This is a genomic window from Synechococcus sp. O70.2, assembly GCF_047462135.1.
GTDB lineage: Bacteria > Cyanobacteriota > Cyanobacteriia > Thermostichales > Thermostichaceae > Thermostichus.
Genome location: NZ_JANSIS010000006.1, coordinates 1 through 55,048, shown reverse-complemented (window position 1 = coordinate 55,048; position 55,048 = coordinate 1). Strand labels below are relative to the sequence as shown.

The window sequence follows — 55,048 nt, the reverse complement described above, 5'->3', positions numbered from 1 at the left end:
TCGGCAAAAAACTCTGACAAATCCAAGGCAAAACCAGGGATCACCTCTTCGCCTTCCAGAATGTCCCCTGGCCGCTTCAATGCTGCGGGCTCAGGCTGGCGGTAGACTAAAACATACTTTTCTTCGGGATGAATGACCCAAACAAGCCGGGATCCGTTCTCAAAATACTCGACAATTTTGTCGTGGATCTCTCCTACAGTATTGGCCTCAGAGAGAACCTCTATAGCCAGGTCCGGAGCTCCCTCGATGTAGCCCTTGGGGATCCCGCCAAGGGATCGCAGCCGCTCTTTGGAGAAAAAAGAACAATCTGGGGAGCGGCGGTTGCCAGATTTCATTTTAAACGAGGTATCAGCGTCGAAAGTAAAGCCGAGCTTCTGGCGGCGGACGTAGGCGCCTAGGATGATGTGAATCAAACTTACATAGTATCCATGCTTCGCACCTGCCGAGCCCACGGCAACCAGTTCCCCGTTCACAACTTCATAGCGATTGCCATCATCGGGCAGGGCCATAAACTCTTCATCCGTCCAAATCTTCCGAGGAACTGCTGCAGAGTTTTCAGCAAGCTCTTGCGCTAGCCCTTCTAGAGCTTCAATCATGGTAACCCTCTCAAATCGCTAAAACAACTAAGGGATCCTCGCTTGGGCAAACACATCTTGAGGGACAACCGCCAGGCCTGGCAGGAACTCATCCTGAATCACTTGGGATCCAGTAAATGTCCGCGGTGGGGCATCGGGATAAAAGACCGTGATGCTCTTAGCTTGGGGATCCACCACCCAAACTCGGGGGACGCCCGCATCCAAGTAATCGGCTACTTTCTGAAGCATCGCCCCAAAGCTTTGGCCAGGAGAAAGGATCTCAATCACCCACTCAGGAGCTACCGGACAAGGTCCATCTTGGGTATGCTGGGCTGGCCAGCGCTCAAAGGAAACATAGAGTAGGTCGGGAACCGGAAACCATTCTTTCCCTTGCCGCTGCAAAACAATCGCCAACTCTGTGTATACATCCCCCTTACCCTGACACCATGCATCCAGGATCCAAAGCAGTCGTTTCTGCAGGGAGGCATGAAACCTTTGGGGCGACATGGGCGCATCCTTGGGGACGGCTTGTCCATCGACCAGCTCATAGGTAACATCTCCCTCTGGCAAGGCTAGAAACTGCTCGGGAGTCAGTTTTTGACCTGAAACCAGCGGCTCTGTAGTTGATAGCATCAGGAGATCCTCCTTATCTTTTGCTGTTTGAGGTTGCTGCTCGCTAAGGGATCCGCGCTTGGGCAAATACATCCTGAGGAACAACCTTCAAGCCCGGCAAGAAATCCTCTTGAATAGCTTGGGATCCCGTAAAGGTCTTTGGCGGGGCATCGGGGTAGAAGACTGTGATGCTCTTGGCCTGCGGATCCACAATCCAAACGCGGGGGATCCCCGCTGCTTTTTGAAGTGCAGCCCCAAAACTCTGCTCTGGAGAAAGGATCTCAACCACCAGTTCAGGAATGGCAGAACAGGGCTCATCGGCCATGGCTTCAATTGGCAATCGCTCATTGGAGATGTAGGTGATATCCGGAACCGGGATCCAGGGCTCCCCTTGTCGACTTAGGACAATTGCCCATTCAGTGTGAGCGGATCTCGGCTTGGGACACTCAGCAGCGGAACACCAGTCCTCAAGGATTCGCCACAAGATAGGCTGAAGACGAGCGTGGAAGCGCTTTGGCGACATGGGTTCATGTTTGGGAACAGCTTGCCCATCGACCAGCTCACAGGTAGCATCTTCCTCTGGCAAGGCGAGAAGTTGTTCGGGAGTGAGCGATAGCTTTTCGTCGAGATCATGCTGGAATCCCCATCGCTCCAGAGGCCAACTGCTTTCTAGGTTAACTTCAGGCTCTTTCACCTTCTCTGTTTGGGAAAAGGTGTCTTGTTTTCGTGAAGGGGGGCTTTCAGGTTGCAGGAGCTTGCCAGCGCCTATGCTTTGATTGTTGCAGGCTCACCTGGAGGATCCCTATGGCCAAAACCCTTTTGACTACCCTGGGCACCACCAAATACACGGAGACAGTGTATTTCTTTGGAGAGCAAAGGGCAGATAAAACCTGCTACGTTGCCAAAGCCCTCTGCCAGCTTTTTGAGATTGACAGGGTTGTTCTCCTGCTTACCGAAGAAGCCCGCGCTACGCACTGGAACTGTCTGCAGGACTGTCTTCCCTCCCACGTGGAGAAAATTGCCAGGGCTATCCCCGAAGGGAAAACCGAGGCAGAGACTTGGGAGATCTTCGACGTGCTGGTGGATAGCATCGAGCCTAACACCCAGCTGCTTTTTGACATCACCCACGCCTTTCGCTCCATCCCGGTGCTGATGCTCTTGGGAGCCGCCCTTTTGCGCAAGGCTAAAAACGTCGAGATCCAGGGGCTCTACTACGGCCTCTACCGCCATGGCCAGGCAGAAACCCCCATCATCGATCTCACGCCGGCCATTCGGCTTTTGGACTGGCTGACGGCTAGTGACAAGTTCATCAGCACCGGCTCGGCGGTGGAACTGGGGCAGCTTTTGGACAGGGTTCAACGGGACTTTTACCGGCAGCAAAAGCCCGGCAAAGGGGATCCCCGGCCCACCCGGCTGCAGAGCTTTGGACAGGCCATCCGCGACATCTCCCGTTCCCTGGAGCTGGTGAGGCCCGTCAGCCTGCAGGAGGACTTGCGCAAGTTACAACGACACTCCACCGAGGAGTTGGCCAAGGAAGCGGGCCAATTTGCCAAGCCCCTTGGCCTACTGCTGCAAAGTATTCAAGATAGCTACAGCCAACTGGCGCTGCCGGCAGAAAAGGCGGCGGATCCCCAAGCGCAAGTTCAAAAGCACTTTCAACTGCTGCGCTGGTATGTTGAAAAGCGCCTCACCACCCAAGCCATTCTCTTGGCCCGCGAGTGGGTGGTCTCCGCCCTTTGCCTCTGTGAGGGGCTCCAAAACTACCGCCAACGAGAAGCGCGGCAAGTAGTTGAACACCAGTTGGGATCCCTTATCCAGCGGAGAAAGCAGCCCTTGGGAGATCCCCCTGCAACTGGCGAATCAGGGTCATCCCTCATCCAGCAAGAGGAGCAGCTTCAGTTTCTTCCTCCCATTGCCGCCCACGTTTCGGATGTGAAGCAGCTTGCTGATCTTTGGTCTTGCCTAAGCGAATACCGCAACGACGTAGCCCATGGGCAGATGAATCCCGATCCCCTAGGCGGCGAGGCCTTGGAGAGCTTTGTGCTGCAGAAGCTGCTGCCCAGCTTGGAGGCGCTGTTTCCCGAATTGACTCGGCTAGAAAAGGATCCCTCCGCTTCTTGGTAAACCCAAGACATCGGCAGCTTCGTTCCCGCTTTTCAAGCCTAGTTAAAAAGTTGGCCAAGCTCAAGCTTGATCCTCCCAGACGACCAGAAAAAAAGCTGAAGAAATCTGGGAAGCAAGGGGGATCGACGGATGGTGTTTTGTAGCCTCTGTAACCTCGACACCAGACGGCTGCCGGGTTCTTGTCTTTAGTTGTTCTAAACGTCCCCTTCCTGCTGCGAGAACACCATGGCTTATCACTACTGGCAGGCGAAGCTTTGGGGTCTGCTGCACGACCCCGCCCTCAAGGCCCTCCACGACGCCTCTGGCCGCGCCAAGGAAGGACTGTGGCCAAACCTAGCGGCGATGCGGGGGTGGATCTCGCCCAAGGCAGAGGGATCTCCTCTAGAAAGCGTTGGCGATGCGGATCTGGTCGCCTCCGCCAGCGATCGGGCTGCTATTGGCCACCTGCCGGTTGCCATCGACTACCAGGTAGCTGATTGCAGCCAGAGCCTGGGGCCGGGCCTAGAGATGAGCCATCTCCTTTCGGGGCGCAAGCGCTTTTGGCAACTGCCCGAAGAAGAACACCGCGCCCTGCGGCAGGCCAGCTCCCGCGCCGAGTACCTGCTGCGGCGGGAAGCAAGGGTGGTTCCCGACTGGATCTGGCAAGAGGAGGACATCCAGAAGGTGTTCTGGTGGTTCTGGCGCTGTTTCCCCCAGGCGTTGGTTCGGGAATTTGGCGATGAAAACCTTCTGCTTTTGCCAGCAGAAACGCGGCTGCCCGATGGATCCCTGTGGAGCCACACCAGCGTTGTGGCGGCCCTGGCAGGCTGTTTGGCCGGCTACGACGAACCCAAGTTCACGCGGCCTTTTTTGGCCAGCTTTACCTTCAACCCCATCCAGGAGCTGATCAAAGCCAGCCGCAAGATGCGGGACTTCTGGGCTGGATCCTGGCTGTTGCACTACCTCTCGGCACGGCTTTGCTGGGAGCTGGCGGAGAAATACGGCCCTGACTGTCTACTCTACCCCAGCCTCTACGGCCAGCCCTTGATCGACGCCTGGCTCTTGAAGCGATATCCCGAATTTGCCCAGTGGATCCCTCAGCCTTCTGCCAACGCCCTCCTCACTGCCGGCTTCCCCAACGTGCTCCTTTTGCTATTGCCCCAAGATCGGGTGCAGGCGGCCATGCAGTTTGCCCAGCAGACCCTCAAAGACGAATGGCGGCAGCTAGCGCAAAAGGCGCTGGAGCACCTGCAACTGGAGCGCCGCTGGCTGGTGCAGTTGCGCCCGGAGGATCCCACCTGGAAGGGATGGCTGGAGCACCAGTGGCAGATCTACTGGGCGGCGGCGCCCCTGGGATCCCCCCACCAAAGGCTTAAAGACACCGCCATCCTCAAGTCCCAGGAGTCCATCGAGCGGGATCCCTGGGTCAGCGCCCAAAACCGCACCTACCATCTCAAAGGAAAGCGGCAGCTTTTTGCCGACCCGGAGCTGAAGTTCCTGCGGATCAGCTTCTGGGATCCCGAAAGGCAGCTGCACCGCCAGCACAAGCCAGGGCTAAACGTAGGCTCCTGGTGGGCAGCGGCAGTGGAGGCGACGCGCCGGCTGCAGGCTGCCTGCAAACAGGCCCGCGATTGGCAGTTGCCGGTGGCCTTTGGGCCGCGCAGCACCGTCTCTGGCCTAGGGCCGGTGGTTCACCCTTCCCCCAGGAATCGCTGGATTAGCGAAGGGGAGAGCCGGCGGCTTTGGCAGCGCCAGGCAGGGCTTTTCGATGGCCGCGAGCAGCTCAACGCCACCGAAACGGTTAAGCGGGCCCTAGACAAGGTGTTGCCGGAGCTCTTCCCCACCCTCGACGAAGACGAGGTCGCCGCTTCCTACCCAGATCTCACTGCTGGCGTGGCCGGTTACCTGAAAACCCACGGGCGACGCGAGCTGGAGCACTTCGAGCAGGCCTGCCGCGCCGTTGAGGCCATCCACCCCGCCATTCGGGAGGTCATCCGAGAAATGCGCGGCAAGTGGGGGATCCCGTGGGCTGACCAGCAAAACCTACGCTACCACCCGCGGCTGCTCAACGCCGGCTGGCTGGTGGAAGACCTGGAAGCGGACGAGGCAACCCAGAAGCGCTGCCGCCAGGAGATAGAAGCCACCCTCAGCCGCTACTACCCCAGCATCAACCCCGCCAGTTGGTACGTGCTGGCCGCGGGCGATGGCGACGACATGGGCCAGTGGCTGAGCGGGGGGAAGATGAAGCCCTACTACGACTACCTGCCCCAGCCGCTGCAGCGCCTAGCGGATGGCCAGAGGGACGCTATTGGCCGCGTCCTCGACTCTGAAGAGCTCAAGCAAGTCAAGGACGCCTTCAGCGAGTTTGTTAAAGCCAGCCGCAAGCGCATGGGCCCAGCCACCCACAGCGCCCTCAGCCGGGCTCTGTTGGATTTTTCTGGCCAGTTGGTGCCCTACCTTACTGAACAGCGCTATGCCGGCAGGCTCATCTACGCCGGGGGGGACGACGTTCTGGCCTACACCAACCTCTGGGAGTGGGATAGTTGGCTCTGGGACATCCGCCAGTGTTTCCGCGGCGGCGAAGACGACTGGCGCGAGTTTGCCAACGAAGGGGACTACTGGCAGTGGCAAAAGGCGCAGTTGCCGGCTGGCCTAAGCCGTCGCCCTCTTTTTACCCTGGGATCCCTGGCCAGCATTAGCTTTGGGGTGGTGATTGCCCACCACTCGGTGCCCCTGGCCATTGCCCTGGAAAACCTCTGGGAGGCCGAACAAGGGGCCAAGGGGCAGGCCTATGCCTCTAGCAGCCCCAAGGACAGCGTCCAGGTGCGGGTGCTGTTTGCCAACGGCAACCAACTGGTGAGCACCTGCAAGTTCGACACCTTCGACAAGTGGAAGGATCTGCTGGACTTCGACTGGAAGCTGTTGGGCCAGAAGCAGGATCAGAGCTCTCTGTTTGAGCAGGCCGCCCAGCTTTGGGAGCAGCACCCAGCCCCCACCTTGGAAGCAGTGCCCGATTGGGCCCGCTTGTTCTGCAGCCGCCGGGATCTCTTTCGCGGCGAAAGTGAGCAGAAGGATCGCTTCCAGGCCAAGCTGGTCGAGTTTATTCAGCACTTCTGGCAGCACAGCCTGCCCGCCCAGCCGGCGGCGTGGGATCTGGCCATCAAAAACTGGTTCAAGCTGGCGGCCTTTGTGCTGCGCAACCGCACCGTGGAATTGGGGAGAAATGCGCGATGAGTTGGTTTGTGCTCTCGCCTTTGGATGTGTGGATGTTTCGCGATGCCAAGCCCTTTGCGCCGGGGGAGCGGGCCTGGGCCACCAGCGGCTTTCCGCCCAGCGGGCACACCCTTGCCGGCGCTATCCTAGCTCACCTGGGCCAGCCGGCAACCCTGCGCCTCTGCGGCCCCTTTCTCTGCTGCGAGGAGCAGCTTTACTTCCCCAGCCCCTTGCACCTTTACCAGGGATCCCCCCTGGTGCCCATCCCCTGGCTGGAAGAGGGCCATGCCTACGGCAGCTACCGCTGGGATCCCACCCGGCCAGCCCCTCTGGTGACAGCGGCTCAGCTCGAGGAAGAAAAAAGCCCGCAAAGCCACAAGCAAAAGGCTGCTGGCTACCTACCCTGGCAGGCGGTGCAAAAAGCCCTGCAAGGCAAGGGCTGGGATCTGGAGCAGGCAGTAAAGTCCCCCTGGGTAGAGGAAGTGCGGCCCCACAACACCCTGCAGGCAGGCAAACGCCAGGTGCGGGAGACCGATGGCTACTTTGTGGAAACCTGCATCCGCCTGCAGCCCGGCTGGAGCCTGGCTCTTTCCATCGAGTGCTGGGATCCAGAGCGCGAAAGCTGGGATCCCTTGCCCCTAGCGCAGGAAGTAGTGGTGCGGCTAGGGGGAGAAGGCCACGCTGCTCTCCTCAGCCCCTGCCCAAAGCTGGGCAAGCAGTGGCAAGTGCTGCAGGAGCTCTCCCAGCAGACCTTCCGGCAAGCCCGCCGAGCTCTGGCCTACCTGGTGACCCCCGGCGTGTTCATCAAAAAGGTGGAGGGGCGCTCCCTCTGCCGCGCCTGGCCCTGGGAATGGCGCTTGGCCACCCCTCATCCTGCCCACTCCCTCACTGGCCCTCTGGTGAGCGTGGCCACCGGCAAACCGGTTCCCATTAGTGGCCGCCTGCGGGTGGAGTCCCTGACAGAGCCGCGCAAGACCAGCCTGCCAGCTCCGCAAGTGTTTGCCGCCCCGCCTGGCAGCATCTACTACCTGGAGCATCCAGCTCCCCTTGCCCAGGACGAGCCGGAGCTGGAAGATGGCCGGCTCAACGTCTTCCACCGCTGGCGGCTTCTAGGCTACAGCGAGTTGCTCTGGCTGCCTTGGGCCCATTGAGCTTGCTTTTGAAGTCCTGTTTTAACGGATAAGGAGTGTTTTTCTATGGCCTTTCACCTGGTCTATCTCACCTTGCTGACTCCCCTGCACACCGGCGGCACCACCCAGGAAGGCAACCTCTTGGGCATTGCCCGCGAGGCCCACACCAACTTGCCCTACATCCCTTCCAGCACCATCCGCGGCAAATTGCGGGCCAGCGTGGCCGAGAAAGAGTTAAAGTTTGAGCTTTTTGGCAACGAAATTGGGGAGGGGGATCAGCTTACCCAAGGCTCCATTTGGATTGGAGATGGATCCCTCTTGTGGGTGCCGGTGGCTTCCCTCAGCCACGGGGTAGTCTGGATTAGCTGCCCCCTCTTGCTCAAGCGCTGGCTGCGGCTAAGTGGTCAAAAGTTGGATGCGCCGGATCCCTATAGCACCAACTTGGAGACAAACCGACCCATCTACCTTAAGGATGCCATCCTAAAAAATGGCCTGAAAAAGTGGGAAAACTGGCAAAGCTTTGTCAAATCTTCCAGCATTAGCCGCGTCCTTGTCTTGCCGGATCAGCACTGTGCCACCCTTATTCAAATGAGCCTGTGGCGGCAGGTAAAAGTTAAGCTCAGCGAGCACAAAGTTGTAGAAGGCGGCTTTCGCTACGAAGAGGCCATCCCCCCCGATAGCCTGATGTACTTTACCTGGGGGGTAACAGCCCAGGCCAACGGCAGTTCCCAAGAAGCAGTGGAGCAATTTCAGAAGCTTCTCCAGAAGAACCAACTTCTACAAATTGGCGGCCAAGAGAGCCTAGGCCGGGGCTTTGTCGAGTTGTCTTGGAACTAGTTGAGGAGGCTTTATGGAAACTTTTGATCCCCGCACGTTGGCCAAGCCCGTTTACGAATCCCTTCGCCAGTTAAGGGCTCAAACCAGAGACCAAGAAAAGCTTAAGGAGCAGAAAAACCAGGCTGTGGAGCTCTACACCTACCTTTCCACCTGGGGCCTGCTGCGCCTTAAGGCAGAAGAAGATGCCCTCAACCAGGAAGGGAAAAAACAAGTAGTCAAGGAGTTTTTTGATTGCCTAGAAGAGATCTCTGGCCAAAAGGGAATTGCTAACTCCAACGGCCTGGATCGTCTTATGCAATTGGGAGTTGAAGAGTATCTAGGTTTAACAGGGCTAGGTCTGGCTTTGGCTCAGGAATTCGGCTTTTGGGCTATGGCCATCTACCACGACATTAAAGGAGGAGAGTAATGGGCGTCGCGATCCCCCTGCAAGCGATTTCCCTGCAAGAAGGCAGCCGAGTGGTTATTCATTCTCTTACCTGGCAAGACTGCGAGAGCATTCTGGAGGAGCTGGGCGAAGATCGCCACACTCGCATTGCCTACTACGATGGCACTTTTGAGATCATGTCTCCTTTATCCAAACACGAGCGCCTTCATCGCATTGCCAGTGACATTGTAAAGGCTCTCTTAGATGCTCAGGGGAGAGATTGGGAAGACTTTGGCTCAACAACCCTCAAAAAGCCAGGCAGAGCTGGCGTGGAGCCCGACACCTGCTTCTATGTCAATCACCTGGAGTTGGTGCGAGGTTGCGAGGGCAGGATCGATGTCGATCAGTTGCCCCCACCTGATCTGGCCATCGAGTCCGACGTTACTTCCCGAACTTTTATCGAGGCCTATAGAGCCATCGGCGTGCCGGAAGTTTGGATCTTGGGTGAGCGAAGTTTGCGGATCTTTATTCTGCAGGGAGAAGACTACGTAGAATCAAGCTGCAGCTGGCTTTTTCCAGACTTCGACATCCCCAAGCTTGTGCCTCAGCTCATTCAACGGGCCTTAGAGATTGGCACCAGCGCCATGCTGCGTGAATTTCGGCAAACTCTTGGCAACTCCTAACCCTTTTTCCCTTTTTTGGAGAAGATCCCATGACTGGTCATCGCTCTGCCCGTCCTGGCAACACTCCCCAGCCGCTTCCTCGTCCTCCCAGGCCAGGGGATCCCAGCCGCCAGCCACCCCAGGAAAATCGACCTAAAGGAGGTAATGGTGGGGGAAACCAGCCGCGCGGTGGAGGTGGTGGCCGAGGGGGAAACAATTCTCAGCCCTCACTGTGGCTAGGTCACCCCTTGGATCCCACGCCCAACCCCGATCCCACCGCTGGCTTTGTTGAATATTTGCGCTGGATGCGAGCGCCGCTCGATGCTTTTAAAGACGGCACCAAGGCGGAGCTGGCGCACCAAGTGGAAACCAGGATCAACTTTGGAGCTCGCTTGAAGGTTTTGAATGAGCGCACCCAGCGTATTGCCAGCAACACCTTTCAGGTCACCTGTCCCTGGCGAATTCGAGTCGGTGGAGCCAAAGGCCCGGAGAGCATGCTGCTCCCTGCTTTCGATCACTTAGGGATCCCTTACATTCCCAGCTCCACCCTGCGCGGCGTAGCCCGATCCCAGGCCATTCGAGAGCTGATGCGGGAGCGCGACCTCTCTTGGGAGGAAGCGGACAAAGCTGTAGCTCCTTGGTTTGGTCACCTACAAGCTGACGAACAAGACAGTGCTGGCAAGGTAATTTTTCTGGATGCCTACCCTATGCCCACTCGGCCCCAGAGGTGGGAGGATCCCGATAACTCCAAAACCGGAGGCCTGGCGGTAGATATCGCCAACAATATCTGGAAATGGAGTGGAAAAAATCTTGACTACTCGCCTAACCCTAACTTATTCTTTTCTCTCAAACAAGCCACTTTTTTGATTGGCCTACGCAAAGGCCCCGGCTGTACCGACCAGATATTGGCTCAAGTCAAGGAGTGGCTGATCCAGGGTCTAGAGCAAGGGGTGGGATCCCAGGTGAATACTGGCTATGGCCGGCTGATCCCCCTAGGAAAATCGCTGGACAAGATGCCAGGGGAATTCTTGCGGCTGCCCTTCGAGCTAGAAGGCCAACTTATTCACGGGCGTCAAGTAGCTAACTGGAATCCGGATAAGAATCGCTATGATAATCGACCCATTGCCGAAGTGCGGCCTGTGGCTTTTAAGAATATGCTGCGCTACTGGTTTCGCACTTTTGCCTTGGGGGTTTTGCCGGTTGTTCAGGTTCAGAAGTGGGAAGGACAACTGTTTGGCTCCATCACCCCCGAGCAGAAACACGGCTGGATCCATGTGGATTTGCTGAACGGCAAAGTCTCTCGGCCGGGGCCCAATCAGCGAGGAGAAGCCGCAGGCCAACAGGAAGGGATCCTTGTCTTGAGTTTTTCTAGCGAGTGCCAAAACTACGCTTCCCAAGCAGAGCAGGAGGCGGTGGAAAAGCTCTTTACTAACCTCACCTGGATGATGTTCCATCTGGGGGGTGTGGGCCAAGGTGCTAGAAGACCCTGCTACTCCCGCCAGGATCGCGACCGGCCTCCCTGGTGGCGCGGCTCTACCCTAATTCCCAAGTCAGAGAGTCCCTTCTGGGAGCTGCCAGGATCGGTGGTCGAGTTTCAGAAGCTTTTCCAAAAGCGACTGGGCAGCTTCTTTGAGGCTCTCAAGACTCTAACCCAGCAAGCCATTAACCCCAACAGCCCACAAAGTTTTGGCCGAGTTGACAGGGATAAATGGCCAGAAGCGGTAGATGCTAACTGCAAGATTGTAGTCTGCAGCGGCAGGAAAGATTTCCACAAGCCCTATGCCCTGGCAACTTTGCATCGCTTGGGTCGGCGGGGGGAAGGCCAGTACGACCGATTTTTGTGCGGGGGTGTCCAGGGAGGTGCTCTGCCCTCTCCGGTTTGGATTGCCGATTTGGATGATTACCAAGTGGTTACTGTTTTTGGGGCAACGGCAGATCCTAGGAAAAAGTATCTTGAGGAGCTCAAGAAAGATGCTGATGATTTTCAAGTAATCTGGCCCTTGAGATAGAAGAAATCTCGAAGAATTTTTGGAGAAACAAAATGCCCAAAAAGAAGATCAATGCCAAAGTTCTCAGAAACCTTGTTACAGCCGTAATCAATGGCTCGATTACACTGGCCATTTTGCTCATTGCTCCCTTGGGCCTGGCAGCCGTGATTACCAACACTATTTTGGTTGCCATTGCCAGCTTCTTTTCTGGAAGCTTAACAGAGATGGTCATGGATCTTTTGTCAAGCCCTGAAATTGACGTGGAGGTTTTGCCAGAAGAGCGCCAATCCAAGACCAGCACTTCCATAGAGCCAAGGCGAGGCTCAGAGAGTCTGCGTCGAGATGATCAATAATGCGAACCTTGTATGTTTCCCAGCAAGGGTGCAGGCTAAGCCTCAGGCAAGAGTTTGTGCTGGTTCATTTGGGCGAGTCGCTCTTGCAGGAGGTGCCTCTACCCTTGCTGGAGCAAATTTTAATCTTTGGCCGATCCCAGGTAACCACAGACGTAGTGAGAGCGTGCCTGAGGCGGAATATTCCTATTGCCTATCTCTCCCGGCTAGGCTATTGCTATGGTCGCCTTGTTCCTATAGAGAGGGGGTACCGCCGCTTAGCTCATTTGCAACAGGCGCTCCCTGAAGAATGGCGATTGCAAACGGCAGCCCAGATGGTGCGAGCCAAGCTTCTCAATAGCCGAGTGCTGCTGATGAGGCAGCTCAGGCAGCGCCCCACTGAGACAGGGGATCTGACCCTGCGCAGTCTGGAACATTTGGCTGCTCAAGCTCTTGAGGCCAAGTCTCTAGATCAATTGCGGGGCATTGAAGGAGCGGCTGCGGCTCTGTATTTCCCGGAATTGGGAAATTGCCTTCAGCAAAGGGGCTTTGTTTTGCTTAACCGCACTCGACAGCCGCCCACTAACCCGGTTAATGCCATGCTCAGCTTTGGCTACATGGTGCTCTGGAACCATCTATTAACCCTGGTTGAGCTGCAAGATTTGGATCCCTATCAGGGTTGCTTGCACGCTAGCAGTGAACGCCATGCTGCTCTGGTTTCGGACTTACTGGAAGAATTTCGGGCGCCTATTGTAGATTCAATAGTCCTCTGGCTGATCAACAAGGGCATTATGAACATCGAAGAAGACTTTGAGTATCGCGATGGTGGCTGTTTTCTAAGTGATAGTGGCAGGAAAAAGTACCTTACAGCTTTCATCCAAAGAATGGAGGGATCCATCCAGACCCCTGACGGAGATCAACCCCGCTGGGATCTGCTAACGCAGCAAGTTAAAAAGTTTAAGCAATCCGTCTATAATCCTCAAGATTTGTACCAGCCCTACCGGATTCGCTGATGTTTCTTTATGTTGTTACCTACGATACTCCCTGCGACAAGCGACGCAAGAAAATTGCCGACCTGCTAGAAGGCTACGGCAAGCGCGTGCAATACAGCGTGTTCGAGTGTGTCCTCGACAAGGACAAGTTCGAGGAGCTCAAGCTACGGCTCCGGAAAAGGGTCAAGCCCGATGAGGACAGCGTCCGCTTCTATCCCCTCACCAGCCACGCCCTTGACCAAGTGGAAATCTGGGGTGGGCCCCCCTTAACTGCACCCCCCACTCGATCGTTGTCTAGCTCAAGCAACTCTCCACCCACTTCAGTACTTGATGTTCTCAAAAGCACACAAAAACGGTATCAACGCTTTTGCGAGCGCCTCGCCAAAACCCGCAAAGGCCGATTCTTTCGTTGACCCGCTCGATGCCTTGCGACACAAGGCTTTCAGGCCTCTCACCCCCCTCTCCCAAGCTCTTTTTTGCCCTCTTCGACCGACCCCCTCGCAAATGGGTCTTGCATTCCTTGCCCTGCTTGGGTTTAATAGGGGTAGAGTTCCCCCTTCGGGGGGATCCCTAGAAATTGGAAACATCATGGTGAACCTCTCCCTTCACAGGGATAAAAGGACGTTCCCCCTTCGGGGGGATCCCTAGAAATTGGAAACATTACGTGCAGTCGCCGAAACCGGTAAATGAGGGAGCCAGTTCCCCCTTCGGGGGGATCCCTAGAAATTGGAAACTCGGGGAGATAGTAGAGTACTACGTAGTACTGCTCGGAGTAGTTCCCCCTTCGGGGGGATCCCTAGAAATTGGAAACGGTTAGGGTATCGATCTCTGGATCCGGATCCCTGTAGTGGAGTTCCCCCTTCGGGGGGATCCCTAGAAATTGGAAACTCTCGCCTCATTTTCTCGGAGCAGGCCTCCAGCCGCTCCGTTCCCCCTTCGGGGGGATCCCTAGAAATTGGAAACGAGACTCCACCAGTGCCACCGTGTCCTGCCGCAGCAGGGTTCCCCCTTCGGGGGGATCCCTAGAAATTGGAAACAATGCCGAGCAGCGACCAGGCGGAGTGAACAGGCGGGTTCCCCCTTCGGGGGGATCCCTAGAAATTGGAAACTCCAAGGCTTGCTTTGTAATCAGCTTGCCGTCTTCTGGTTCCCCCTTCGGGGGGATCCCTAGAAATTGGAAACCTCAAATTGGGTAAAGGATTAGGCCAGTCTTTGGGAGTTCCCCCTTCGGGGGGATCCCTAGAAATTGGAAACATCCAAGGAAGGCCCAGCCACCAGCGGGTACCGACAGCTAGGAGTTCCCCCTTCGGGGGGATCCCTAGAAGTTGGAAACGAAGATGGGATCTACTCCCCCTTGATCACCCCGAGGAGTTCCCCCTTCGGGGGGATCCCTAGAAATTGGAAACCCGAACACTTCCCAGTCATAAAAATCGATGACAATCCCGTTGTTCCCCCTTCGGGGGGATCCCTAGAAATTGGAAACGAGGCGGTGAAGGCCCTGGCCAATGAGGTGGATCGCTCGTTCCCCCTTCGGGGGGATCCCTAGAAATTGGAAACAATTATTTTCTGGGCCACACTTCTGCGCGTTACGCGCGTGAGGTTCCCCCTTCGGGGGGATCCCTAGAAATTGGAAACGGACGCGTAATGTGTACCAAATTGACTTTCTCCGCTCACGACGTTCCCCCTTCGGGGGGATCCCTAGAAATTGGAAACTCACCAAAGTGTCAGTTGTTGGGGTTCCTCTTCTAGTTCCCCCTTCGGGGGGATCCCTAGAAATTGGAAACTTCAGAGCAGCTTGGGCCTGCGCACGTTGCTGCCGCATGTTCCCCCTTCGGGGGGATCCCTAGAAATTGGAAACCTCCTAGCTTGGTAGTGCCAGGGTTCTTTGCCCTCCACGCGGTACACAGTCATAGGCCCCCCTTGCTTCCGCTTCTCTTGTTCCCCCTTCGGGGGGATCCCTAGAAATTGGAAACCCGAACAGAGGGCAGCTAGCGCCCCATTCCTGCTCTTGTTCCCCCTTCGGGGGGATCCCTAGAAATTGGAAACAACTTGTTGGATCCCTTGCCACCTTGGGGTGTATTTGTTGAGTCAGTTTCCCTGTGGTGAGGGATTCCTGAGGATGGGGAAAGGACTCAACAGCTTGCGCTGGCTGGCGCGTCAGTATGCGCTTCGAGTTCTGGATGCTGCCGGTATAACCCTCAATGGCTCACAGCCCTGGGATATTCAAGTTCACGACGAGCGGCTCTACCTGCGCTGCCTGCTCTATGGATCCCTGGGCTTTGGCGAGGCCTACATGGAGGGCTGGTGGGATTGCGAGGCCATTGATGAGTTAGTTTGTCGTCTCCTGACGGCCCAGGTGCCGCAGCGGGTGGGTTGGCTAATTCAGCCTCTAGTGGCTTTGGACAGTTACTTTGTCAACCGCCAGCGGGGCAAGGGGGCATTCGTGGTTGGCCAGCGCCACTACGACCTCGGCAACGACCTCTACGAGGCCATGCTGGATCGCCGCCTAATCTATAGCTGTGCCTACTGGGACGGGGGGGCGCAGACCCTGGACGAGGCCCAGGAAGCCAAGCTGGATCTCATTGCCCGCAAGCTGGATCTGCAGCCCGGCATGCGCGTGCTCGACATCGGCTGTGGCTGGGGCGGCACAGCCCAGTACCTGGCCGAACGCTACGGGGTGCAGGTTGTGGGGATTACTGTTTCCAAAGAGCAAGCCAAACTGGCCAGCGAACGCTGCCGCGGCCTGCCGGTCGAGATTCGGTTAGAAGACTATCGCCAGACCCAGGGAAAGTTCGATCGGATTCTTTCGGTGGGCATGTTCGAGCATGTGGGCTACCGCAACTACCGAACGTTTATGCAGGTAGCCCGTCGCCTCCTGACCGACGATGGTTTGTTGCTTCTTCACACCATCGGCACCAATGTCGCCTACCAAGGTCGGGATCCGTGGACTGAGCGCTACATTTTTCCCAACTCGATGCTGCCCTCGCCTCGTCAAATAACCGCGGCCTTCGAGGGCCTGTTCGTGTTGGAAGACTGGCACAACTTTGGCATCAACTACGTGGCCACCCTAAAAGCTTGGCACGCCAATTTTGAGCGGGCATGGCCCCAACTGGCTAGGCGCTACGACGAGCGCTTCCGCCGCATGTGGCGGCTTTACCTGCTAATGAGCGCTGGCAGCTTCAAGGCCCGGGCTAGCCAGCTCTGGCAACTGGTCCTCTCCCCGAGGGGAGTAAAAGGCGGCTATCGCTCGGTGCGGTAGCAAGATCTAGGCTACCCGCCAACGCTGACTGGCCTAGGCTGCCCCTCACAGCGTCGGCAGGCGCTGAGGCGGCGTGCTACGATTTTGATTATCATTCTCATTCAGCCAGTGGCTTGATGCCCGAAGCTCTGCGGCAGATTGTGGGCCGCTTTCAAAAGGCCAAAACCCCTCGTCAGAAGTACGAGTTGCTCTTGGCCTATGCCAAGCGCCTGCCCCCTTTCCCCGAGTCGCAGCGGACGGAGGAGAATCTGGTGCGGGGTTGCGCCTCGCGGGTGTGGCTAGCCACCGAATTGAGGGACGGCAAGGTCTACATCCAGGGAGATGCCGATGCCCAGTTGGTCAAGGGCTTGGTGGCCATTCTGGTGGAGGGGCTAAGTGGCCTAGCGCCGGAGGAAATTTTGGGGGTTTCCCTGAATTTCGTGCGAGAGATGGGTCTTAACTTCAGCCTTAGCCCTTCCCGCAGCAACGGCCTGGTGAGCATGTTTGCCCTGCTCCAGCAGCGGGCCTTGGCTTTCCAGCAGTTAGGCGCTTCCGACACTGCCGCTTCTGTTGTCTCGTGAGTGGGAGGGCGCATGACCAAGAGGATTACCTCTCCGCGTTTGGCTCAACCTGTGCGGTCGCTGGTCTTGCTGGTGGCCGCTCTCTCAGTCGGGATCCTGGGTTGCTCGCAGACACGCCGGCAAGAGCCCCAGGCTCAGCAGGGATCCAGCCCCCCAAAGGTGGTGACCACGATTTTGCCGATAACGCAATTTACCCGTGCTGTGGCCGGGGATCGGGCAGAAGTCACACCACTCCTTCCCCCTCAGATGGGGACCCACAGCTTTCAGGCTCGGCCCGAAGACGCGCGTCTGCTAGCCCAGGCAGATGTGCTGGTGATCAATGGGTTGGGAATGGAGACCTTTTTGGAGGGATTGCTCGCCAACGCTGGAAACCCCAAGCTGCGCCTTATTGACAGCAGCCAAGGGATCCCGACTCTGCAGACGGAGGAGCCAAAGCATGGGCATTCCCACGGCCACAGCCATGGACACTCCCACAGTCACCCTCATGAGCACAGCCACGGCGAGTTAAACCCCCACATCTGGCTGGATCCGCGGCGGGCCATCCGGCAGGTGGAAAACATCCGCGACGGCCTCATGGCTGCGGATCCCGAGGGGGCAGAGATTTACCGCACCAACGCGGCTGCCTTTATCGAGAAGCTCAAGGCTTTGGACGAGGAAATTGAGCGGCGCCTAGCCCCCTTTGCAGGGAAAAAGTTTGTGGTCTTCCACAACTTTGCCCCCTACTTTGCTGAGCGTTACAACCTCAAGGCCGAGTTCTTGGTGGAGATCCCGGAAGCCAATCCCTCTCCGGAAGATGTGCGGCGGGTCATGGAGACGGTACGGCAGTCGGGCTTAAAGACCATCCTAGTGGAGCCTCAAGTGGGCAAAGACAACCCCTTTGAGGCCTTAGCCCGAGACCTGGGGGTACAGGTCCGCGTTTTCGATCCCATCGAAACGGCTGGCCCAGAGGGTCTGGAGCCAGAGTACTACCTAACCGTCATGCGGCAAAACGTGGAGAACCTGGTCTCCGCCTTTGAGAAGGAAAAGGCCTGGGTTCCCCTGCAGTTGCCCGTGGTGGGCCAAGTTGCCCTCGAACACCTGCTGGCGAGGGGGCGATGACCTCCCACTTGGGCGAAGTTGTCCTTTGGGTGGAGGGGCTGACGGTCTATCGGGGATCCCAGTTGGCCGTGCAGAATGTGTCGTTTGCGCTGGAGGCGGGATCCCATACCGCCATTGTCGGCCCCAATGGTGCCGGCAAGAGCACGTTGGTGCAGGCCATCCTGGGCATCCTGCCGCGGCAGTGTGGCTCGATTGGCATTCTGGGAGAGCCGCTGCGCCTGTCGGGGTACTTGCCCCAGAAAGTGCGGCAGCAGATTGCCTACGTGCCCCAGCGGTTGCAGTTCAACCCCGCCATTCCCCTGACCGTGGCCGAGTTTGTTGCCCTGGGCTGGGGATCCCTTGGACCTCGCTGGCCCTGGCAGCAGCAAGCTGCTCGGCAGGAAGCCGTCCAGAAAGCCCTGCAACGGGCCGAGGCTCTACACCTGGCCTCGAAACTCCTGGGTCAACTCAGCGGCGGCGAGCTGAAGCGGGTGCTGTTGGCCTATTGCCTAGTCTGGCCGCGGCGGCTGCTGGTGCTGGACGAGGCCCCCGCCGGCTTGGATAGCCCCAGCGAAGGGGAGTTCTATCGGATGTTGGAAGAGCTGCGCCGATCCCTGGGCTGGACCATCCTACAAGTCTCCCACGACCTGGAAATGGTGTCCCGCCATTGCGACCGCGTGTTGTGCCTCAATCGCTCCCTGATCTGCCAGGGATCCCCCGAGGTGGCCTTGGCGCCGGAGATGCTGAGCTGCGTCTACGGCCCCGAGTTTGCCCGCTACATCCACCATCACTGAGGAGGGGAAATGCCGGAGACCTGGGCGCGGGTGGTGGAATTGCTGCAGTTGCCCTTCATGCAGCGGGCTCTTCTGGGCGGGGTCCTCACAGGGGTGACGGGGGGGCTGCTGGGCAGTTTTGTCATCTTTCGGCAGTTGGCGTTTTTTAGCGATGCCCTAGGGCATTCGGCGCTCTTGGGTATTGTCGTGGGAGTAGCCTTGGGGCTGAATCCTACGGCGGTGCTGATGGGGTTTGGGGTGGTGTTTGCCCTGGGCGTGACCTTTATCCTGGAACGCACCCAGCTTTCGCCGGATACAGTGCTAAACATCATCTACTCTTCCTCCCTGGCCCTAGCCATCCTCGGCCTGAGCTTGATCCCTGGCTACCGCGGCAACCTCAACCAACTGCTCTTCGGGGATATCTTGGGCATTGGCCTGCCAGCTTTGTGGATGAGCGGCCTGCTCCTGTTGCTGGCCCTGGGGTACATCGGCCTGACCTTGCCTGCCCAGATGCTGCTTACCCTGGACGAGTCGCTGGCGCGGGCGCGAGGGGTGGAAGTGGGCTGGCAGCGGCTAGCCTTTGTGGTGCTGCTGGCTTTGGTGGTGGCGCTGTCGATCCGCTCGGTGGGGGTGCTGTTGGTGAGCGCCTTTGTGGTTATCCCCGCCTCGACGGCGCGGCTTTTGGGATCCAGCTTTACAACCTATGTGCTGCTAGCCATGGCCTTGGGAGGCTTGAGCGCCGTGCTGGGGATCCTCCTTTCGGCTGCCTTTAATCTGCCCTCCGGACCCAGCATTGTTGCCACCCAGTTGCTCTTTTTTCTCCTAGCGATGGTACTAAAGGGGGTATGGCAACTCCACGCCTCTAGCTGCCGGCAACCCCAAAAGCCCTCTGAAACGGCCTTTCCCCCCAGACCTGGCCAAAGAGGCGGCGGTAGCTTTCTGGGAAGACCTGGCCCATGAGGGTAGGCTGCTCGTAAACCCGCTTCAGGGTGTTGAGATCCCGTTTGGTGATGGTGGGCACCCGCAGCAGGCGGCGATTGCCAGTGGCCTTGGCGTGGTGGCCGCCGTACATCAGATCCCGCGGGTTGGGACTATGGCCCCACAGCCCCAGCCCATGGCCAATCTCGTGCCGAGCCACTGCCGTAACCTCTGCTAGCCCCCGGCCTTCGGCGATAACGATGCGCACCCGCTGCTGCAGCGAACCATCGGCGGCGAAGAAAAACTCTGGGCGGGCTGCCCCCGCTATTCCCTCGCCAATGGGAGGAACGCGGTAGATGCTCATCCCGTAGAAGGCCTCCTCTTCTTTGGCTACCACCTTGAGCGGGATATAGGCCGACCACTCCTTCACCGCCTGCTCCACAAAGGCTTTCCACTGGGGGTGATCCCCCTGGATGTAGACGGGGATGGGGTAGAAGGCCCACTGGGCATAAGCTCCGCCTGGCAGCAGCGGCTCGATCTCTTCGAAGTAGTCTCCCGCCGACTTGTCGTAGGCGTAGCGGGCTAGGCCTGGGGGCAGCTTGAGGCGAACCGGCTGCGGCAGCTCTTCTAGGGGTCTCTGCGCCTGAGCCAGGGATCCCACCCCCCCTACCGCCAGGGCAAGGAGCATTGCGCAGGCAATAACCCCAAACTGAAGGATGGAACGCCGCCGCCAGACCATACCTTGGGTCTCTCCCTTTCTGATTAAAGGCTATCGACTGGAAAGGCCCACGTCGATGCCAGCCGAGGGATCCCCTGGCCCAGAAGTGGCGGAATTGGCTACACTGAGAGTCTGCTGTCCCTAGCTTGGCCAAAGGTTTCCCATGCAGCTTCGTCTTGGCGAGCCACCTCTAACGCAGGCCGAATGTGCCCTGGTCTACTGCTTTGCCCCCAGCGGCGAAAACGCCACCTTCCCGCTGCCTGCTGAGATCGCTTCCCTGGACGAGAAGGTATGGTCGGGGCTGGTGGCGGAAGCGGCTCAGGAACAGAAGTTTCAGGGCAAGCCCAACAGCAGCCTCGCCCTGCGCCTGCCGGGGCCTATCCGCAAGCTGGTGCTGGTGGGGCTGGGGGATCCCGCAGCGCTGACTTTGGAAGGACTGCGACGGGCTACTGCCAACGGCCTGCGCCAGGCCCACAGCCTTAAAGCCAAGCAGGTAGTGCTGTCTTTGCCGGAAACTGGGCTGGATCAGGGGCGAGCAGTGCAGGCGGTGGTTGAAGCCAGCCTCCTAGTGGCCCACCAGGATAACCGCTTCAAATCTCCCCCCAAGCCCGACGAAGAGCGCGGCTTTGCCGTTGAAGAAGTCACGCTCTTGGTGCCGGGACTGGCCCAGGCCCGCCAAGACTGTGAGAACGCCCTTCAGCGGGCCACCGAGATGGCTGCCGGGACGATCCTGGCCCGCGAACTGGTGGCTGCTCCCGCCAACGTCGTCACGCCTCCTGCCCTGGCTGACACTGCCCGGCAACTGGCCCAAGACTACGGCCTAGAGGTGGAGATCCTGGGTCGGGAAGAGTGCGAAGCCTTAGGCATGGGGGCTTTCCTAGGCGTGGCCCAAGCCTCGGATCTGCCGCCTCAGTTCATCCACCTCACCTACAAGCCCAAGGAAGGGGAGCCTGTTGCCAAGTTGGCCCTGGTGGGCAAGGGCCTCACCTTCGACTCCGGCGGCCTCAACATCAAAACCGACTCCCGCAGCATTGCCATGATGAAAACCGACATGGGCGGGGCGGCAGCCGTCTTGGGAGCGGCCCGTGCGCTAGCTGCCCTCAAGCCGCGGGTAGAGGTGCACTTTATCGTCGCCGCCACGGAAAACATGATTAGCGGTCGGGCCCTGCACCCGGGAGACATCCTCACCGCTTCCAACGGCAAGACCATCGAGGTCAACAACACCGATGCCGAGGGCCGTCTCACCCTGGCTGATGCCCTGGTGTTTGCCGAAAAGCTGGGGGTGGACGCCATTGTTGACCTAGCGACCTTGACCGGCGCCTGCGTCATTGCCCTAGGAGAGGAAATCGCCGGCCTCTTCACCCCCGACGAGAAGCTGGCCCAGGAGCTGCAGCAGGCAGCCAACCTCTCTGGCGAGAAGATTTGGCGCTTACCCCTGGAAGAGAGCTATTTCGAGGGCCTCAGCTCCACCGTAGCCGACATGAAAAACACCGGTCCTCGCTCTGGCGGCTCCATCACTGCCGCCCTCTTCCTTAAGCAGTTTGTGGAGAAAACCCCCTGGGCCCACTTAGACATAGCTGGCCCCGTCTGGGCTGAAAAAGACTCGGGCTACACCAACAAAGGCGCTACTGGCTACGGCGTGCGCACCCTCGTGGAATGGGTCCTGGCACGGGAGATGGCAGCCGCCTCCTCTTAGCCTCGCTGCCTGCTGTTGTCTGCTGGTTCCAAAGTCCTGCGCAAGTGTTGGGGGGTGGCGCGGCAGCGGCACCGAACCTTTGCTCAGGTTGTACTCAGAAGCCAAAGACACAGGAGAAGTAAACACTCTCCTAGATTGGGCAACATCATTGATAGCTTAGTTCAGAACCGAATATGAGCCCTACTATCTGATTCCAGAAAGCACCGACCAAGCACTCCTAGCGCCTGGGAGAGGCACCTTGGCGTATTTGCATTTTGATGTGGTGAGTTCCGGTCTACCCCTCTGGCTTTATACAGGCTTCTGAGAAGCAGCGCCCACTACAGCAAGGAATACGTTGTGAGGACTTAAGGTGTAGGAGTTGGGGTTACATCTTGCCTTTGCACTTGAATAGTGATACTGAAAACAGCAAAATCACCCTGAGAATCTTCGACTCTAAACTGCACATCAAATATTCCAGAAGTATTAAACTGAGCCTGAAAAAATACTTGGCCGTTAATCACAGAAGCTTTGGCAGATCCAGGTACTGCTCCCTGAAGAGGTTGAATTTGAAAGTCAACTAGGTAGTTGCAGTTAACCGTCCCATTACAAGGAGGATTGGGTGCTCCAAAAACCCCTGATGCAGGGGGATCAAAAGGAACTCCTCCAGAAACATTTGCTAGAATCAAGTTAACTGAAGCGGGAGTAAGTACGATACCTTCCGAGAAAACGACGGTAGTTAAGATATTCGAACGACCTGGCAGTACAGTAACATTTAACCTGTCAGCAGGCGGAATAGGCGGAGGTATAGGTCTTTCAGCGACAATCGGAGGAACAGCATCAGGGGTAACAACTGGGTCAATGGTCGGTGCAGAAACAGGCCGAGGGATTCCTGGCGTGGGTTGAGCTGCAGCTACAGGACTAGATCCCACGTTGGTTCCACCTGTTTCAACAGTTGGGTTTTGCACAGGGATGATTGGCCCTGGCAAAAAACTTGTAACATTTTTATCCTTAGCCTGTTGACACCCAATAAGAGTCAAAGACATCAACACAAGCGAGGTTCCACCTATTGCCAGTGTTTTAAACTTAATCATCACCACACCCTCTCACACTCACTGAAGTTCTCAACTAAGCCTTTAACTCATTTGGCAAGCCATTGCTGGGATTACCTTCTCTACAGATTTCCACAAGCAGGAATCTGAGAGCCACGAATTTCTGTTCGGCTTTCTTCTCCACTAAATATAGAATCGTCAACTCTTAGCACCTGACCAAAACTATCACGAATAGTTAAGATGATCAGAATGTCATCACCAGTCAGCTCGTCTCTGATCTGAACCTGCCCCTGTGCATCAACTCTACGAACGCCACGAATGGCTTTAGAAAGAATTCTGAGATCATTAAAGTAGCGGGGATCCGTCGGAAAAGTAAAGCTAAAGGTAATTCCCGTCGCATCAAGGAATGTATTTCCTCTGCCAATCAATAGATTCTTAAATTGTTCTAAAGCAGTTGGGAGTATAACATCTGTCACGTCTGTTCCACAGGTGATGTTTAAAACCTGTACATCAACGCTAGCAATGCCCCCACGCACGATCAAACCAGTTATATCGATCTTATAGGATAGCGATGCAAACGGCTGGTCGACGTTGAAGCCGCCCCCTGGCCCAAATTGAGGAGGATCCGGAAGGTCGGGTTGAACCGGCGGTGGGGTGATGGGGGCAAAGTCCGGCCCGGGGCGGAAGGTGATGGGCGTGAGGTTGGGTGAAATGGTGGGAGCCACAGCCACGGGGGGAGGTGTAGACCCATCGGCAGTCAAGAGAGGCGGCAGCCCGCTGGTAGTCTCGCTGCTGCAACCAGTAACCAAGGCCAGCGAAGCCCAAGTCACCAGAAGGGGAAGGCCACCACGGCCAAGGGCTGAACCAGAACGTCGTTTCATCAGGGGAGTCTCCACTCACTCACACCACAGCAAGTTCTTCCAACTGCGTCCAGCCGAGATCCACTGAATCTGCCCATATGCATTGGCAAGATTACGTGGAGATCCCGTTTCAAGGGGGAATGTCTGCCGTTAGTTCTACTGCATCTCAGAGCGTTGTCAAGCCAGCGGCAGAGCAAATCCAGGAAATTTTCCTGGAAATGGCCCATCCCCTAGATATGGGGTATCATAGCCTCGAGCAGGGGCAACCAGCCTACCTGTAGCGTTGGGGGTTGGGTGCCTTCCCCTCCATTTTGTGTGTGAATTTCCCCAGATTAGGGTGTGTGAGGCAGTGCCGTATGAACTTCAAAGGTCGATCATTGGCAGTGTTGTGTGGGGTTTTGCTCTTAGGGGGCTGCGGCGAGGTTAATGAGGCGCCAACCCTACCTGGGCCTGTCCAGGTGGATCCCACAGCGTTTGTCTCGGCCCAGGAGTATCGCTTTACCCCCGGCTCGGTGCTGGAGACCACCAGCCTCCGCTTGGACTATGTCAATCCGAGGTTTGACAACGGGATCCCTGTGCGCACCAACCCCCTCCAAGGCAGCGGTGAAGCTCGCATCGCCAATGTTGAAGCCCGCATCTTGCCTGTGAACGAGATCCCAGCCAATGAACTGACAATCGACTCCACCCTTCGCTCCAGCACGCTGGCCATCCAAATTGCCCGAACCGCGCCGCTAGTGAACCTCATTGCCTTTGGCCCCAACGACGGTAGGCTGTCTACGCAATTCAATATCGCCGGGCTGGTTGCAGTTTCAACCCTCCCCAACGACCAGCGCATTCGGGTGAATACCACCTTCAGGGCTATCCGAGATGACCGCACTGTTTTAACGCTCACCGTGCGCCGCATTTTGGTGAGTAGAAATGGTAATCAAGTCGTCCTGGAGGGAGATTCTTCCCTGATTGTCCCCACTGTGGGTGTATTGTTTGAAAACGGTGGCCCTGGCCCCGGTGGTGAGATTTTGGCGCCTGGCTCCTTTGTCAACCCTCCTCCACCCCAAGGTCCTGTAGTCGCTATTCTCCAAACAGGCAGTTTCTCCGCTAGCTTTGTGGTGCGGCAGCGGGGTGTTGCAGGCGATGGCACTCCCGAGGATGCCTTGGCTCTCTTTGCCCGCCTGAACTTCCGGCCCAACCAGGCGGAGATTGTCTATCGCCCTGCCCAGGTGGGTACGCAGTCGGTACTGTTCGCTCCGGATCCCACTCGTCCAAACATCTTGCCCAATCAGTTGGTTCGCATCCGCCGCTTACTGAACGGTCGTGTTCAAGCGGAGTTTGATCCGGCCAACACCAGCACAGTTCTCAACTTTGTGCAGGTCAGCCCCCCACCGCGACCTTTCCCCACCCCAATTCCCCAGTTACCTGTTCCCACTCGTCCGGATGCCCCAACAGCCTTTGATTACTTTTTCTCATTGCGCACAGAGCGCTCTACGGGTACCTTGCCCGGCTCGCCTGCGGAAGGAGACAACCCTGAGCCCGTTATCCTTCAGGGCATTGTGCCCACCACAGGAGATTTCGTCTTCCGCACCCTGGCTGGAGCACAATTAGCGGGGCCGTTTAACCGGCGTGACATAGGTGGTGGTGTTCAAAGGGGAAACCTGAACCTTATCTTTGACTCAACCACTTCTGCAGATCGAATTTCTGGCCAATGGTTTCTAGAACAAGAGTTCCCCACCGGCAACGTTGAAGGCGGTACGGCGGATGAACCAGGGAATCCTGCTAGCCAACAAGGGGCCATTTTGATTATCCGTGGGTTCTTTGATGGGGCTCAGGTACGGCTATAGCCCTAGCAGCCTGTTTTGAACCCCTCCAGCCAGAGCACAAAGCAGCTAGGTCTCGTCGGCTTTCGAAGAGGCAGAGCTGCTTGTTGCTTCGCGCCATTGCTGGAGGAAAATGCCTAGGTTGCGGCGGAACTCACTAACCCCCAGCAGGGATCCGGGCTCTGGATCCCAAGAGGCCGAGAAGACACCGTAGCTGATGCCCAAAAAGCCAAGGCCAAAAAAGGCCAGCGACTCCACCAAAGTAAAGTAGGGGGGCAGGGCTATCACATGGTTGGTTAAAAGATAGTAGTTGACAACAAAGCTACTTAGGCCAAGCGTAGAAGGGATCCCAGAGAAAATGAGGATCCGCCGCACCATGCGCCGGCTTACCTCAGGGGGAATGACAGCAACCCGCTCTCCTTTGGCTGGCTTTTTCTCCCCCTGCCCAGCAGGCTGACTGGGGCGGCCTTGAGAAGCTTTGGAATGGCGGCTAGATTTGCCCACGGAGGTAGCTCCTCGGCTGTGCCTTGACGGGCTAGCTACTTCTTCACCCGAATGTTTAGCCGTTCGACCAACTCCCGGAAGCGCTCGGGATGATGCTTAGCGATGTAGTTGAGCAGTCGCTTGCGGCGACCAATCATCATCAGCAAGCCGCGGCGGGAGTTGAAGTCCTTAGGGTTTCTCTGAAGGTGCTGCGAGAGTTGGTTGATGCGGCTGGTTAGCAAGGCAACTTGCACATCGGCAGAGCCAGTATCAGTGTCATGCAGTCGATATCTCTCGATAATCTCCTGCTTTTCTTTCTGCAATAAGGCCATAGGACCGAAAGACGGCACACACTGCTTCAGAATGATAACACTGAGTTTTCCTTCTTTGCTACAGCTAGAGAAGGCTACGGAGGGAAAGAACTATGACAACAACTGCTGGGGATCCGCCTTCACTGACAGCCTTGCTGCAGCTGTTGAACTCTCAGGATTTGGGAGAGCGGCTGCGCGCTATTAACAAGGCCAGAGAACTCTCCCCGCCGGAAAGCTTGACGCTGTTGCAGCAGGCAGTAGCCGACGAAAATGCCCGCGTCCGCTACGCTGCCATCAGCCAACTGGGCACCCTGGCCGCAAAAGGGATCGATCCAGCCATCCTTTTGCCAATTCTGCAGCGGTCTTTGCGGGAGGATCCCGAGTTCGACGTGCGAGCTGCCGCTGCTGCTGCTCTGGGGGATCTCAAGCAGCCGCAGGCCCTGGCCGATCTCCTAGAGGCCTATCAGCGGGAGACGGAGTGGCTGGTGCGCTTTAGCATCGTTGCCGCCCTCGGCGAGCTAGGCAACCCCGCCGCCTTCGACACGCTGGTGCAGGCTCTCCAGGAAGGAAATGAACTGCTAACCACCGCCGCTGCTGCAGCTTTAGGGGATCTGGGGGATCCGCGGGCCATCCCCTACCTGGAGCCCCTCATCGCTTCTGAGGATTGGCAACTGCGCTACCGCGTCTGCATTGCCCTAAGTAAGTTAGGGACGGAAGCTGCCCAAGCTGGTCTTGCCCGGCTTGCCCAGGATCCCCAGGAACAAGTAGCCGCCTGCGCCCGTGCGGCCCTAGCCTCCCTTTCCTCCAAGGGCAGCTAGCTCAGGGCATTGATGATGTAGTCAAAGTAGGGAGCGGCCTCGGCAGCCGAATCGGGATCCAACAAGCTGAGGGCTGCTTCCTTCAAAAAGACCATCGCATCGATCATGCCGGCAATGGGTACGTTGAGGCTGTTGTACATTTCCCGCACCCCTATCAGGCCAATGGACTCGATTGGCTCCTTGCTGCCAGCGACGATGCCGTAGGTTACCAAACGCAAGTACCAGTCGTAGTCCCGCAGGCACTGGTTGTAGCGCTTTTCCCCATAGGCGTTGCCACCAGGTTGTCGGTATTCAGGTCGCTTGGCAAATAGCTGTTTCTGGGCCTGATCGATAATCCGCTTTCTATTCTCAGTTAACACCTGAGCAATCTGCAGCCGTCTTTCCCCGCTGCTCATGTAGTCTTTGATAGCTTGCAGCTCGCCAACTGAGAGATAGCGCAGCTGGTTATCTGCAGTTTCGATGAGCTGGTTGATCACGCTCACGGTAGAGATTCTCCTGTTTTCTAACTTGCTTTTACCACCAACCTATCCCCCTAGCCAAAGCTTGGCTGAGGAGATAAGCATGCCCGTTGCTCTCAGTCTAGGATAAGGCAAGCCTTCCCTCAAGCACCTGCACCTGTCCTGCCTATATCCGGCCCCGCAGCCACTGGGCCATCTCGTTGCGCCGCGGAGCTGCCTCCAGGCACACCTCCGCTGTAATCCTCCCTTCCTGATAGAGCCGAAACAGCGACTGGTTCATGGTACACATGCCCTCGTAGGAGCCGTCGGCAATGAGCTCCTCGATCTCGTCCACCGCTCCCCGCTTGATGTAGTCGCGAATGGCATCGGTGTTGCGCATGATCTCGTGGGCTGCCGTGCGCTTGCCGTCGGTGGTGCGCACCAGCGTCTGAGCAATGATGGCCACCAGGGTTTCCGCCAGCTGCAGGCGCATCGGCTCCTGCTCTTCCGGCTTGTAGATCCCTAGCAGACGCTCGATGGTGCGGACAGCGCTGTTGGTGTGCAGGGTTCCAAACACGAGGTGGCCTGTCTGGCCGGCCTTGAGGGCGATATCTACGGTTTCCCGATCCCGCATCTCCCCAATGAGGATGATGTCCGGATCTTCCCGCAGGGAGGCTTTCAGAGCGTTAGCAAACTCCAGGGTGTGGATCCCGACCTCCCGCTGCCGAATCAGGGATTTCTTGCTCTGGTGAACAAACTCGATGGGATCCTCAATGGAAATGATGTGCTTGGCAAAGTTGGAGTTGATATAGTCCACCATTGCCGCCAGCGTCGTGGACTTACCGGAGCCAGTTGGGCCAGTCACCAGCACGAGGCCCTTGGGCTCCTCAGCAATGCGCTTGAGCACTTCCGGCGCCCGCAACTGCTCCAGCGTCAAAATCTTGAGCGGGATGAGGCGCAGCACCATGGCTGGCCCAAGGAGGGAGACGAAGCAGTTGACCCGGCAGCGCACCAAGCCCTCGTACTGGATGGCGGTATCCAGCTCTAAGCACTCTTCAAACTGGCGGATTTGGTTTTCCGGCAGGCTTTCCCGCAGCCAGCTATAGAACATCTCGGTGGTGGTAACGGGGTGGTTGCTGATCACAATTTCCCCCCGATCCCGAAAGCGGGGTACTTCTCCCACCCCCAGGTGAATGTCCGAGTAGCCTTTTTCGTAGGCTTCCTGCACCAGTTGGCGCAGCGTCGGGCCAGAGGGGGCAGACTTAGGAGCAGCAGCCAGCGGGACCTGACCAACAGCCGTCGGACGAGCCGGCGGGACAAAAGGCGGAGCCGCTGGCCTGGGAGGGGAGGCTTGAGGCCGAGCTGCCGCAGCAGCAGTGGGCAGAGATCCCTGCGGAGGAGCCACAGAGCCCGGCATGGGCACTGGCGTCTGGGGAGGAGCGACAGCTACCTCTGGCGGGACGGGCCGGCCCAGGATAGGCTTGGGAGCGCTGGCGGAAGGACGCGAGCCGATCCCTGGCGCGAGAGGGGTAGTCCTGTTCACCAACGGATCCAGCTGAGTTGGGGGTTCCGCTGATGGCGTTTGGGCAGCCGCCCGTGGGGAGCGTTGGACACCAGGCGGGGTTGGCGGCTTCCAACCAGCGTCTTTTTCGGGGCTGACCTCGCTCATGACAGGCGTCGCTGCTGGCAGAGTTTGCATCAATCTTAGGCTAGTATTCCCCACTTAAGTAGGGGATTAATCTCCTTGCCGGCAAAACTCTGCGGGAGCCTTAAAGGTTGGACGGGTGGCGAATAAGGCTCAAGAACTCCTCGCGCGTGCGGGGATCCTCCCGGAACACCCCCACCATCGAGCTGGTAACCGTCCAGGAGCCTGGCTTTTGAACCCCGCGCATCACCATGCACATGTGGGTAGCCTCGATAACCACTCCAACCCCATAAGGATCCAACACCTCCATCAAGGCTTCCGCAATTTGCCGGGTCAGGCGTTCCTGAACCTGCAGGCGGCGGGAGTACATCTCCACAATACGGGCAATTTTGCTCAAGCCCACTACCCTTTGCTTAGGAATGTAGGCCACATGGGCCTTGCCGATGAAGGGCAAAAGGTGGTGCTCGCAGAGGCTAAACACAGTGATGTCCCGCAGCAGCACCATCTCATCGTGGCCTTCGTCGAAGATGGCCCCATTGATGAGCTCTTCCAAAGACTGTCGATAGCCGCTGGTCAAAAACTTCAGCGCCGCCACCACCCGCTCCGGGGTTTTCTTGAGGCCCTCCCGCTCGGGATCCTCGCCAATTCCCCGTAGCAACGTCTCCACTGCCGCCACCATTGCCGGATCTAGGCTTTCTGAAGTCTCTGGCTCTGTCGAAGGGGACAGATCGCGGAGAACCCGAGACTTGAGGTTGGCTTTGTCGCTCAGGCGAAACTCGGCACTCAATCCAGGCTTGGCAAGAGTCATAGCAAGATATCCCTTGAGTTGAACGAGGAGTTGAAGAAATTTGTCAGGAGAGACGCTGCCGCGAGATGGTCGGCTCAAAAGCCGGGCTGACAAGCATTGCTTTCGGAAGGGTCAGAGCTGGCCCCACCTACAAGGTCCCGGCTGCTGGCATGAGGGTTAGGTCCTCCACTACAGCACCCCTGGGCAGGCGGACGAGATAGGCCACCACATCCGCTACCCACTCCGGCGAGAGCATCTGGGAGCGGTCAAAATCAACCTCCACCCTATCCCAGAGGGGCGTGTTCACCGCTCCAGGGCAGAGGCTGGTTACCCGGATACCGTGCTGCCGTTCTTCCTCAGCCAAGGCTTGGGAAAAGCCGAGTAGGCCGAACTTGCTGGCACAGTAGGCCCCCCAATTGGGAAAAGCTCGCTTGCCCGCAATCGAGACCACGTTGACAATCACGCCAAAGCCCTGCTGGCGCATTCCCGGAAGGACGGCTTGGGCACAGAGGAAGGCTGCTGTTAAGTTTAAGTCGATCACCCGCTGCCACGCCGATAACGAGAGAGTGGCCAAAGGCCCAACGTGGGCTATGCCGGCATTATTCACCAAAACATCACAACCGCCAAATCGATCCAGAAGAGCTTGCAGCCGCTGCGGTAGAGCGGTCAAATCGGCCAGGTCGATAGGAAAAACCTCTGCCTTTCCCCCTTTTGCCTGGATCTCCGCCTGCACTGCCAGCAAATCAGGTTGAGAACGAGCCACTAGCGCAACTGTCAGCCCCTGCTGGGCCAGGGCCAGGGCCACAGCTTTGCCGATCCCTCGACTGGCCCCTGTAACCAGAGCACGTTCCGGCAACTTTGTCTCAAAACTCATCCACAAGAAAACCTGGCACGCGCCGTCGGGAACAAGCGCCGCCAGAGCCTGAGAAACTTCGTTAACTCAGTGTAACACTAGTTCCTGCTTGCCCCTTCTGTTCCCGCTGCCCCTTATCTAACCGGCAGCAGGCCGGGGAGGGCCGGAGGTGTGGTAGCGTGGTAAAGATAGTGAAAATCTCTTGCAACAATTGTCATGGCTGAGTTCTTGGCTTTCTCGATGTCCAACGCTGGCCAGGCGGACTCTTCCTACATTCTTGAGGTTGAGGGCCTCAGCAAGGGTTTTCCTGGTCAGCGGCAATTGGTTTTGCAGGAAGTGGCGTTTCGCCTGCCCCAAGGGGATATCCTGGGGATCGTCGGTCCGTCGGGCTGTGGGAAAACCACCTTATTGCGCATCATTGCTGGCTTTGAGCAGCCGGACAGCGGCCGGATCCGAATAGGGGGTCAGGTGGTGGCGGGGGAGGGGCAGTGGGTTCCGCCAGAGCGGCGGGGAGTGGGGCTGGTGTTTCAGGACTTTGCCCTGTTTCCCCACCTGAACGTGTTGGCAAATGTCATGTTCGGCCTTCAATCCCCTGCGGTGGCCAGCAAGAGGCAAGCTTACCACCAACAGGCGCGGGAACGCGCCTACGAGGTGTTGCGGCTAGTGGGCCTAGAAGACTATGTCCACCGCTATCCCCATGAACTTTCGGGTGGACAACAGCAGCGGGTGGCGCTGGCCCGAGCTTTGGCCCCCAAGCCTAGCCTAATCCTGTTGGATGAGCCGCTGAGTAACTTGGATGTGCAGACACGCTACTACCTACGGGAGGAAATTCGCAAGATCCTCAAGCAAACTCGGACTTCGGCCATTTTCGTTACCCACGACCAAGAAGAGGCTCTCTCTCTTTCCGACTGGGTGGCGGTGATGCGGGGAGGCCGTATTGAGCAATGGGGATCGCCAGAGGAGGTCTACCGGGAGCCGGCTACTCGCTTTGTGGCCGAGTTTATTACCCAGGCCAACTTTCTCCGCTGTGAGCGGCGCGAGGGGGGTTGGAAAGTTGAGGGGCTGCTGCACCTTCCCTTCCGTGCGGTCGGGGATCAGCCCGACTCCAATCTGCAGTGGGCAGAGTTGATGGTTCTGCAGGAGGAGCTCCGCCTGCATCCCGATCCCCAAGGAAAGGCAATCATTCGGGATCGCCAGTTTTTGGGGCGGGAGTATCGCTATTGCCTAGCCACGGAGACGGGCAAGGAGTTGCATGCCCTAGCGCGGGAGGCATTGCCAGTGGGCACGCGAGTTCGAGTTACCGTCGAGCAATGCCGCCTGTTTTGTCCTGAGGAATCCCTGGCACCTGATCTCAAGCAAAACCACTCCAAAAGCAAGGGCTTTGCCTGAAGTTGGGATGAGGATTCACGGTTTGCCCTGAGATCTGCATTTAGGGTGGTTCGATTTCCTTCGACCCCGTATATAGTAGGGGGTATGCGGGATCCCCACCCAAATCAGGAGCCTTACCCCTCGACAGGGCTTAACAAATGCTTTAACTTGACCTCTAGGGTGGCCCAGGAGCTCTTGCCAGGAGGGCAACAAGAACAAGGCGCGACGTTGGGAGTAGATGATGGAAATGATGCACAGCAAGGCAGCGCCACCTTTGCGATTCTCTGGCCGCTCTGCAACTCAGGCCGGCAGACGGACAGCAATGGCGTTAGCCCTCCGTAGCACTCTGCTGCTGGGGCTGGTGGGGATCCCCGTATTGGCTCAGGGGAGCTTCTGGCCGGCTCAGGTAGTGGCAGCCCCCCTGAGTCGTCAGGAGGTAGCCGAGCGGCTCAATCTGGTGCCGGTTTTTGCCATTGTCTCGCAGAACGGCACCCCTGTGGTTGCCAACGTGGAGCGGGAGGGTCGCACCATTCAGGTGGCTTCTCTTTGGCTAGATCAAAACCAAGCCCAGCAAGCCCTGGAGCAGGTGAAGGCCAAAAACCCCGAGATAGGCAAGCAAGCCCGAGTGGTGCCCATCCCCCTAGGCTATGCCTATGAGAAATCGGAAGAAGAGCGAGCTAAAAATAGCAATCTGTACTTTGAGGTGGTGCCCCGCCCTGGCGATGTAGAGGCAGCCAAGCAGGTGCTCAAAGAAACGGGGCAAAAGGTGCCCCCAGAGGCCATTGGCGTGCCTCTGTTCTATGGCCGCTCCCCCGAGGGGCTGCTGACCATCGAGCAGAATGGCCAGGAAGTGGTGCCTTTCTTTTTTGACCGCAACGACCTAAAGAAAGCTCTGGAGCGGGCGGCGGCGCAAAACCCCAGCGTGGTTGGCAAAACCCAGATCGAGGTCACTTCCCTAGCCATTGTGGTGGAGCGCATGTTGGCACCTGATGCCCAAGAGGATGTGCAAAAGATTGCCTTCATCCCACCGCGTGCCTCGCTGGAGTACGTGCAGTCGTGGATACGCTCCGCAACTCCCCAGGCCAGTCCCTCGGCCACGCCTCAACCTCAGCGCCGTTGAACCAAGCTGCAGGGGGATCCCGCTCGGCGCTGGTGGAAGAGTTGCTGGCATGGCGGGCGCAGGCTCTGCAGGCAGCACGGGCTGCTGGCGTTTCTCCGCAGGAAGTGGATCTCTTGCTTAGGGAGTATCTGGGCTGGGGGCCATTGGAACGGCTGCTGGGTCGGCCGCCAGTAGGGAAGGGGGATCCGCTGGCTGAGGTGGAGGCGCTGTGGCGGCGTCGGCTAGAGGAGCGCATCCCTCTGCAATACCTGCTGGGCAAGGTAGAGTGGGCAGGGCTGAGCTTGCAGGTAACGCCAGCAGTGCTGATCCCGCGCCCCGAGACTGAGCTGCTGGTGGAGCAAGCCTCCCTGTGGCTGCAGGCCAACCCTCTGCCCCCGGGCTCCCCTTTTGCTGACTTGGGTACCGGCAGCGGCGCCATCGCCATTGCCTTGGCCCACAGGCACCCCCAGCTGCAGCTTCTGGCCGTGGACGTGAGCCCGGCAGCCCTGGCAGTGGCGGCAGCCAACGTGACCGATCACGGGCTGCAGGAGCGGGTGCATCTGCTTGAGGGATCCTGGTTTACACCCTTGGATCCCTGGCGGGGTCGGCTGCGCGGCCTTGTCTCCAACCCTCCCTACATCCCTAGAGGGGAGCTAGATCACCTCATGCCTGAGGTGCGGCTGCACGAGCCGCGAGAGGCCCTGGACGGCGGGGAAGATGGGCTGGTTCATCTGCGGGTGTTGATTGAGGGCGCGCCGGATTATCTAGCCCCCAACTCCTTCTGGGCAGTGGAGGTGATGCAGGGCCAGGCACCTTGGGTGGCCGAGCAGCTGCGAGCGCAGGGGTGTTACCAGCAGATCCAGGTGCACCGGGATCTGGCCGGGATTGAGCGGGTAGTCAGCGCCTGCTTTGTCGGGTAAAAAAGTGGTGAGCAGCGTTGCCAGCCCAGAGAGGGGCCAAGAGCTGCTGCCGCCAATGACGGGTTGCCTTTCCAGTTGAGCAAAGCCTTGCCTGCCACCCCCCCTGACCCTCCCTCTTTCCCGCCTGCCCCTGCCGCAGACCAGGAGGGGATGGACTGGCAGTTTGCCTTTGAGCGCTCTGAGGTGATGCGCGCTTTTCAGCAGGAGCTTCTGGTGAGTATCGGCCACGAGCTGCGCAATCCCCTCAGCAGCCAGATGGGAGCCCTGCAGTTAGTGTTGTCCAATCTGTGCGACTCTCGAGAGGAGGAGCGAGAGTGCCTGCAGAGCGCCAAGGAGGCGGTGGAGCGCCTGCTCAAGCTGCTGGAAGAATACACTCGCCTGGCTCGCCACGACCTGCCCATTCAGCCGCTGCGGCCAAGGCCAACGCGCCTGCGTCCTCTTTTGCAAGAGATCCACAGCCTCACTCGGCTCCAGGCCCAGGATCGGGGCATCCGCTACGACTGGCCTGCCCTCCAGTCCTCTTGGCTTCCCGACAGCCTCACTGTCTGGGCGGATCCCCATGGCTTGGTGCAGGCGCTGCTGGGCGTGTGTCGCTGGGGCATTCGCACCCTCTGCTACGGCTCAATGGCTCTGAGCGCCTATCCTGGCGGGGAGGAGCACTTCTGTCTGGAGTGGAAGCTTGAAGGGCGGTGCTGCCTGCCCATCCAGCCACAAGACAGCGCCGCCTGGCGGGTTAGCGAGCGACTCCTGAGGGAAATGGGAGGCCAGCTGGAGCTGTGGGAGAGCGGACTCCACCGCGTTGGCATTAGAGCAACGCTGCGCCTTGCCTAAAGCTTAACCCTCACGGCGCAAGGCCATCTCTGCCCGATCCAGTTGCATCAGCACCCGCTCTAGCTTTTCTGGCTCCAGCGGTCGATCCGAGGTGCGGTAGTGGGAGGCCACGGTGTTGAACACCGTGCGCAGGGTCGTGAAGGATGGCAACTTGTTGTAGCGAGGGCCATGGTAGCGCCCTACAAATTCTTGCATGGCCTCCATGACCTCCGCCCGTGCCTCCTCCGGCTTGAGGACAGGATCCCCCTCCAAGAGAGCCGTGCGCAGCGTTTGGATGATGGTCATGCTGTCTTCGTAATACTTGCCCGTGAGACGGGCTGCTTGCGCGCCTGGGATCGCCCAGCCCAGGATAAGGGCCATCGCCAGGAGCAGGCCGACAAGACGTAGGAAGAGAGTCTTCTGCATGGGGAGTCGAATGTAACTTATCTTTAAGCTAAGCATAGGTCACGGCAACCGCGAAAGAGGATGTCACCCCCCCTTTTTAGCCACTGGCTGCCAGGGCTGGCCCCCTACCGCTCCCATGCCATCATGCTGGGCATGATCTTGGGATTTGCCTGCGCCCACAGTGGACTAGCCTACTTGCGCCCCTGGGGAGAAGCGTGGCTGGGAGCGCGTCTGTACCGCCTTTTCTTTGTCCTGGTCAGTCTTAGCCTGGCGCCGCTGTTGCTCGTCTACTTTTCTAACCACTGCTACGACGGCGTAATCCTTTGGAATCTGCAGGCTGTTCCCGGGATCCACACTACCGTCGTCCTTTTGTCTGCGCTCTCGTTTTTCTTCCTGTATCCGGCCACCTTTAACGTGCTGGAGATTGTCGCCCTTCGCCAGCCGGAGATCCACTTGTTTACAACTGGGATCATCCGCCTCACCCGCCATCCCCAGCTAGTCGGTCAGGTCATCTGGTGTGTGGCCCATTCCCTGTGGATTGGCTCCAGTTTTATGCTGGTCACCTCGCTGGCGCTGGTGGCCTACCACCTATTTGCCGTTTGGCACGGGGATTACCGCCTGGAGCGCAAGTACGGCCACGCCTTCCGCGATCTCAAGGCCCGCACCTCCGTGATCCCCGGCTTAGCCATTCTGCAAGGACGCCAGCAACTGTACCCACGTGAGTTTCTCCGCTGGGCCTATCTGGGGGTGTTGAGCTTTGTTGTGATTCTTTATGCTTTCCATCCGCAACTGGTTTCTGCAGCCAGCAGAGTTGCCTGGTAGCATGATCCCAAACAACTGCTTTAGTTTGGGAGCAATGATCTCGCCAGTTGCTTTAGAGGCTTTTAATCAAGAACTTTTGACAAGCGATGGGTTGGTGTTGTTAGAGTTTGGCGCGCCTTGGTGCGGTTTGTGTCGCTTCGTTCAACCGCTTATCGACCGCCTGGCCTCCGAAGGGGAGAGATCCGTTGAGGTGGTGCGGGTGAATGTGGATAACAATTTTTGGCTGCCGCGCCGCTATCGGGTGCGCTCGCTGCCGACCTTAATTTTGTTTGAGAAAGGTCAACAAGTGCAAAGGCTGGAGCACTTTACCAGCCGCGAGGATGTGCTCCGCCGCTGCGAGCAGTTGTTGCTTGCCCATCTGGGCTACCCAACCTCCCGCGCCTGCCCCTCGCTGGAGCCCCAGGCGCCGCCGCCAGGGGTATAGAGGGTCACCACATCGCCAGCTTTCAGGGGGCGGCTAATCTTGCTGGGCAGGGGTTCCCCGTTGACAAGGTTGATCCCCACCTGGCCGGCTCCGCCGCCCTCTTCTCCCTGGGGGGCGTAGTAGCGGCGGTCGGTGAGGAGGGAAAGGGTGCAGTCTTGTAACACCTGGAGGGAGCGGATCAGCCCCCAGCCGCCCCGCTGCTGCCCAATGCCCCCAGAATCTTGGCGCAGCTCGTAGCGCAACACCCGCAGGGGATACTCCAGCTCTAGGGCTTCGATGGGGGTGTTGAGGGTATTGCTCAGGCCCACATGCACCCCATCCAGGCCTGGCCGCTGGCGACTGGCCCCTTGGCCGCCCCCCAGGGTTTCGTAGTAGGTAAAGTGGCGGTTGCCCAGGACACAGTTGTTCATGGTGCCCTGCCCTTGGGCCATGCTCCGCGATCCAGCCACCGGCGCCAGGGCTTTGAACACCACATCGGCAATGCGCTGCGAGGTTTCCACATTGCCGGCCACCACCGCCGCCGGAAATTGGGCGTTGACCAGGCAGCCGGGTGGGGCCACGATCTCGATGGGCTCCTCTAGCCCGGCATTGCTGGGAGCGGTGGGATCCAAAAGGCAGCGCAGGGCAAAGAGCACCGCCGAGCGGGTCACGGCCAGGGGAGCGTTTAGGTTGCCTGCCGTGGCTGGCGCCGTGCCGCTGAAGTCCACCCGCAACCTCTCCCCCTGCACTTCAATCTGCACCTGGATGCGGAGCGGCTTGGGCGGATCCCCCTCCCCTTCCAACCAATCTGCAGCCCTGTAGATCCCATCGGGCAGCGCGCGGATTTGGGCCTGCATCCGCCGCCGACTATAGGCAATCACTTCCGCAATGAGCTGCCAAGCCTCCTCCTCGCCAAAGCGGGCTAGCAGCTGGCGAAACCGGCTTGCCCCTACCACGTTGGCTCCCACTTGGGCCTGCAGGTCTCCGCGGCGCTGCTCAGGATTGCGCACATTGGCCAGAATAAAGCGCAGCAGATCTTCCTGCCAGCGCAACTCTCCTTCCAGAGAAAACCTGGCCAGCCGTACGGGTGGGATCACCAAACCCTCCTGCCAGATCTCGCTGGAATCAGCGGGCATGGAGCCGGGGCGCATCCCCCCGACGTCGGCATGGTGGGCGCGGTTTACCGCATAGGCGCAGACCTGGCTGGGATCCCGCAGGCCGGGAATGGCCGCCACCACGGTGATATCCGGCAGATGGGATCCCCCTTGATAGGGATCGTTGAGGACAAACACCTCTCCCGGCTGGGGGCCAGCTGCCACCACTGCCTGCACGGCTTGGGAAAGAGCGCCTAGGTGAACCGGGATGTGGGCCGCCTGGGCAATACAAGCCCCCTGGGCGTCAAACAAAGCCGTGGAGCAATCCCGCCGTTCCTTGATGTTGGCAGAGTAGGAGCCGCGAATGAGACGTGCCCCCATCTCCTCAGCAATCCCGGCCAGAGCGTTGGCCATGACCTGCAAGCGGATGGGGTTGGGTAGGGAGGAGCAGCTATCCATAGAGCCTTTGTTGCAGCCAAAGCGCTAGCCGGCGGATCCCCTGCCAGAACTGGAGCCGGCGCCGCCAGCGGCCAAGGGTGGTGCGATTGGCTTGCAGGCGAGCCCGCAGGTGGAGAAGCTCAGCCGAGGTAAGGGCCAAAGCCGGCTTTGCTGCTCTTTGCCAGTTGTCCAGAGCCCGCTCCGTAACCCAAAGCGCTGTGCGCAAGCGCAAGATTGGGCGAACTAAAGCAAGCAGGCCAAGAGCCAGCAAGCCGTTGAGGCCGCAGACCACCCAGACCGTCTCTGCTAGGCCTACCTCAGCGGTCACCCGCTTACCGCTGCTGCAGCATCAGGGGGCGCAACACGCGGCCATCGCCCACCACCACCACTGTGGATAGAACCTGCCCGCCGCGCCGGAAGGTAATCGGTAGCCGCTGGCCCACAGGGGTGTTTTGGATGAGCTGCTGAACCTGCTGCACCGAGGTGACCCGCTGTCCGTCGACCCCGAGGAGAATGTCGCCCTGCGCCAGACCTGCTTGGTGGGCCGGTCCATTCTGGAGGAGGCCAACGACCCGTATCCCTTGCAGGCGAGGGGCAGGGCCAAACAGGCGGCGGCTAATGGCGCCTTGAGGTGCCTGTTCATCTACCGTTTCAATAGCCACCCCAATGAAGCCGTTACCTGCAAAGGAGGAGGCAGGCAACACTTCGAAGCTGTCAACCTCAACCGTGGGGCTGGAGAAGTTGTAGGCTTCAGCCCCAACCCAGTTACAGGGGTAGGCCAGAGCAGCCTCTGCCAGCAGGAGGGAGGCGGGCAGGGCGAGGGCAAGCCTGGAAAGAAGGGTTGATTTCTGCATAGGTTGACCCTGGAAACGGCAAAGAAAACACAGTTGCCTCCGCCGCGCGCTGGGGTCGAGCCACTAGCCCAGGGTAGGTAGCGGAAGGCTTAGGTGGGCAGCTTGCACCACTCTCCCCTCAGTGATAAACCCAAAATCGGCAACTGTCGATAGGCCAGGTCGTTAACCTCTGCAAAATCTGCCCCGTGCCTTCGAGCTCTCGGCTAGGTCTAGAATCCAGCGCCTGGGTGGTTTCCCACCAAGAGGCTAGGAGGAGCTGCGTTCTCGCATGGCCTCCACAAGGAGCTGGGCCACTTCAGGGCGGGAGAACTCCGGCGGCGGCACTTCGCCACGGCGCAGCATTTCCCGCACCTTGGTGCCCGAGAGGTGAATGCGCTGGTGGGGCTGGCTGGGACTGGTCTTGACCGTGGCCATGGTGCCCGTGACGGTGCAGTAGAAGGCGTGTTCAAACTTGAGGGGGATGATGCCCAGCTCCTCGGGCCGGAACTCGTCGAAAATGTGCTGGGCGTCATAGGGGCCGTAGTAGTTGCCTACCCCAGCGTGATCCCGGCCCACAATGAAATGGGTGCAGCCGTAGTTTTTGCGAACAAGGGCGTGGAAGATGGCTTCCCGCGGTCCTGCATAGCGCATGGCTGCAGGGTTAATGGCCAAGATCACCCGCTCTTTGGGGTAGTACTTTTCAATCAACACCTCATAGCAGCGCATGCGCACCTCGGCGGGAATGTCGTCGCTTTTGGTGGCTCCCACCAGCGGGTGGAGAAACAGGCCGTCCACAATTTCCAGAGCGCACTTCTGGATATACTCGTGGGCGCGATGGATGGGGTTGCGAGTCTGAAAACCGACAATCGTCTTCCACCCTCTTTCCCGAAACAGTTGCCGCGACTGAGCTGGATCAATCTGGTAGGCCGGAAAAAGGGGATGCGGATCCCGCTGCAGGAGCGTGACAGGGCCGGCTAGGTAAACGGATCCCTGTTCGTAGAGCACCTTCACCCCTGGGTGTTGTTCATCCGTAGTGCGGTAGACCTGCTGCGCCTCGCGGGTTTTGTCGTAGGTAAATTTCTCGGTCAGTTCCAACACGCCCAAAAGCTTGCCCTCAGCATTGGCTAGGGCCACGGTTTGCCCTTCCTTGAGCCCGGCAGCTATTTCCTCCGAAACTGGCAGCGTAATCGGCAGCGACCATGCCAGGCCGTTGGCCAAGTGCATTGTCTCCAAAACCGAATGGTAATCTTCCCGCCCCATAAAGCCCGTCAGCGGGCTGTAGCCCCCGATGGCAATCATCTCGAGATCCGATTGAGCCCGCTCGTCGAGGCGGATAACAGGGCAGTGTTGGGCCTTGGAGCGGAGCTCCTCCGCCTCCTCAGGCGAGGCAATGCGGTTAATTAGAGTACCTCCGTGGGGTGGAATGGCATCGCCAGAAACCGTCATCTTTGCCTGGGACGCAGTCATAGCGTAAAGACTAGGGATCCCCAACCATACACCCCCCTTCCCCTGGGTGCAATACCCAACTGCTTGGGCAGGGGATCCCAGCGTGGCCTAGTCCAGCATGTAGGGAGGCATGTCTTCGTCGGTGGGGGATACATTGTCAAAGATAGGCCGATTGAGGATCTTCTTGGGTGCCTGCAGGGGGGAGGCAGAGGTTTGGGGCTTAACCGGCAGCGTGGCCTGCCCTTGGCGGCTTTGCAGTTCCTGGATGGTTTTGGCCCGCTCATCCGCCACTGCCTGGAGTTGGACCAGTGCCTTTTGCAATTCGTCGCGGTGGGCTGTGACTTGCTCGAGTTGAGCCTGTAGGCTGGAGATTTTGTTTTGGTATTCCTGAAGCTGCCGTTGGGCCTCCGCCAACTGGCCTTTGAGGGCTTCGAGTTCCGACGTTTCTGCGGTAGACATTGCCGTTTCCTCACGTCCAGGGGTGGAGGGGGACTCTGACTTTACTTTGCGCCGGGCGGGGCGGCGGGGGGCTCCTCCCGCACGAGAAAACAAGCTACGCTCAGACCCAGTCACAGGAGCACCTCACGTTCAACAAACTGCAGCAGGCGCCCGCACACGGCCGCCCCAGGCCGATAGTCCATGACCGTCAGGCCATAATCGAAAGCTGTGCGCAAGTCGCTACTATCTGGAATGGTAACGGGTGAGAGCACATCCGCAAAAATCTGTTGCGCGTGCACGTACAACTGTCCAGTGTGAGATCCCGACCAAATGCCGCCGGGCAGGTAGCGGTCGTCCAACATGGTCAGGACAGCGCGGGCCTGGCTCAGCTCGCCCTTGAGGGTCTCGATATAGCGCAGGGTCTCTTCTGTGCAGGAGAAGTCGGCGCGGTTGAGCCGTGTCGGGATCAACACCCGCTGGGCTGCCCGCAAAGCATTGGCGGTGAGGGCATTCAGCTCCCCTGGCGTGTCGAGAAAGATAAAGTCGTACTCCGACAGCAAGGGATCCAGTTGACGCTGGAGGAGGTTTTGGCCCGCCTCCCCGGCAGCCGCTAGGTGGGCTGCCACTTCGGCCATGGTGCGGTGGGAGGGCGCCACATCCACTCCCTTGTCGGTGCAATAGATGACTTCCTCCAGAGGCCGCTGGTGGTGAGGGTGGAGGCTAGCCCAAACGGTCTCCTCTGGGGGAAGGGATCCGGCCTCTTCGAGGTAAAAGCTGCTGGCGGTGGTTTGGGAGGTGAGATCGACTAGCAGAACGGCATGGCCCCGCTGGGCCGTCAACTGGGCCGCGTGGACGCAGAGGGTGGACTTGCCAGTGCCGCCCTTGTTGTTGGTAAAGGCCAGGATGCGTGCCATCAGCTTCCCCAGGGCCGTTGCAGCCGCTTCCCCTCACCGCGGTCTATGCTATTGGGTGTAACCTGGTGGAGAACCACCATGCGCGATGTACTGGCAATTATCCTAGGCGGTGGGCGGGGCACCCGCCTCTATCCTCTAACCAAGCGCCGCGCCAAGCCGGCTGTACCTCTAGCAGGCAAGTATCGCCTTATCGACGTTCCGGTTAGCAACTGTATCAATTCCGATATCGATAAGATCTACGTCCTCACGCAGTTCAACTCCGCCTCGCTAAACCGCCACATCATCAATACCTACCGCATGTCTCCCTTCACCGGCGGCTTTGTAGATATCCTAGCGGCCCAGCAAACCCCTGATAACCCCGACTGGTTCCAGGGCACGGCTGACGCCGTTCGCCAATATCTCTGGCTGATGGACTCCTGGAAGCCGCGTGACTTCCTCATCCTCTCCGGGGATCACCTCTACCGCATGGACTACCGCCCCTTTATTCACCATCACCGGCAAACTGGAGCGGATGCGACGCTGGCGGTGCTCCCCTGTGAAGAAAAAGTGGCCTCCAGCTTTGGCTTGCTCAAGATTGACGCCGAGGGGCGCGTGATCGATTTCAAGGAAAAGCCGCAAGGGGAGCTGCTAGAAGCCTGCCGAGTCGATACCCAAGTCCTCGGCCTCAGCCCAGAAGAGGCGAAAGCCAAGCCTTACATCGCTTCTATGGGCATTTATGTGTTCAAGCGGGAAGCTTTGATCGAGATGCTGCAGGTGAAGGAGCACACCGACTTCGGCAAAGAAGTGCTGCCGGCAGCCATCGGCAAGTACCACCTGCAGGCCTACCCCTTCAAGGGCTACTGGGAGGACATCGGCACCATCGAGGCCTTCTACCGGGCCAACCTGGCCTTGGTGCAGCAGCCCAACCCGCCCTTCAGCTTCTTCGACAGGGACATGCCCATCTACACCCGCCCGCGCTTTTTGCCTCCCAACAAGATCCTCGACTCCCACATTGTCAACTCCATGATTGCCGACGGCTGCATCATCAAAAACGCCCAAATTCGCAACTCCATCATCGGCATTCGCAGCCGCATAGAGGCCAATGCCGTTATCGAAAACACCCTGGTCATGGGGGCCGACTACTACGAGTCGGCAGAAGAGCGGCAGGCCAAGCTGGAGGCCGGGATCCCGCCGGTGGGCATCGGGCCCAACTCCCACATTGCCAACGCCATTGTGGACAAGAACGCCCGCATTGGCCGTAACGTCCGCATCATCAACAAAGATCACGTCACCGAAGCCCAGCGGGAAGAGGAAGGAATCTGGATTAGCAACGGCATTGTCACCATCATCAAGGACTCGGTGATCCCGGACAACACCGTCATCTAAGCAAGGTCGTGGCTGCAGCGGGCCGAAGCTAAAGGAGGTGCTGTTAAAGAAAGTGAAGAAAAATCAGGTAACTTTTGCCATTACGATAGGTATTGCTCGTTTAAGACGACGGTGAGATCCCTGGAGCGTGCCTAACCAGATTGTCTCTGTTGCTGACCTAGAAGTTTACGATCCGCAGGTTATTGCCCGTTACTACCGCTGGCGTCTGCCCCAAGTGGTGGCGCGGGCACTGGCCATCCTTGGCCCTCTCTTGTGGTTTGTTCTCTGCCTGCGCTGGGATCAGCTTTGGGGGCAGGGCAATCGCAAGGTGCCCCAGCGTGCGGCGCAGCTGCGCAAACTGCTCACCGACCTGGGGCCGACGTTCATCAAGGTAGGGCAGGCCCTCTCCACCCGGCCCGACTTGGTGCGCAAAGACTACTTGGAGGAGCTGACCAAGCTGCAGGATCAACTGCCCAGCTTTCCTTCAGAGGAGGCGTTTGCCTGCATTGAGGCGGAGCTGGGCCGTCCAATTACCGAGATTTACGCCCAGATCTCGCCCGAGCCGGTGGCTGCGGCCAGCCTGGGCCAGGTTTACAAGGCGCAGTTGCACAGCGGCGAATGGGTGGCGGTCAAGGTGCAGCGGCCTCACCTGCGGGAGCGGCTGAGCCTGGATCTCTACCTCATCCGCTGGGCCTCCACCTGGCTGGGCCCTTGGTTGCCCCTCAACCTGGGCAACACCTTGACAGCGGTGGTAGACGAGTTTGGCCGCAAGCTCTTTGAGGAGATTGACTACCTCCAGGAAGGACGGAACTGCGAGCGCTTTGCCGAATACTTTCGCGACGATCCCGATGTGTATGTGCCGCGCATCTTCTGGGCCTACAGCACCCGCCGCGTGTTGACCCTGGAGTGGATTGACGGCATCAAGCTCACCGATGTGGAGCGCATTCGGGCCGCCAACTTGGAGGTGAAACGATTGGTGCGCATCGGTGTGGTAGCCGGCCTAAAGCAGTTGCTGGAATACGGCTTTTTCCACGCCGATCCCCACCCGGGCAACCTGTTTGCCCTGCCGGATGGCCGCCTGGCCTACATCGACTTCGGCATGATGGACCAGCTCACCGACCAGATGAAGGAGTACCTGGTGGATGCGCTGGTCCACCTGGTGGATCGCGACTACAACGCCCTGATTGACGATTTCATTCACCTGGGCTTTTTACAGCCGGATGTAGATCGGCAAGAGCTGCTCCCTGCTCTAGAAACGGTGTTGGCGGATGTGCTGAGGCAGGAGGTGGCTAACTTCAACTTCAAAACCGCCACCGACCAGTTCTCCGATTTGATGTACCGCTACCCCTTCCAGGTGCCCTCCCACTTTGCCTTGGTGATCCGCTCTTTGGTTACCCAGGAGGGGGTGGCCCTCAGTCTCTATCCGCAGTTTCGCATCGTCGGCGTGGCCTATCCCTACGTGGCCAAGCGCCTGCTGACCGATGAATCCCCTCGTATTCGCCAGCGGCTGTTGCAAGTGCTGATTAAGGATGGCAAGTTCCGCTGGAACCGCCTGGAGAACTTGCTTCAAGTTGCCCGCAGCGATGGTGGGCTGGATTGGATCCCTGCTGCCCGCATGGGCTTGCGCTATCTCATGTCGGAGGAAGCACGGGAGCTACGCCGCCAGCTAATCCTCTCGCTTACAGAAGATGATCGCCTGCACTTCGAGGAGTTACAGCGGCTGTGGCGGGTAGTCAGCCCTGACTTGTCACTAGCTCACCTTTGGCAAGCCGCTCTGGCCTCCTTGCCCTTGACCAACAGACTGGAGGCCATCTTGGCCGGGTTGAGGGAGCAGATGCAAGATTACCTGGAAAATTTGAGCCAATGGCGACTCCCCCAGCTCTGGCCTCGTTTGCTGGCAGGGGCGGGGCAAGAGAGCTAGAACGAAAGAAGGGAGACTCAATTGACTGGGACGCAAGCGTGGCAGATCGGCAGAGTGATTTCATTGCTAGTGTGGTAGCGGGGGCTGTGGTGGGAGGGATCCTCGGCGGGATCCTTGGGCTTGTGCTCGCCCCCAAGCTAGGTAGGGAATCCGCTGAAGGTCAAGGCCGGGATCCCGAGCGCCTCGACGGCACCGCCACTAGCCCTGAATGCCCCCGCTCTCGAGGGCTGGGGAAAGCAACGGAGTCCAGCTTGAGGAGCTGGAGGGAGTGGGAGCAGGAGGCAGAACGGATTGCCCAGGTTCGCCGCACCCTCGAAGCCAAAATTGCCGAGCTCAACGAGGCCATTCAGGCCACGCGGGCCCAATTGCTCATCAAGGAAACCTCCTCCCGAGCTGTGGAGGAAAAGTCTTGAGCAAAGGATCCCTGCCCATGCCAAACTAGAGGCGGCAGAGGTTCTGCCGGCGCTACCCTAAGCCGACTGCTCTGCCGATAAGCTGTGGATGAGTCCTTTCTCCCTTTTCCAGTCATATGCTTAGCCACGTGTTGTCCTCTCTTGCTGGCCTAGACGATCTCCCTCTGGGGTCGGTCTACAGCGGTGCGGTCTCTTTACTGTTTCGCTCCCTTTACCAGTTCATCGTCATCTACAACGCCCTGCTGATCGTGCGGATTTTGCTAAGCTGGTTCCCGCAACTGAACTGGTCTAACCCTCTCCTGTCGGTGCTTAGCCAGCTTACGGATCCCTATCTCAACCTCTTCCGCGGCATTATTCCCCCCATCGGCGGCTTGGACTTCTCCCCCTGGTTGGCCTTCCTCTTGCTGAGTTTTGCCCTACAGGTGGTGGGCCAGTTTGCCTAGTTGCTGGGCCAGCAAGGCGCTGGGCTTTCTCGGGCTCATCCAGTTCTTGCATTTCCCGCCCGATAGGTGCCAGCACGCTCGGGGTTGCCGACGGCCATGGGCAGGCCAGTCATTCCCAGATTAAGGTGAGATCGGCAACGAAGCCGGGGAGGACGGGATCCCCTTCTACGGAGGTGGGCCGCTCTAGAACCTGGACAGGCTGGCCTGGACGGTAGACGTAGACCCTTTGGCTTTCCGGGTCAATCAGCCAGCCCAGTTGGGAGCCGTTTTCGAGGTACTCCTGCAGCTTGGCCTGCAAAGTGGCCAGGTCATCACTCGGGGAGCGCAGTTCCAGGACAAAGTCTGGACAAAGGGGTGCAAAGCGGCGCCGCTGCTCTGGAGTCAACTGCTGCCAGCGCTCCCTGGCAACCCAGGCGGCATCGGGAGAGCGAATGGCCCCGTTGGGCAGGGCAAAACCCGTGGAGGAGTCGAATACAAGTCCCAAGTTTGTGCGTCGGTTCCACTGCCAGAGCTGGCCCAGCAGGTCGGCACTGCGAAGTCCGCTCTCACTGCCGACGGGGGCCATGGCCACTAGCTCCCCTTGGGCAGTGCGCTCCAAGCGCAGCTCTGGATTTTGCCGACAGAGCTGTTCAAAAACTTCATCCGTCAACTCCAGGCTGGGTCGCAGGTTAAGGGCAATCATAAGCGGTTAGGAACTATTCCCAGACGAGGTTGAGATCGGCAACGAAGCCGGGGAGGACGGGATCCCCTTCTACGGAGGTGGGCCGCTCTAGAACCTGGACAGGCTGGCCTGGACGGTAGACGTAGACCCTTTGGCTTTCCGGGTCAATCAGCCAGCCCAGTTGGGAGCCGTTTTCGAGGTACTCCTGCAGCTTGGCCTGCAAAGTGGCCAGGTCATCACTCGGGGAGCGCAGTTCCAGGACAAAGTCTGGACAAAGGGGTGCAAAGCGGCGCCGCTGCTCTGGAGTCAACTGCTGCCAGCGCTCCCTGGCAACCCAGGCGGCATCGGGAGAGCGAATGGCCCCGTTGGGCAGGGCAAAGCCGGCAGAAGCATCGAAGGCTACGCCAAGCTGAGTTTGGTGGTTCCATTGCCAGAGTTGGGCGCTGAGGCTCAAGTTTTGGCGACTGCTTTCACTGCCGACGGGGGCCATGGCCACTAGCTCCCCTTGGGCAGTGCGCTCCAAGCGCAGCTCAGGATTTTGCCGGCAGAGCTGTTCAAAAACTTCATCCGTCAACTCCAGGCTGGGCCGCAAGTTGAGGGAGATCATCCCGTCCCACTGGCGCGAACAGAAGACTGGAGGAGGCGCTGGCGCTATTGTAACTAAACGCGGCGAGGAAGCCAGAGGAAAAGCTGGCAGCTGGGGAACGGCGGGGAAGGCTAAGAAGAAGGCTTGCCTCCTACCCCTGCAAGCCGCTATGCTACCGCCCAGGTTGAGGCATCCTCCGGTGGCAAGTCAGCAACTACGGGTTTACGTCCCTCCTCACCCGCTCATCAAGCACTGGCTAGCCGTGGCCCGCGATAGGGAGACCCCCATGCCTCTTTTTCGCACGGCTTTGGTGGAGTTAGGCCGCTGGCTGACCTACGAGGCGATGCGGGAGTGGATCCCGACCCAAGCGGTGCAGGTGCAAACTCCTCTGGAAGCTGCGGCAGCAGAAGTTATCGCCCCCAACACGCCGCTAGCCATCGTGCCCATTTTGCGGGCTGGCCTGGCCATGCTGGAAGGCTGTCAGGCCCTCTTGCCCCAAGCACGGATTTTTCATGTGGGCTTGGTGCGGGACGAGGAGACGCTGCAGGTGAGTTGTTACCTCAATCGCCTGCCGGAGCGGATTCCAGATCAGATGCGCATTCTCATCCCTGAGCCAATGTTGGCCACGGGGGGTACCTTGCTGTGGGTTTTGGATGAGCTGAAAAAACGGGGAGCGGATCCCAGCTTGGTGAGGATTGTCAGCGTCTTGGCCGCGCCGCCAGGGCTGCAGCGACTGGGATCCCATTACCCAATGGTGCAAGTTTTCTGCGCCATGATCGACGAGCGGCTAAACGACCGGGGGTTTATCCTGCCCGGGCTAGGGGATGCTGGGGATCGCGCTTTTGGCACTTGAGTTCCGTTGCTGCTTGCCCAAGAGGTTCCGATTTGGGGACTGAACAGCTCCGGAGTTGGCAGCGGCCACGGGGATCCCTTGGTGAAGAACCAGAACGGGCGCAACAGCGTGAGTACAGCGAGATTTTTAGCTATTTCGGGGATCTAGCCACCCTAAAGGCAGCCCTTGCCCACCAGGAGGCCCCAGCCAGCCCTTCGCACTGGTATCTCAATCTGGCCTTTTTCGCTGGATCGAGTGGAAAGTCGTGCTTCCCAGTCCAATTGCGGATAGTCTCTGGAGTGAGGCCGTTGCCTCGGTGGGCCTGGGATCCAGTTCGCTTCCTTTCCCGGCCGTGAGGGGTGGAACAAGTGGTGTTGAGGTGGCTGGAGGAAACCGATCATGGTGATGAATAGGCAACAAACCGGTGGACAGGCTGCACCCTGGAGCCTGAGTTCAGTAGTATGCCTGCTGGGTTTGGCGGTGGGCCTGCCTGCCTATGCGCAGCCGCCTATGAATTTGCTCACCGGCGAGCCAACAGTGGCCCAACTCAAGGAAGATGCAGCTCGTTACCTGCAGATGGGCTTTTACACCCTAGCCATCAACGCCTACCGGGCCGCCCTTGAACTAGAAGACAAAGCCCAAGTGCTTCCCAGGGAGCGGGATCCTGACGTGCCCTTTAACCTCGGCTTGATCTACGCCCGCCAAGGCAAGCTGGCAGAGGCGCGAGCCGCCTTTCAACGCTCAGTGGAGGTGGATCCCACTAGCTTTAAGGCCCGCTACCAGTTGGCGCTGGTGGATCTTAAGTTAGGGAACCTGGTGGCGGCCAAGGAGCAGCTTACCCTCTTGGCCCATGCTGCCCGCAGCAACCCCGAAACCTACAGCCACATTCAATCCCTGCTGGCCCCCTTGGAGTCGATCCCTCTGCCTGGCCAACAGACCAACGACCTCCCTTCTCCTCTAGCCGTCGATTCGGAAGCAGGCAAACTTTCGCCCGAACCCGAGAAAAACAAAACAGCTCCTCTGCCGGTAGCAACCCCAGAAAAGCAGTCGGAAGAGGAGAAGCCTCTTTCTGCCCTGCAGCGGCTGCGCCGGGAGGAGAGGGACTAGATCCCTTTCTGTCAGCAAGCGGTTGGGGACAGACAGCTACGGCCTGGGAAGAAGAGCCAGCCATACTCAGAGAGCTGTTGGGACGGCAGCTTTCTCCAGTGTGGCTGATACTTAGGACGGGGTTAAAGCAGCAATAGAATCCCCCTGGCATTGATCCTAGGCCGGCAGGAGGAGCAAAATCTTGGAGTCCTGATCCTCAGACGAGCTTTTTGGCGGCAAAACCAGATCTTGCCATTCCCGGAAGCTAAGGCCAAGCCGAACCATTTCATTGATTTCGTGTCTGTAGCCTTCCAATCTTCTGTGCAATTCAATCATGGACTGGGCAGCCGCTATAACTTGATTAGCTCGAGACATCAAACCGAGGATGACTTCTCTCCGAGCGCCAGTGTTCCACGGCATGCGATCCCATAACGTCCATTCTACCCAAAGATGGGGCAACGAGGGCAAGGATAGCATTCCTAGGTCTTAGCGGTATGCTATCAGTCCAGGATTCGATGCTACATGTGTTGAAAATAGCCGTGCGTATATGTTCATCAAACAGCTTATCTACATTTGACTCAGCCGTTACATACTTAAGAATTTCCAAAATGCTTGACAGTCTAACTCCTTGACAGGCACTGTGAAGATATCCTGAAGGATCTTCAAAAAGAAGCTTGACGTACTTTCTAATACGAGGTTTCAGAATCTCCTCGGCCTCAGCCAAGCGCTTAAGAGCCATCTCGTGCTCTTCAAGCTCTAAGTAACACTTAGTCTCTGTAACATAGACTAAAGATAGGATTAAGATGTACTCACGGGACAAAATACAGTTACCTTCATTCCAGTCAGAATCCCAAGCAGCTTGATAATAGTGCTCAGCCTCAAGTAAGGGTTGAATGACCTCGCTCACCAGCCGCCTCCTGCTGGACGAAGAAGACATCTTTAGAGCTATCTCTGCAACTTCAATCGCAGACTTAGTTTTAGCAAAGATCAATCTGTCTATTTTGTTCTTGATTTCAGAGATGGAGGCCTGAAGATTTTGGATCCGTGAACCAATTTGATTAAGCTTGGAGATGACGACTGCAAAGCCTATGGCAGACAAACCCAAGTTAACTAGACCAAGAGCGGTGTTGAATTGAGTCAAGCCTAAGATGGTATTCAGTGTATTCCCGATAGCGATTAATTTTAGGTTAATTTGTCCCAAATGAATGTTGGCAATAATCCCGTTGACAATGTCCAACCCGGGAATTCATTTACCAATGCTATCTGCAAGTGTCAGGCCTCCAGTTTCTCTCAGCCAGGCTACCACCCGCTTAGAAGCCACTTCTCTCACAACACCGCCTATGCGCTCATAGGTGCCATCTTGCAGGCCTTTCAGGATGGCTTCGGGAATGTCTAGGATGACTTGCTCAGCAACCATAAATCAGCAGCTCCTTGTCCTTGGGGCCATCAGACTAGCACCAAGAAAACCTTCTGAAAGTACTTGTACTTAAAAGTTTGCTAAAGCTTGAGGGAGGCCAGTCTCTTTGTTCTCAGTCGCAAAGGCGAGAGCCTATCATGGAAGTCTAGCCTCTCCTTACCGTTAGTCTGCCACTATGTCTGAGCCTTCTGGTCGCTTAGTTTGGAACCATTCCACTCACATCTCTGGCTTGATCCCTGTTCTGGAGCGCTTAACCCGACAACCCGGCATTAAAACTGTAACGCCAGGTGCCTTATTTTGCGCTCGCGGGCGGATCCCGCAGTTGCAGTTGCGGGTTTCTGTGCCCATTCGAGGTGGGTACAAGTTAGTTGCCCGCAAAGGCAGCAGCGTGCAGGAGGTCTTTGTGGTTACCGACCTCAGCCAGTCGGAGCTGGAAGCAGCGATTCGCCGCTGTTTAGAGTAGGTTTGAGTTCTCTTGGCAACGCAGTCCCGCCTCTTGGGCGCGCTATGTCCCGCGCTAGCGTCAAGCCCGCCCGTATCAGCGCCGTCCTGCCCGGATCCCTGGCGGCAAAGGCAGGCATTCAACCGGGGGAGGCGCTGGTGAGCATCAATGGCGAGCGGCCCCGCGACCTCATTGACTATCGCTTCCTCATTGCTGAGGAATATCTCTGCCTGGAGATCCTGGACAGCCAAGGGATCCGGCGCACGGTTGAGCTGGAAAAAGACATTGACGAGGATCTGGGGCTGGAGTTTGAGACGGCTTTGTTCGATGGCCTCATCCAATGCAACAACGCCTGCCCCTTTTGCTTTATCGACCAACAGCCCCCTGAGATGCGGGCAACCTTGCATCTCAAAGACGACGACTACCGCCTCAGCTTTCTCTACGGCAGCTACCTCACCCTCACCAACTTGACCGCTGCCGAGTGGGATCGCATCGCCCGCCTGCGCCTTTCTCCTCTCTATGTCTCTGTGCATGCCACCGACCCAGAGCTGCGCAGCCGCCTGCTCAAAAACCCCCGCGCCGGCCTCATCCTGGAGCAGTTGGCCTGGTTTCGCCAACACCGCCTGCAACTGCATGCCCAGGTGGTGGTCTGCCCAGGCTGGAACGATGGGGAGCACCTCACCCACACGCTCTTGGATCTAGCCGCTTTTCGTCGGCCAGAAGAAGGGATCCCAACCGTCCTCTCGGCGGCAGTGGTGCCAGTGGGGCTGACCCGCTTTCGCCCCCCCAATGATGAGCTGATCCCGGTGGATGCTGCCAAGGCGGCGGAGGTGATCGATCAGGTGGAAGCGCTACAGGCGCAGTTTCGGCAAGAGTTGGGATCCACCTTTGCCTGGCTAGCTGATGAGTGGTATCTGCTGGCGGGTCGGGAATTGCCGCCGGAAAAGCACTACGAAGATTACCCCCAACTGGGCAACGGGGTGGGATCCCTGCGGCTTTTTCTCAGCCAATTCGAGCAGCTCAAACTGCCGCTGGAGATCCCTGCTCCTCTCAAATTGCTTTGGGTGGTGGGCAACGCAGTGGAGCGAGCCTTCCAGCCTGTGGTGGAGCGGATGAACCGCATCCGCAGGTTGCAGTTACATCTTTTGCCCCTTGCCAGCCAATTCTGGGGACAAACCCTGACGGTAACCGGGCTGCTGACAGGGCAGGACATCCTCAACGCTTTGAAATCGGTTGAGAACCTGGCAAGTTACGACGGCCTGCTTCTGCCCCAGATTACCCTCAAGGATGGGGAGCGCTTCCTAGATGACCTCACCTGGCAAGACCTACAAGCCCAGGCTGGGATCCCGGTGGTGCGGGTGGACGGTGGTCCAGCGGGCTTGTTGGAGGCGGTGCAGCAGCTAGGATCGAGGGCAAGTTTGAACAAGCTGCCATGAAGCCATGCAATGGCTGCGGCGAGGCGTGCTCCTGCTGCTCTGGGGGGGGCTAGGGATCCTGGCCATTACAGCCTTGGCCTCTTTCTACGTCGATCTGGCCTGGTTTGCCGAACTAAACGCCCTGCCAGTGCTCTGGACACGGGTATTTGCCCGCTGGGGACTGGGCCTAGGCGCCTTTGTCTTTGCCCTGGCAGTGGTAGGAGTCAACATCCGCGCCTGCTGGCGGGGAACAAACCCAGCCTGGGCCTGGGCCATTGCGTTGGGCCTGAGCGGCTGCTTGGCCTGGTTTCTTTCCCAGCACTGGTTTACGCTGCTGCTTTGGCTGCACCAAGTGCCTGTGGGAGAGTCGGATCCAATCTTTAACCGCGATCTGGGCTTTTTTCTTTTCAGCTTGCCCTTTTGGGAAAAGCTCCAGCAGTGGTGCTTCAACCTGGTGCTATTGACCTTGGTTGCCGTTGCTCTCATCTACTTTGTGGAGCTGGGACTCTCGGAACAGCGGCTGACGCTGGCCCTTTCCCTGTTTGCCCAGCGGCACTTGCTCATCCTGGGGGGAGCTCTGTTTTTGCTTCGGGCCTGGGGCCACTGGCTGGAGCGCTACAAGTTACTCTACTCCACCCGCGGCGTGGTTTTTGGAGCCGGTTTTACCGATGTGCACGCCACTTTGCCAGCTACCACTTTGATGAGTGGGGTAGCTTTTCTAACTGCCCTTGGCTTCTGGGCCTTGGCCCGCCAAGGGATCCGCCTCAACCTTCCCTTGTTCAAATCCTGGTGCCCCCCCTGGGCCAGCTCCCTACTGGCGCCAGCTCTGCTGTGGGGAGCCTACCTGGGGTTTGGGTTACTAACTACCCGGCTTTACCCCCACTTGGTGCAGACCTTCTTGGTTACCCCCAACGAGCTGGAGCTGGAACGCCCCTACCTCGAGCACAACATCCGTTTTACCCGCGCCGGCTTTGGCTTAACCCAGGTGGAGGTCAAGCCCTTCCCGGAGGAGGGATCCCTTACCTGGGAGATCCTGCAGCAAAATCAATCTACCCTGAGCAACGTGCGCCTTTGGGATGCGGAGCCCTTGTTGGCCACCTACCGCCAGCTCCAGGAGATCCGCCCCTACTACCAGTTTCCCTATGTGGATGTGGATCGCTACCGCATAGGGGGAGAGCTGCGCCAAGTCATGCATGCAGCACGCGAGCTGGACTTTGCCCAGGTACCGCCAGCGGCCCAAACTTGGGTTAACCGGCGCTTTTTCTACACCCACGGCTATGGCCTCACCCTCAGCCCAGTTAACGTGGTTACTCCGGAGGGGCTGCCAGACTTTTTTCTGGCAGATATCCCACCGCGGATTTCCCCGCGCTACCCGGAGGTAGCGGAGGTACTGCGGGTGGATCAGCCGGCCCTCTACTACGGCGAGCTAACCACCACTGAGGTGTTTGTCGGCGCAGAGGCAAGGGAGCTGGACTACCCTGCTGCCGACCACTACGTCTACAGCAGCTACCGCGGCACAGGGGGTGTCCCCATTCCTCACCTTTGGCAGCGCTTTCTCTATGCCTGGCACTTCCGGGATCTGCGCATTCTCCTCAGCCGTGAGCTTTCCCCCAACACCCGCTTTCTCTACCGCCGCCAAATCCGCGAGCGGGTGCGCCAGGTGATGCCCTTTTTGCTCTACGACCAGGATCCCTACCTGGTGATTCAAGGCGGTAAGCTCTACTGGTTTTTCGACGCCTACACCACCAGCAGCCACTACCCCTACTCCGAGTACCTGCCTGACTTTCCCTTCAACTACATCCGCAACTCCGTCAAGGCGGTGCTGGATGCCTACAACGGCAGCATCAACTGGTACATAGCTGACCCTCAGGATCCTCTCATCCAAGCCTACGCCCGCATCTACCCCACGCTGTTCAAGCCCCTGGAGGCCATGCCGGAGCCGCTGCGGCAGCACCTCCGCTACCCCCAGGATCTCTTCCGACTGCAGGCCCAGCAATTTGCCACCTACCACATGACGGATCCCCGCCTTTTCTACAACCGGGAAGACCAGTGGCAGATCCCCAACCAATTCCGCAAGGGGCGGCGCCTCCCCATGCAGCCCCAGTACCTCATCCTCACCTTGCCGGAGGAGCGGCAAAAGGGATCCCCCAACGAACCTGAGTTTGTCTTGCTCTCTCCCTTCACCCCCCTCAACAAGCAAAACATGGTGGCTTGGATGGCCGCCCGCTGCGATGGGGAAAACTACGGCAAGTTGCTGGTGTACGAGTTTTCCAAGCAGCGTCTCATCTACGGCCCGGAGCAGGTGGAGGCGCGGGTGAACCAGGATCCCGCCATTTCCGAGCAAATTGCCCTCTGGAACGAGCACGGGTCGCGGGTCAACCTAGGTACCCTTCTGGTTATCCCCATCGAGACCTCCCTTCTCTATGTCCAGCCTCTCTACCTGGAGGCGGAACAGAGCCGCCTGCCTCAGCTTACCCGGGTCATCGCCGCCTACGAAGACCGGGTGGTCATGGAGCCAACCCTCGCCCAGGCTCTAGAAGCCCTCTTCTCCCTCACCCTCCGCTGAGCCAGGATTTGCTGAGGGAGAGTTGACAGAACTTAACGGTTGGATTAAGGTTAGGTTGTCCATCTTCGCACTTCCACAGGGAAGTTAGGCTTT

General features: G+C 58.5%; 57 protein-coding genes and 1 CRISPR repeat array (1 of these 58 cut by a window edge). Of the genes, 34 read left to right on the top strand and 23 right to left on the bottom strand.

Features of this window, described 5'->3' with window-relative positions:
• The 3 genes in view from NW812_RS07970 to NW812_RS07960 are tightly spaced (at most 43 nt apart) and all read right to left on the bottom strand, a layout consistent with a single transcriptional unit that may run on beyond the window.
• Positions 1-596, bottom strand: partial view of a Uma2 family endonuclease gene (locus tag NW812_RS07970; RefSeq protein WP_414395679.1) — the 5' portion only. The gene continues 13 nt to the left of window position 1, outside the view; 596 of the gene's 609 nt are visible here — the first part of the coding sequence; the start codon lies at positions 594-596; its stop codon lies beyond the left edge, outside the window.
• A 27-nt stretch (positions 597-623) separates the two neighbouring features.
• Positions 624-1,208, bottom strand: a complete 585-nt coding sequence (locus tag NW812_RS07965) for a Uma2 family endonuclease (protein ID WP_414395677.1) — start codon at positions 1,206-1,208, stop codon at positions 624-626.
• Positions 1,209-1,251: 43 nt separating this feature from the next.
• Entirely contained in the window at positions 1,252-1,881 is a 630-nt protein-coding gene (locus NW812_RS07960) for a Uma2 family endonuclease (protein ID WP_414395675.1), read from the bottom strand.
• A gap of 110 nt (positions 1,882-1,991) precedes the next feature.
• Between NW812_RS07960 and csx2 the strand changes: the two genes are divergently transcribed.
• The 15 genes from csx2 to NW812_RS07885 all read left to right on the top strand — a co-directional run bounded on the left by csx2 (position 1,992) and on the right by NW812_RS07885 (position 19,434).
• Positions 1,992-3,311, top strand: coding sequence for a TIGR02221 family CRISPR-associated protein (gene csx2 / locus NW812_RS07955; RefSeq protein WP_414395673.1), 1,320 nt, complete (start codon positions 1,992-1,994; stop codon positions 3,309-3,311).
• A 225-nt stretch (positions 3,312-3,536) separates the two neighbouring features.
• Positions 3,537-6,524 (top strand): type III-B CRISPR-associated protein Cas10/Cmr2, encoded by a 2,988-nt coding sequence (gene cas10 / locus NW812_RS07950; RefSeq protein WP_414395671.1) that lies wholly within the window; start codon positions 3,537-3,539, stop codon positions 6,522-6,524.
• Complete coding sequence (locus NW812_RS07945; protein WP_414395669.1) at positions 6,521-7,654, top strand: type III-B CRISPR module-associated protein Cmr3; 1,134 nt, start codon at positions 6,521-6,523, stop codon at positions 7,652-7,654. The genes cas10 and NW812_RS07945 overlap by 4 nt, the downstream gene beginning before the upstream one ends.
• 45 nt (positions 7,655-7,699) lie before the next feature.
• Complete coding sequence (gene cmr4 / locus NW812_RS07940) at positions 7,700-8,470, top strand: type III-B CRISPR module RAMP protein Cmr4 (protein ID WP_414395667.1); 771 nt, start codon at positions 7,700-7,702, stop codon at positions 8,468-8,470.
• A gap of 13 nt (positions 8,471-8,483) precedes the next feature.
• On the top strand, positions 8,484-8,876 hold the full coding sequence (locus tag NW812_RS07935) for a hypothetical protein (protein ID WP_099812778.1): 393 nt from the start codon (positions 8,484-8,486) through the stop codon (positions 8,874-8,876).
• Positions 8,876-9,517, top strand: coding sequence for a Uma2 family endonuclease (locus tag NW812_RS07930; protein ID WP_414395665.1), 642 nt, complete (start codon positions 8,876-8,878; stop codon positions 9,515-9,517). The genes NW812_RS07935 and NW812_RS07930 overlap by 1 nt, the downstream gene beginning before the upstream one ends.
• 29 nt (positions 9,518-9,546) lie before the next feature.
• Entirely contained in the window at positions 9,547-11,505 is a 1,959-nt protein-coding gene (locus NW812_RS07925; protein ID WP_414395663.1) for an RAMP superfamily CRISPR-associated protein, read from the top strand.
• 32 nt (positions 11,506-11,537) lie between these two features.
• A complete protein-coding gene (csx18, locus tag NW812_RS07920; protein ID WP_099812781.1) occupies positions 11,538-11,837 on the top strand; it encodes a CRISPR-associated protein Csx18 in 300 nt (99 codons plus the stop codon).
• Entirely contained in the window at positions 11,837-12,826 is a 990-nt protein-coding gene (cas1, locus tag NW812_RS07915) for a CRISPR-associated endonuclease Cas1 (RefSeq protein WP_414395661.1), read from the top strand. Before csx18 ends, cas1 begins: the two co-directional genes overlap by 1 nt.
• Complete coding sequence (gene cas2, locus NW812_RS07910) at positions 12,826-13,218, top strand: CRISPR-associated endonuclease Cas2 (protein WP_414395659.1); 393 nt, start codon at positions 12,826-12,828, stop codon at positions 13,216-13,218. The genes cas1 and cas2 overlap by 1 nt, the downstream gene beginning before the upstream one ends.
• Before the next feature lie 136 nt (positions 13,219-13,354).
• Positions 13,355-14,851: a CRISPR direct-repeat array (repeat unit 36 nt; unit sequence GTTCCCCCTTCGGGGGGATCCCTAGAAATTGGAAAC).
• A 73-nt stretch (positions 14,852-14,924) separates the two neighbouring features.
• Complete coding sequence (gene cfa / locus NW812_RS07905) at positions 14,925-16,064, top strand: cyclopropane fatty acyl phospholipid synthase (protein ID WP_414395657.1); 1,140 nt, start codon at positions 14,925-14,927, stop codon at positions 16,062-16,064.
• A gap of 116 nt (positions 16,065-16,180) precedes the next feature.
• The gene (locus NW812_RS07900) at positions 16,181-16,624 is read left to right on the top strand and encodes a SufE family protein (RefSeq protein WP_414395655.1); all 444 of its coding nucleotides are present in this window, start codon (positions 16,181-16,183) and stop codon (positions 16,622-16,624) included.
• A 12-nt stretch (positions 16,625-16,636) separates the two neighbouring features.
• The gene (locus NW812_RS07895; RefSeq protein ID WP_414395653.1) at positions 16,637-17,722 is read left to right on the top strand and encodes a metal ABC transporter solute-binding protein, Zn/Mn family; all 1,086 of its coding nucleotides are present in this window, start codon (positions 16,637-16,639) and stop codon (positions 17,720-17,722) included.
• Positions 17,719-18,495: a metal ABC transporter ATP-binding protein gene (locus tag NW812_RS07890; protein WP_414395651.1), complete on the top strand. Its 777-nt coding sequence runs from the start codon at positions 17,719-17,721 to the stop codon at positions 18,493-18,495. The genes NW812_RS07895 and NW812_RS07890 overlap by 4 nt, the downstream gene beginning before the upstream one ends.
• Positions 18,496-18,504: 9 nt before the next feature.
• Entirely contained in the window at positions 18,505-19,434 is a 930-nt protein-coding gene (locus tag NW812_RS07885; protein WP_414395649.1) for a metal ABC transporter permease, read from the top strand.
• Here the strand turns inward: NW812_RS07885 and NW812_RS07880 are convergent.
• Positions 19,337-20,131 carry a hypothetical protein gene (locus tag NW812_RS07880; RefSeq protein ID WP_414395647.1) on the bottom strand — a complete coding sequence of 265 codons (795 nt, stop codon included), beginning with the start codon at positions 20,129-20,131 and terminating at the stop codon, positions 19,337-19,339. The genes NW812_RS07885 and NW812_RS07880 overlap by 98 nt on opposite strands.
• Positions 20,132-20,273: 142 nt before the next feature.
• Here NW812_RS07880 and NW812_RS07875 point away from each other — a divergent pair, with 142 nt between their 5' ends.
• The gene (locus tag NW812_RS07875; protein WP_414395645.1) at positions 20,274-21,806 is read left to right on the top strand and encodes a leucyl aminopeptidase; all 1,533 of its coding nucleotides are present in this window, start codon (positions 20,274-20,276) and stop codon (positions 21,804-21,806) included.
• The gene (locus tag NW812_RS07870) at positions 21,688-21,966 is read left to right on the top strand and encodes a hypothetical protein (RefSeq protein ID WP_414395916.1); all 279 of its coding nucleotides are present in this window, start codon (positions 21,688-21,690) and stop codon (positions 21,964-21,966) included. The genes NW812_RS07875 and NW812_RS07870 overlap by 119 nt, the downstream gene beginning before the upstream one ends.
• Before the next feature lie 184 nt (positions 21,967-22,150).
• Here the strand turns inward: NW812_RS07870 and NW812_RS07865 are convergent, their stop codons facing one another.
• Both NW812_RS07865 and NW812_RS07860 read right to left on the bottom strand, forming a co-directional pair.
• Positions 22,151-22,876, bottom strand: coding sequence for a hypothetical protein (locus NW812_RS07865; RefSeq protein ID WP_414395643.1), 726 nt, complete (start codon positions 22,874-22,876; stop codon positions 22,151-22,153).
• Between the two features lie 80 nt (positions 22,877-22,956).
• Positions 22,957-23,559, bottom strand: a complete 603-nt coding sequence (locus NW812_RS07860; RefSeq protein ID WP_414395641.1) for a hypothetical protein — start codon at positions 23,557-23,559, stop codon at positions 22,957-22,959.
• 491 nt (positions 23,560-24,050) lie between these two features.
• Here NW812_RS07860 and NW812_RS07855 point away from each other — a divergent pair, with 491 nt between their 5' ends.
• Complete coding sequence (locus NW812_RS07855; RefSeq protein WP_414395640.1) at positions 24,051-25,529, top strand: hypothetical protein; 1,479 nt, start codon at positions 24,051-24,053, stop codon at positions 25,527-25,529.
• A gap of 45 nt (positions 25,530-25,574) precedes the next feature.
• Here the strand turns inward: NW812_RS07855 and NW812_RS07850 are convergent, their stop codons facing one another.
• Together NW812_RS07850 and rpsO are read right to left on the bottom strand one after the other, a co-directional pair.
• Positions 25,575-26,009 (bottom strand): PAM68 family protein, encoded by a 435-nt coding sequence (locus NW812_RS07850; protein ID WP_414395638.1) that lies wholly within the window; start codon positions 26,007-26,009, stop codon positions 25,575-25,577.
• A 35-nt stretch (positions 26,010-26,044) separates the two neighbouring features.
• The gene (gene rpsO / locus NW812_RS07845; RefSeq protein ID WP_414395636.1) at positions 26,045-26,320 is read right to left on the bottom strand and encodes a 30S ribosomal protein S15; all 276 of its coding nucleotides are present in this window, start codon (positions 26,318-26,320) and stop codon (positions 26,045-26,047) included.
• A 92-nt stretch (positions 26,321-26,412) separates the two neighbouring features.
• Here rpsO and NW812_RS07840 point away from each other — a divergent pair, with 92 nt between their 5' ends.
• Complete coding sequence (locus tag NW812_RS07840; protein WP_414395634.1) at positions 26,413-27,117, top strand: HEAT repeat domain-containing protein; 705 nt, start codon at positions 26,413-26,415, stop codon at positions 27,115-27,117.
• Here NW812_RS07840 and apcD read toward each other — a convergent pair.
• The 4 genes from apcD to NW812_RS07820 form a co-directional block, all read right to left on the bottom strand.
• Positions 27,114-27,599 (bottom strand): allophycocyanin subunit alpha-B, encoded by a 486-nt coding sequence (apcD, locus tag NW812_RS07835; protein WP_414395632.1) that lies wholly within the window; start codon positions 27,597-27,599, stop codon positions 27,114-27,116. The two genes, NW812_RS07840 and apcD, sit on opposite strands and share 4 nt — an antisense overlap.
• 142 nt (positions 27,600-27,741) lie before the next feature.
• Positions 27,742-29,028: a type IV pilus twitching motility protein PilT gene (locus NW812_RS07830; RefSeq protein WP_414395914.1), complete on the bottom strand. Its 1,287-nt coding sequence runs from the start codon at positions 29,026-29,028 to the stop codon at positions 27,742-27,744.
• 295 nt (positions 29,029-29,323) lie between these two features.
• A complete protein-coding gene (gene folE / locus NW812_RS07825; RefSeq protein WP_414395630.1) occupies positions 29,324-30,007 on the bottom strand; it encodes a GTP cyclohydrolase I FolE in 684 nt (227 codons plus the stop codon).
• 127 nt (positions 30,008-30,134) lie between these two features.
• Positions 30,135-30,860: an SDR family oxidoreductase gene (locus NW812_RS07820; RefSeq protein WP_414395628.1), complete on the bottom strand. Its 726-nt coding sequence runs from the start codon at positions 30,858-30,860 to the stop codon at positions 30,135-30,137.
• 195 nt (positions 30,861-31,055) lie between these two features.
• Between NW812_RS07820 and NW812_RS07815 the strand changes: the two genes are divergently transcribed.
• The 4 genes from NW812_RS07815 to NW812_RS07800 all read left to right on the top strand — a co-directional run bounded on the left by NW812_RS07815 (position 31,056) and on the right by NW812_RS07800 (position 35,057).
• Positions 31,056-32,228 carry an ABC transporter ATP-binding protein gene (locus tag NW812_RS07815; RefSeq protein ID WP_414395626.1) on the top strand — a complete coding sequence of 391 codons (1,173 nt, stop codon included), beginning with the start codon at positions 31,056-31,058 and terminating at the stop codon, positions 32,226-32,228.
• 301 nt (positions 32,229-32,529) lie between these two features.
• A complete protein-coding gene (locus NW812_RS07810) occupies positions 32,530-33,327 on the top strand; it encodes a Tic22 family protein (protein WP_414395624.1) in 798 nt (265 codons plus the stop codon).
• On the top strand, positions 33,324-34,226 hold the full coding sequence (gene prmC, locus NW812_RS07805; RefSeq protein WP_414395622.1) for a peptide chain release factor N(5)-glutamine methyltransferase: 903 nt from the start codon (positions 33,324-33,326) through the stop codon (positions 34,224-34,226). Before NW812_RS07810 ends, prmC begins: the two co-directional genes overlap by 4 nt.
• Before the next feature lie 150 nt (positions 34,227-34,376).
• Complete coding sequence (locus NW812_RS07800) at positions 34,377-35,057, top strand: sensor histidine kinase (protein WP_414395621.1); 681 nt, start codon at positions 34,377-34,379, stop codon at positions 35,055-35,057.
• 3 nt (positions 35,058-35,060) lie between these two features.
• Here NW812_RS07800 and psb27 read toward each other — a convergent pair whose 3' ends face one another.
• Positions 35,061-35,462: a photosystem II protein Psb27 gene (psb27, locus tag NW812_RS07795; RefSeq protein WP_414395619.1), complete on the bottom strand. Its 402-nt coding sequence runs from the start codon at positions 35,460-35,462 to the stop codon at positions 35,061-35,063.
• Between the two features lie 60 nt (positions 35,463-35,522).
• Between psb27 and NW812_RS07790 the strand changes: the two genes are divergently transcribed.
• Together NW812_RS07790 and NW812_RS07785 are read left to right on the top strand one after the other, a co-directional pair.
• Positions 35,523-36,263, top strand: a complete 741-nt coding sequence (locus tag NW812_RS07790; RefSeq protein WP_414395617.1) for an NnrU family protein — start codon at positions 35,523-35,525, stop codon at positions 36,261-36,263.
• On the top strand, positions 36,214-36,687 hold the full coding sequence (locus tag NW812_RS07785) for a thioredoxin family protein (protein ID WP_414395615.1): 474 nt from the start codon (positions 36,214-36,216) through the stop codon (positions 36,685-36,687). The genes NW812_RS07790 and NW812_RS07785 overlap by 50 nt, the downstream gene beginning before the upstream one ends.
• On the opposite strand, the gene NW812_RS07780 is transcribed toward NW812_RS07785, so the two are convergent.
• The 6 genes from NW812_RS07780 to NW812_RS07755 form a co-directional block, all read right to left on the bottom strand.
• A complete protein-coding gene (locus NW812_RS07780) occupies positions 36,627-38,219 on the bottom strand; it encodes a hydantoinase B/oxoprolinase family protein (RefSeq protein ID WP_414395613.1) in 1,593 nt (530 codons plus the stop codon). The two genes, NW812_RS07785 and NW812_RS07780, sit on opposite strands and share 61 nt — an antisense overlap.
• Positions 38,212-38,526: a hypothetical protein gene (locus tag NW812_RS07775; RefSeq protein ID WP_414395611.1), complete on the bottom strand. Its 315-nt coding sequence runs from the start codon at positions 38,524-38,526 to the stop codon at positions 38,212-38,214. The genes NW812_RS07780 and NW812_RS07775 overlap by 8 nt, the downstream gene beginning before the upstream one ends.
• A 4-nt stretch (positions 38,527-38,530) precedes the next feature.
• Positions 38,531-39,052, bottom strand: coding sequence for a PDZ domain-containing protein (locus tag NW812_RS07770; protein WP_414395609.1), 522 nt, complete (start codon positions 39,050-39,052; stop codon positions 38,531-38,533).
• Between the two features lie 246 nt (positions 39,053-39,298).
• Entirely contained in the window at positions 39,299-40,477 is a 1,179-nt protein-coding gene (sat, locus tag NW812_RS07765) for a sulfate adenylyltransferase (protein WP_414395607.1), read from the bottom strand.
• Between the two features lie 108 nt (positions 40,478-40,585).
• On the bottom strand, positions 40,586-40,936 hold the full coding sequence (locus NW812_RS07760) for a hypothetical protein (protein ID WP_414395605.1): 351 nt from the start codon (positions 40,934-40,936) through the stop codon (positions 40,586-40,588).
• 110 nt (positions 40,937-41,046) lie between these two features.
• Positions 41,047-41,829, bottom strand: coding sequence for a ParA family protein (locus NW812_RS07755; protein ID WP_414395603.1), 783 nt, complete (start codon positions 41,827-41,829; stop codon positions 41,047-41,049).
• Between the two features lie 78 nt (positions 41,830-41,907).
• Here NW812_RS07755 and NW812_RS07750 point away from each other — a divergent pair, with 78 nt between their 5' ends.
• The 4 genes from NW812_RS07750 to NW812_RS07735 all read left to right on the top strand — a co-directional run bounded on the left by NW812_RS07750 (position 41,908) and on the right by NW812_RS07735 (position 45,950).
• Positions 41,908-43,194: a glucose-1-phosphate adenylyltransferase gene (locus NW812_RS07750; protein WP_414395601.1), complete on the top strand. Its 1,287-nt coding sequence runs from the start codon at positions 41,908-41,910 to the stop codon at positions 43,192-43,194.
• Positions 43,195-43,321: 127 nt separating this feature from the next.
• Positions 43,322-45,094 carry an ABC1 kinase family protein gene (locus NW812_RS07745; protein ID WP_414395599.1) on the top strand — a complete coding sequence of 591 codons (1,773 nt, stop codon included), beginning with the start codon at positions 43,322-43,324 and terminating at the stop codon, positions 45,092-45,094.
• A gap of 38 nt (positions 45,095-45,132) precedes the next feature.
• Positions 45,133-45,507: a hypothetical protein gene (locus NW812_RS07740; protein WP_414395597.1), complete on the top strand. Its 375-nt coding sequence runs from the start codon at positions 45,133-45,135 to the stop codon at positions 45,505-45,507.
• 116 nt (positions 45,508-45,623) lie between these two features.
• Entirely contained in the window at positions 45,624-45,950 is a 327-nt protein-coding gene (locus tag NW812_RS07735; protein WP_414395595.1) for a YggT family protein, read from the top strand.
• A gap of 109 nt (positions 45,951-46,059) precedes the next feature.
• Here NW812_RS07735 and NW812_RS07730 read toward each other — a convergent pair whose 3' ends face one another.
• Together NW812_RS07730 and NW812_RS07725 are read right to left on the bottom strand one after the other, a co-directional pair.
• Positions 46,060-46,632, bottom strand: coding sequence for a Uma2 family endonuclease (locus tag NW812_RS07730; RefSeq protein WP_414395593.1), 573 nt, complete (start codon positions 46,630-46,632; stop codon positions 46,060-46,062).
• 13 nt (positions 46,633-46,645) lie between these two features.
• Complete coding sequence (locus NW812_RS07725; RefSeq protein WP_414395591.1) at positions 46,646-47,218, bottom strand: Uma2 family endonuclease; 573 nt, start codon at positions 47,216-47,218, stop codon at positions 46,646-46,648.
• Between the two features lie 148 nt (positions 47,219-47,366).
• On the opposite strand from NW812_RS07725, the gene upp reads away from it, so the two are divergent.
• The gene (gene upp / locus NW812_RS07720; RefSeq protein WP_414395589.1) at positions 47,367-48,050 is read left to right on the top strand and encodes a uracil phosphoribosyltransferase; all 684 of its coding nucleotides are present in this window, start codon (positions 47,367-47,369) and stop codon (positions 48,048-48,050) included.
• A 384-nt stretch (positions 48,051-48,434) separates the two neighbouring features.
• On the top strand, positions 48,435-49,136 hold the full coding sequence (locus NW812_RS07715) for a tetratricopeptide repeat protein (RefSeq protein WP_414395587.1): 702 nt from the start codon (positions 48,435-48,437) through the stop codon (positions 49,134-49,136).
• A gap of 340 nt (positions 49,137-49,476) precedes the next feature.
• Here the strand turns inward: NW812_RS07715 and NW812_RS07710 are convergent, their stop codons facing one another.
• Both NW812_RS07710 and NW812_RS07705 read right to left on the bottom strand, forming a co-directional pair.
• Complete coding sequence (locus NW812_RS07710) at positions 49,477-50,352, bottom strand: hypothetical protein (protein WP_414395586.1); 876 nt, start codon at positions 50,350-50,352, stop codon at positions 49,477-49,479.
• 9 nt (positions 50,353-50,361) lie between these two features.
• Positions 50,362-50,532 (bottom strand): hypothetical protein, encoded by a 171-nt coding sequence (locus tag NW812_RS07705; protein WP_414395585.1) that lies wholly within the window; start codon positions 50,530-50,532, stop codon positions 50,362-50,364.
• 175 nt (positions 50,533-50,707) lie between these two features.
• Between NW812_RS07705 and NW812_RS07700 the strand changes: the two genes are divergently transcribed.
• Genes NW812_RS07700 through NW812_RS07690 form a run of 3 tightly spaced genes read left to right on the top strand, consistent with a single transcriptional unit; the run spans position 50,708 to position 54,955 of the window.
• Entirely contained in the window at positions 50,708-50,995 is a 288-nt protein-coding gene (locus NW812_RS07700) for a DUF2103 domain-containing protein (RefSeq protein WP_414395583.1), read from the top strand.
• Between the two features lie 44 nt (positions 50,996-51,039).
• The gene (locus tag NW812_RS07695) at positions 51,040-52,410 is read left to right on the top strand and encodes a TIGR03279 family radical SAM protein (RefSeq protein WP_414395581.1); all 1,371 of its coding nucleotides are present in this window, start codon (positions 51,040-51,042) and stop codon (positions 52,408-52,410) included.
• A 4-nt stretch (positions 52,411-52,414) separates the two neighbouring features.
• Positions 52,415-54,955, top strand: coding sequence for a UPF0182 family protein (locus tag NW812_RS07690; RefSeq protein WP_414395579.1), 2,541 nt, complete (start codon positions 52,415-52,417; stop codon positions 54,953-54,955).
• Positions 54,956-55,048: the final 93 nt, after the last annotated feature.

Bases quoted from the DNA above. Each gene is read 5' to 3' on its own strand.
- NW812_RS07965 (WP_414395677.1), bottom strand. From the start codon at position 1,208: ATGCTATCAACTACAGAGCCGCTGGTTTCAGGTCAAAAACTGACTCCC.
- csx2 (WP_414395673.1), top strand. From the start codon at position 1,992: ATGGCCAAAACCCTTTTGACTACCCTGGGCACCACCAAATACACGGAG.
- cas10 (WP_414395671.1), top strand. From the start codon at position 3,537: ATGGCTTATCACTACTGGCAGGCGAAGCTTTGGGGTCTGCTGCACGAC.
- NW812_RS07945 (WP_414395669.1), top strand. From the start codon at position 6,521: ATGAGTTGGTTTGTGCTCTCGCCTTTGGATGTGTGGATGTTTCGCGAT.
- cmr4 (WP_414395667.1), top strand. From the start codon at position 7,700: ATGGCCTTTCACCTGGTCTATCTCACCTTGCTGACTCCCCTGCACACC.
- NW812_RS07935 (WP_099812778.1), top strand. From the start codon at position 8,484: ATGGAAACTTTTGATCCCCGCACGTTGGCCAAGCCCGTTTACGAATCC.
- NW812_RS07930 (WP_414395665.1), top strand. From the start codon at position 8,876: ATGGGCGTCGCGATCCCCCTGCAAGCGATTTCCCTGCAAGAAGGCAGC.
- NW812_RS07925 (WP_414395663.1), top strand. From the start codon at position 9,547: ATGACTGGTCATCGCTCTGCCCGTCCTGGCAACACTCCCCAGCCGCTT.
- csx18 (WP_099812781.1), top strand. From the start codon at position 11,538: ATGCCCAAAAAGAAGATCAATGCCAAAGTTCTCAGAAACCTTGTTACA.
- cas1 (WP_414395661.1), top strand. From the start codon at position 11,837: ATGCGAACCTTGTATGTTTCCCAGCAAGGGTGCAGGCTAAGCCTCAGG.
- cas2 (WP_414395659.1), top strand. From the start codon at position 12,826: ATGTTTCTTTATGTTGTTACCTACGATACTCCCTGCGACAAGCGACGC.
- cfa (WP_414395657.1), top strand. From the start codon at position 14,925: ATGGGGAAAGGACTCAACAGCTTGCGCTGGCTGGCGCGTCAGTATGCG.
- NW812_RS07900 (WP_414395655.1), top strand. From the start codon at position 16,181: ATGCCCGAAGCTCTGCGGCAGATTGTGGGCCGCTTTCAAAAGGCCAAA.
- NW812_RS07895 (WP_414395653.1), top strand. From the start codon at position 16,637: ATGACCAAGAGGATTACCTCTCCGCGTTTGGCTCAACCTGTGCGGTCG.
- NW812_RS07890 (WP_414395651.1), top strand. From the start codon at position 17,719: ATGACCTCCCACTTGGGCGAAGTTGTCCTTTGGGTGGAGGGGCTGACG.
- NW812_RS07885 (WP_414395649.1), top strand. From the start codon at position 18,505: ATGCCGGAGACCTGGGCGCGGGTGGTGGAATTGCTGCAGTTGCCCTTC.
- NW812_RS07880 (WP_414395647.1), bottom strand. From the start codon at position 20,131: ATGGTCTGGCGGCGGCGTTCCATCCTTCAGTTTGGGGTTATTGCCTGC.
- NW812_RS07875 (WP_414395645.1), top strand. From the start codon at position 20,274: ATGCAGCTTCGTCTTGGCGAGCCACCTCTAACGCAGGCCGAATGTGCC.
- NW812_RS07865 (WP_414395643.1), bottom strand. From the start codon at position 22,876: ATGATTAAGTTTAAAACACTGGCAATAGGTGGAACCTCGCTTGTGTTG.
- NW812_RS07855 (WP_414395640.1), top strand. From the start codon at position 24,051: ATGAACTTCAAAGGTCGATCATTGGCAGTGTTGTGTGGGGTTTTGCTC.
- rpsO (WP_414395636.1), bottom strand. From the start codon at position 26,320: ATGGCCTTATTGCAGAAAGAAAAGCAGGAGATTATCGAGAGATATCGA.
- NW812_RS07840 (WP_414395634.1), top strand. From the start codon at position 26,413: ATGACAACAACTGCTGGGGATCCGCCTTCACTGACAGCCTTGCTGCAG.
- folE (WP_414395630.1), bottom strand. From the start codon at position 30,007: ATGACTCTTGCCAAGCCTGGATTGAGTGCCGAGTTTCGCCTGAGCGAC.
- NW812_RS07820 (WP_414395628.1), bottom strand. From the start codon at position 30,860: ATGAGTTTTGAGACAAAGTTGCCGGAACGTGCTCTGGTTACAGGGGCC.
- NW812_RS07815 (WP_414395626.1), top strand. From the start codon at position 31,056: ATGGCTGAGTTCTTGGCTTTCTCGATGTCCAACGCTGGCCAGGCGGAC.
- NW812_RS07810 (WP_414395624.1), top strand. From the start codon at position 32,530: ATGGCGTTAGCCCTCCGTAGCACTCTGCTGCTGGGGCTGGTGGGGATC.
- NW812_RS07800 (WP_414395621.1), top strand. From the start codon at position 34,377: ATGGACTGGCAGTTTGCCTTTGAGCGCTCTGAGGTGATGCGCGCTTTT.
- psb27 (WP_414395619.1), bottom strand. From the start codon at position 35,462: ATGCAGAAGACTCTCTTCCTACGTCTTGTCGGCCTGCTCCTGGCGATG.
- NW812_RS07790 (WP_414395617.1), top strand. From the start codon at position 35,523: ATGTCACCCCCCCTTTTTAGCCACTGGCTGCCAGGGCTGGCCCCCTAC.
- NW812_RS07785 (WP_414395615.1), top strand. From the start codon at position 36,214: ATGCTTTCCATCCGCAACTGGTTTCTGCAGCCAGCAGAGTTGCCTGGT.
- NW812_RS07780 (WP_414395613.1), bottom strand. From the start codon at position 38,219: ATGGATAGCTGCTCCTCCCTACCCAACCCCATCCGCTTGCAGGTCATG.
- NW812_RS07770 (WP_414395609.1), bottom strand. From the start codon at position 39,052: ATGCAGAAATCAACCCTTCTTTCCAGGCTTGCCCTCGCCCTGCCCGCC.
- sat (WP_414395607.1), bottom strand. From the start codon at position 40,477: ATGACGGTTTCTGGCGATGCCATTCCACCCCACGGAGGTACTCTAATT.
- NW812_RS07760 (WP_414395605.1), bottom strand. From the start codon at position 40,936: ATGTCTACCGCAGAAACGTCGGAACTCGAAGCCCTCAAAGGCCAGTTG.
- NW812_RS07755 (WP_414395603.1), bottom strand. From the start codon at position 41,829: ATGGCACGCATCCTGGCCTTTACCAACAACAAGGGCGGCACTGGCAAG.
- NW812_RS07750 (WP_414395601.1), top strand. From the start codon at position 41,908: ATGCGCGATGTACTGGCAATTATCCTAGGCGGTGGGCGGGGCACCCGC.
- NW812_RS07735 (WP_414395595.1), top strand. From the start codon at position 45,624: ATGCTTAGCCACGTGTTGTCCTCTCTTGCTGGCCTAGACGATCTCCCT.
- NW812_RS07730 (WP_414395593.1), bottom strand. From the start codon at position 46,632: ATGATTGCCCTTAACCTGCGACCCAGCCTGGAGTTGACGGATGAAGTT.
- NW812_RS07725 (WP_414395591.1), bottom strand. From the start codon at position 47,218: ATGATCTCCCTCAACTTGCGGCCCAGCCTGGAGTTGACGGATGAAGTT.
- upp (WP_414395589.1), top strand. From the start codon at position 47,367: ATGCTACCGCCCAGGTTGAGGCATCCTCCGGTGGCAAGTCAGCAACTA.
- NW812_RS07715 (WP_414395587.1), top strand. From the start codon at position 48,435: ATGAATAGGCAACAAACCGGTGGACAGGCTGCACCCTGGAGCCTGAGT.
- NW812_RS07705 (WP_414395585.1), bottom strand. From the start codon at position 50,532: ATGGTTGCTGAGCAAGTCATCCTAGACATTCCCGAAGCCATCCTGAAA.
- NW812_RS07700 (WP_414395583.1), top strand. From the start codon at position 50,708: ATGTCTGAGCCTTCTGGTCGCTTAGTTTGGAACCATTCCACTCACATC.
- NW812_RS07695 (WP_414395581.1), top strand. From the start codon at position 51,040: ATGTCCCGCGCTAGCGTCAAGCCCGCCCGTATCAGCGCCGTCCTGCCC.
- NW812_RS07690 (WP_414395579.1), top strand. From the start codon at position 52,415: ATGCAATGGCTGCGGCGAGGCGTGCTCCTGCTGCTCTGGGGGGGGCTA.